The organism is Cupriavidus sp. UGS-1, from assembly GCF_021213615.1.
In the GTDB taxonomy this organism is placed as follows: Bacteria; Pseudomonadota; Gammaproteobacteria; order Burkholderiales; family Burkholderiaceae; genus Cupriavidus.
Genome location: NZ_JAJQJF010000002.1, coordinates 112394 through 169561, shown reverse-complemented (window position 1 = coordinate 169561; position 57168 = coordinate 112394). Strand labels below are relative to the sequence as shown.

Genomic DNA, 57168 nt, shown 5'->3' with positions numbered 1-57168 from the left:
CCCAGTTGGCACGATCGCCGCCTTCGACCAGCCGGCGATCGAGGTAGAGGCCGTCGCTGCAGGCCAGCCCGGTATGGCGGCCGGACAGCTGCAGCAGACGCGCGACCAGCTTGGCCACCACGGTCTTGCCGTTGGTGCCGGTGATGCCGACCACCGGAATGCGGCCGTCGTCGGCCGGCGCGTCGCCGTCCGCGGCGGGCGGGAACAGGTGATCGACGATCGCGCGGCCGACCGGACGCGGCGTGCCGGCGGCGGGTTTGAGGTGCATCAGCAGGCCGGGGCCGGCATTGACCTCGACGATCGCGCCGCCTTGCTCGGCCAGCGGGCGCGAGATGTCCTCGGCGACCAGGTCGATGCCGGCGATATCGAGGCCCACCACGCGCGCAGCCAGCGCGGCATGCGCGGCGACGCTGGGGTGAACGCGATCGGTGACGTCGAACGCCACGTTGCCGTTGCGCTGGATCAGCACATGGCGGCCCTCGGGCGGCACCGACTCGCCGGTAAAGCCCTGGCGCTTCAGTTCGAGGCGGGCGGCCGAGTCCAGCCGCACGCGGTTCAACGGATGATCCTCGGTGTTGCCCCGGCGCGGGTCGCAGTTGATCTGCAGCTCGATCAGCTCGTCGATGGTCGACTTGCCGTCGCCGACCACGCTGGCCGATTCGCCCATCGCCGCCGCGACCAGCCGGCCGCCGACCACCAGCAGGCGGTGCTCGTTGCCGGGCACGAAGCGCTCGACGATCACGCCGCTGCCTTCCTCGATGGCGACCGCATAGGCGGTCTGCACTTCCTCGCGGCTGAACAGGTTGGTGAACACGCCGCGGCCGTGATTGCCGTCATAAGGCTTGACCACCACCGGCACGCCGATCTCCTCGGCGGCCTCCCAGGCATCCTCGGCGCTGTCCACCAGCCGGCCTTCGGGCACCGGCACGCCGCACGACTCGAGCAGGGACTTGGTCAGGTCCTTGTCCCGCGAAATGCTTTCGGCGATCGCGGAGGTGCGGTCGGTCTCGGCGGTCCAGATGCGGCGCTGGCGCGCGCCATGGCCCAGCTGGACCAGATTGCTGTCGGACAGGCGCAGCGCCGGGATACGGCGGTCGTCGGCCGCATAGACGATGCAGGCGGTGCTCGGGCCGAGCCAGTGGCGATCGATCAAACGGCGCAGTTCATCGACGGCGCCATCGACGTCGAAGGGACGATCCTCGATCGCGGCCATCACCAGATCGCGCGCCAGGAACAGCGCGGCGCGTGCCACGCGCTCGTCCCAGGCCGTGACGATGACCTTGTAGACGCCGACCAGCGGCGTCTCGCGCGCCTTGCCGAAGCCGCCGGGCAGGCCGGCCAGGCTCTGCAGTTCCAGCGTCACATGCTCCATGATGTGCGCCGGCCAGGTGCCTTCCTTCAGCCGCTGCAGGAAGCCGCCGCGCTCGCCGATGCTGCAGCGGTGCTCGATCAGCGAAGGCAGCCAGGCCGTGAGGCGTTCGTAGAAGCCGGGAATCTTGTTGGAGGGGTATTCCTCCAGTTCTCCGATATCGACCCACGCCTCCAGCACCGGCCCATATGTCCACATATTGGGGCCGCGCAGCGACATGACATCGAATATCTCAATGTCCTTTTTCTTCATTGAATTAGCTTGAGGCATGGGCGATGCGCCCGTGGGGCGGAAGTCTAACCTTTCAATAACGTTACAGCGTAGACCTGGTTGACTTCCCGACGAAAAAGCGTTTGTGCGCCGCGACAGACGCTGCCGCGCCGATGTGGCTTCGATGTGGCTTATGTATACTTGCGCCGCGCTTGCGCCGATCCATCCTGCGACATATCGGCATCCTGGCAGCGCCTGCCATTTTTATTTGTATCAAGACATGTCGTTTCGACCGTCGACCGACCGCTTGCGCCATGCTCGCGCAGCCCGACGAAACGACGCCCGCTGTGCCGACCATGACCCTAGCCGCTACCTCCGTATCCTCGACCCCCACGCTGCCTGACCCCTGGCGCGTCTCGCTGGAGGCCGAACTCGGCTCCCACCGGGACCTGCACGGCGAAACGGTGCTGGCCTGGCTGGAGGTCGATCTCGACCGGCGGCTGCATTTTACAGAAGGCGTGTTGGTTGTCACCGACCGCCGCGTGCTGGCCCGGGGCAATGGACAGGACGGGCATGGCGGGCAGGACGGCTGGCGGCAATGGCCGATTGGCGCCGAACTGACGATGCACCATGGCGACCATGCGGGCGTCGGCACGCTGGAGCTGCAGGACCGCAACGGCCGGCTGGCGGCCTGGCACTACACGCTGGGCAACAATCCCGCGGCGCTGCGCCTGCTCGATACGTTCAACGCGCAGCGCGATCGTCTCGCCGCCGGCGCGGCCGCGCGCGAGCCGATCGAGGCCGAGGGCGTCTGCCCGACCTGCCGCGCGCCGCTGCCGCCGGGCGAGGACGAATGCCCGCAATGCAGCCGCGAACTGGAGACGCCTCCGTCGACCTGGGCGCTGCTGCGGCTGTGGCGCTTCGCCCGGCCCTACCGGATGCAGCTGCTGGCGGGCTTCGTGCTGACGCTGCTGTCGACCGGCGCCACGCTGGTGCCGCCGTACCTGACCATGCCGCTGATGGACAAGGTGCTGATCCCCTACCAGAACGGCGTGCCGATCGACTACGACCTGGTGCGGCTCTATCTGGGCGGCCTGCTCGGGGCGGCGCTGATCGCGTGGAGCCTGGGGTGGGCGCGCACCTATCTGCTGGCGCGGGTATCGGAGCGGATCGGCGCGGACCTGCGCACCACCACCTACGAGCACCTGCTGAAGCTGTCGCTCGAGTATTTCGGCGGCAAGCGCACCGGCGACCTGATGGCGCGCATCGGCAACGAGAGCGACCGCATCTGCGTCTTCCTGTCGCTGCATCTGCTCGACTTCTTCACCGACGTGCTGATGATCATGATGACGGCGGTCATCCTGATCTCGATCAACCCCTGGCTCGCGCTGGTCACGCTGGTGCCGCTGCCGTTCATCGCGTGGATGATCCACCAGGTCCGCGACCGGCTGCGCCATGGCTTCGAGAAGATCGACCGCAACTGGTCCGAGATCACCAACGTGCTGGCCGACACCATTCCGGGCATCCGCGTGGTCAAGGCCTTTGCGCAGGAACGCCGCGAGGTCGAGCGCTTTCGCGAGGCGAACCGGCACAACCTGGCGATCAACGATCGCGTCAATGCGGTGTGGTCGCTGTTCACGCCGACCGTGACGCTGCTGACCGAAGTCGGCCTGCTGGTGGTCTGGATCTTCGGCATCTGGCAGGTCTCTCGCGATGCGATCACGGTGGGCGTGCTGGTCGCCTTCCTGACCTATATCAGCCGCTTCTACACGCGGCTCGATTCGATGAGCCGCATCGTCTCGGTCACGCAGAAGGCCGCGGCCGGCGCCAAGCGGATCTTCGACATCCTCGACCACGTGTCGAGCGTGCCGGAGCCGGCGCGGCCCACGCAGCTGCCCCAGGTCAGCGGCGCGATCGAGCTGCGCGATATCGGTTTCCGATACGGCAGCCGCGCGGTGATCCGCGGGCTCGATCTGCAGATCCGTCCGGGCGAGATGATCGGCCTCGTTGGCCACAGCGGCTCGGGCAAGAGTACGCTGGTCAATCTGATCTGCCGCTTCTACGACGTGTCGGAAGGCGCGATCCGCGTCGACGGCGTCGATATCCGTTCGCTGGCGGTGGCCGACTACCGCCGCCATATCGGCCTCGTGCTGCAGGAGCCGTTCCTGTTCTTCGGCACCATCGCCGACAACATCGCCTATGGGCGGCCCGATGCAACGCGCGCCGAGATCATCGCCGCCGCGCGCGCGGCCCATGCGCACGAGTTCATCCTGCGGCTGCCGCACGGCTACGACTCGCTGGTCGGCGAACGCGGCCAGGCGCTGTCCGGCGGCGAGCGCCAGCGCATCTCGATCGCGCGTGCGCTGCTGATCGATCCGCGCATCCTGATCCTCGACGAGGCGACCTCGTCGGTCGACACGGCAACCGAGAAGGAAATCCAGAAGGCCCTCGACAATCTGGTGCAGGGCCGCACCACGATCGCGATCGCACACCGGCTGTCGACGCTGCGCAAGGCGGACCGGCTGGTGGTGATGGATCGCGGGCGCATCGTCGAGGTCGGCCCGCATGACGAGCTGATGGCGCGCGAGGGCGCCTACTATCGGCTGTACCAGGCGCAGGCCCGCAACGTCGATACCGATCCGGACGATCCGGTCGAGGTCAATACCGTCGCGCCCCATGTCACGGCCAGCGCCGCCGTCGTGCAATAAGGAAGTCCGATCATGCAAGCAAGCGAATCGACGACTGCGGTCGCATTCCCGTTCCAGCTGTCGCGCAATCCCTTCGGCCGTCTGGTATTGACGACCGCCGAGGGCGTGGTGCATGAGGGCGTGGTAGCCGTGCGCGCGTTCCCCATCACGGCGCCGGACGATGGCATCGCGCTCGTCAGCGCCGAGGGCCACGAGCTGGCGTGGATCGAGCGCCTGGAGCACCTGCCGGCAACCGCGCGCGCGATCGTCGAGGAAGAGCTGGGCGGGCGCGAATTCATGCCCGAGATCCGCCGCATCGTCAGCGTGTCGACCTTCGCCACGCCGAGCACCTGGCAGGTCGAGACCGATCGCGGCCCGACCCGGCTGGTGCTGCGGGGCGAGGAGGACATCCGCCGGCTGGCGGGCACCACGCTGCTGATCTCGGACAGCCACGGCATCCACTATCTGATCCGCAGCCTGCAATCGCTCGACAAGGCCAGCCGCAAGCTGCTCGACCGCTTCCTGTAGCGGCCGGCGCGCGGCCGGCGCTGCGTCTCCAGTGGCGAGTCTCTTGCGCCGCACCACCGAAATATCCAGATACAAAGCTGCGTTGCCGCCTCGCGCCCCCGGGTGTAACTTGCCATCGCTGTCCCAACCAACAAGGAGATCTCGATGAAGAGGAACCACATGTTGATGGGTTTGCTGGTGGCCGCGGGCGTGCTCGGTTCATCGGTCGGCCTGGCGCAATCCAGCTCCGGTGGCGGCTCGGCCGGCACCGGCGGATACGGCGCAGGAGCGGGGGCCCCACCCGAGTCGCAGCGGGGCGGCTCGCAGATGGGTGGGCCGCAGACGGGTGGCTCGGATACGCGCGGCTCGCAGATGGGTGGGCCGCAGACGGGCGGCTCGGATACGCGCGGCTCGCAGATGGGTGGCTCGCAGAGGGGTGGTGCGCAGATGGGCGGTCCATCGGGACGGGTCGCTCAACCCGGCGAGCGCGCCACGCCGTCGGCTACGCCCGGCGGCCCGGGCGCATCGGCCTCGCCGTATGCTTATGCGCCGGGCCAATGGAAGAAGGGCGATCGTTTGCCGGCCGCCTATCGCGATCGTCAGTACGTGATCGACGACTGGCGCTCGTTCCAGCTGGAACGCCCGCCGAAGGGGCACCAATGGGTCGGCGTCGGCAATGAGTTCCTGCTGGTCTCGACCCGCAACGGCACCATCGCCCGCGTCGTTACGGGGCAATAGCCCGGCAATCGTCGCCCCGGCAATCGTCGCTCCGGCAATCGTCTTGTCTCGGGCAACACGGCCCGCGCAGCGTGAGGACGCTGGCGCGGGTTCTTGTTTCAAGGCATCGCCAAAGAAAAAAGGACGTCAGAAGACGTCCTTTCTTTTTGGTGCGGGGCTGGGCCCCGCACGGTCTTAACGCGAGAAGCGCGAGCGGGCGGGGCGCTGGCCGCCGAAGCCGCCGCCGTTGGCGCCATGGCGATTGCCGTAGCCGCCGCGATTGCCGTCGCCGAAGCTGCGGGCACCATCGCGGCTGTCGCCACGATTTTCGCCACGATAGCCGCCACGGTTGCCGTCGCGGTCGCCGAAGCTGCGCTCGCCAGGCTTGCGGTCGCCGAACGGGCGGTCGCCATATTGACGATCGCCGAAGCTGCGCTCGCCGAACGGGCGATTGCCGTTGCCGCCACTGCCATAGCCACGCGATTCGCCGCCGAAGCTGCGCGGTGCCTGCTCGCGGTCGCCGCGATAGCCGCCACCGTTGCCGCCGCCGTTGCCGTAACCGCGCGACTCGCCGCCGCCGAACTTGCGCTCGCCGCCGCGATAGCCGCCACCATTGCCCGGACGGCCGCCGCCCGGCTTGCCGCCGAAGCCGGTGCGCGGCTTGGGCGTACGGCGCGGTTCCAGGCCTTCGATCACCGACGCCGTGACGCGGTTGTTGGTGAAGCGCTCGATCCGCTTCCACTGGAAGGCATCGTTGTGGTTGACCAGGTTGATCGCCACGCCCGAGCGGCCCGCGCGGCCGGTACGGCCGATACGGTGCACATAGTCCTCGGCCTGCTTGGGCAGGTCGAAGTTCACCACGTGGGTGATATCGGGCACGTCGATGCCGCGCGCCGCCACGTCGGTGGCGACCAGCACGCGCAGGTTGCCGCGGCGCAGTGCCGTCAGCGTGCGATTGCGCGCGCCCTGCGTCATGTCGCCGTGCAATGCGCCGGCGGCAAAACCGGTGTCGGACAGGCGCTCGGCCAGCGAATCGGCATCGCGCTTGGTCGCGGTGAACACGATCGCCTGCTTCAGCGACGCGTCGCGCAGCAGATGGTCGAGCAGGCGCTCCTTGTGCGACATGTCGTCGGTGAAGTGCAGGCGCTGCTCGATGTTGCTCTGATCGGCACGCGCCGCCGCGATTTCGATGCGCTGCGGGTCACGCAGCTGGCGCGCGGCCAGTTGCGCGATGCGGCCATCGACCGTCGCCGAGAACATCAGCGTCTGGCGGGTGGCCGGCGTCGCCGCGACGATCGCGTCGATGTCGTCGGAGAAGCCCATGTCCAGCATGCGGTCGGCCTCGTCGAACACCAGCATGTCGAGCTGCGACAGGTCGATGCGGCCGGCGTCGATATGGTCGAGCAGACGGCCCGGCGTTGCCACCAGGATGTCCGGCATCTTCGACAGCATCGCCAGCTGCTTCGGATAGGGCATGCCGCCCAGGATGCTCGCGCAGATGATGCGGCGCAGATGGCGGCCGTACTTGGCGGCCGCGTCGGTCACCTGCAGCGCCAGTTCGCGGGTCGGCGTCAGCACCAGCAGCGACGGCTGGGCCGGGGCCGGGCGAGGACGCTTGCCCTTCATCCGCTTGACCGGCTCGTCGGCGCGCGGGCGGTTCGGCGCGGGACGCTCCGAAATGCGCTGGATCGCCGGCAGCATGAACGCGGCGGTCTTGCCCGAGCCGGTCTGGCTCGACACCAGCAGGTCGCGGCCGGCCAGGAAGGCCGGGATCGCTTGTGCCTGTACCGGCGTCGGCGTGGTGTAGTTGGCCTCTGCCAGGGCGCGCAGGATCGCGGCGTCCAGGCCGAGCGCGGCGAAGCCGTCGGCGCCTACCGGTGCCGCAGGCGCTTCCTGCGGGTCGAGGATCGCCTGCAGGCGGTCCAGCGGGCTCGCTGCATTGGTGTTGGAAATATCGTTGGCGGAGGCAATAGGCTGCTCCGCACGGAAATCGTGCTGGGTCATGTCGTAAGGGTCTTGATGCATGGCACCCCTGCCATCGGGCAAGAGGTGGGCGCAGTGCAAAGTCTTAAAAAGGCTTCGGCGCCAATCGGAAGGCCGTGACGACAGACTCAGCTGGCAGTACGGCGGCAGGCAGGGGGCGACCGGTGCAAGACCGGAAGCCGGGTCCCTGGCAGGCAAACAGCGACGAGGCTGTTCAACAGGATCGGAGACGAGGCGGCGTCAAGTGAGATGGCGGCCTGGCAAGCGGCGGGTGGTCGAACACTACTGGAAAACGACCGGAGAACCGAGCGACAGAACTTGAGAGCGGAAGCGGCATCGCCTCTGGCCCGTGGGGCTGGTCGGCGTGTGCACGGCTCGCATTGCGAACTCACGGGGCGCATTCTAGCAGAATCCGCAAATTCTTGCTGCACTGCGAAAACATGGTCCGCAAGCGCCTTTGGGCGGACATTCGCGAGGCCGCCGCTGGCGGGCGAGTCCACGTCTCTTGAATCCCCGAACCCCCGCCCTATACTCGCAGTGTCGACACGAAGTGCCGGCACGGATGCGGACAACCTCCCACCCGATGGCCGTCTCCAGCGAGTGCCTCGCTGTTCGCCATCGGTATCTCCGCAATGCACGCCAGCGCCTTCTTTCTCCGACTGTCCGGGTGGTCCGGATGGGCGGCCGCGACATCGGCGGAACCATGAGGAAGAGGACCTGTACCGTGGCTTGTGGCGATGCCGCCAGCGTCGACCCAGACTGCCCGGCCCGTCCGCAGCCAGCCCGCCAGGACATTGGCGGGCTTTTCATTTGCGCGGGAGTTGGCGCCACGATGCGGGCTCGACGCCAGATCGCACCCGCGACGCAGCTCCGCGCGCGAAATCGCACATTTCCTGGTGCCGGCGAGACGCTCCCCGCCAAGTGACTTTGCTATACTCCGCCCCTGCCTCGGCCGATCGCCGAGCGCGCGGTTTCACCGGTTCGACGGTGGCCGCATCCCAGGGCGTCGCAGCGATGCCCGTCTATCCGCTCGCCGTAGTTCAATGGATAGAACGAGCGCCTCCTAAGCGCTAGATACAGGTTCGATTCCTGTCGGCGGGACCAATCCCCATATCCGTATTCGCATCGCCCCGTTTCCACGCGGTTGCCGCTCGCAATCCGCGACGCCGGACGCCGCGCGTGCTGGCATGGCCGAGCGTCGGCATCCGGCAGGACCGAAACGACTATCGAGGATCAGGCGCCGTCGAGGAACGGGCTGCGCTGGCCGAGGCGCGTGCCCAGCGCATCCGGCGGCAGGCTCATGCTGGCCGGATCGAGGGCAGGGTCGGTGCTCGCCATGCCCGCTTGCGCGGCAGGCGCGGTGGCTTGCGCGTACGGATCGCCGGAGACCGGCGCGGCGGCTGGAGCTTGCGCCGTTGCCGCCGGCATGCCCTGCATCGGCTGGGCCGAAGGCATCGACTGCGTGGCAGGCGCGGACTGGATCGACTGCGTGGGTTGCGCGGATTGCGCGGATTGCGCGTATGGCGAGGATTGGGTGGACTGCATCGGCTGCATCGTCTGCGCGGCCGGCATCGGCTGAGTCGGCTGCATCGGCTGGGACTGCTGCGCGAGCAGCGGGTACGACGCGATCATCGCGCCAGCCATCAACAGGGATTTCGCCAGATGTTGCTTCATTCGTGTACCTCCATCAAAACGCCTACAGGCAAGGGAGGAATCACTGTAGCGGCGAGGCGTCTGACATTCTGTTCGATTTTGCAACGGTGATTTACGAGCCTTGTCATCGGCGCCAATGCGGCTTACAACCACGCGCGCAACACTGCGTGCCGCGCTGGCATGCATGTCAAACCAGCGCGAACGCAAGGGCTCGACGTAAATGGGCCAGTGTAGAATCGGCGGCCTGTTGCGGTAGCGCGTGAACCAGCTCTGACGCCGCGGTCGAGCGCCTTCTCGGAGTCGGCAACATGGACGGACAACAAGAAGCGATCCCCTGCGTGCCTCGGACCGGCACCGTCGATGCGCGGATGGCCCATCGATGAAAGCCATCGCGCATCCCCCACGCATCGTCGCGATGGTCTTCCTGCTGGCGATCGCGGCCGGCACGCTGCTGCTGCGCTTGCCGATATCCCAGGCCGACGGGCAGCCCGTGCCGTGGCTGACGGCGCTGTTCACCGCGGTATCCGCGATCTGCGTGACGGGCCTGCTGGTCGTCGACACCGGCAGCTACTGGTCCGGCTTCGGCCAGGCCGTGATTCTCGTGCTGTTCCAGATCGGCGGCTTCGGCATGATGACGGCAGCGACGCTGCTGGGCCTGATGGTCAACCGCTCGCTGCGGCTGCGCACCAAGCTGATCACGCAGGTCGAAACGCGCTCGCTCGGCGTTGGCGACGTGACCAGCGTGGCGCGGCTGGTGCTGGTGGTGACGCTGGCATCCGAGGCCGTGGTCACGGCGCTGCTTGCCTTGCGGCTTCGCTACGGCCATGACCTGCCATGGGGCGATGCCATCTGGAGCGGACTGTTCCATGCGGTGTCCGCCTTCAACAACGCCGGCTTTTCGATCCATGCGGACAGCCTGACGCGCTATGCCGCCGATGCGCTGATCCTGATTCCGGTGATGGTCGCCGTCGTGGTCGGCGGTATCGGTTTCCCGGTGCTGCACGATGTCCGGCGCAAGGCGCGCAGTCCCCATCATTGGTCCCTGCATACCAAGCTGACCCTGGCCGGCACCGCGGTGCTGCTGGCGATGGGCTTTGTCGGGGTCCTGCTGTTCGAATGGACCAATCCGAATACGCTGGGGCCGATGTCGGCCGGCGACAAGCTGCTGACCGCGGCGTTCGCCTCGGTATCCGCGCGGACGGCCGGCTTCAATACCGTGGACATCGGCGTGCTGACGCCGGAAACATGGGCGCTCCACTACTTCCTGATGTTCGTCGGCGGCGGCAGCGCCAGTACTGCCGGGGGCGTCAAGGTGGGCACAATCGCGATCCTGGCGCTGCTGGTGTTCGCCGAAATCCGCGGCCAAAGCGATTGCGAGGCATACGGCCGCCGGCTGGGCGCATCGGCCCAGCGCCAGGCCATCACGGTGCTGGTGCTCGGCAGCGCGCTGGTCACCCTCGGTACACTGGTGTTGCTGCGCACGACCGATATTCCGACCGATCAGGTGATCTTCGAGGTCATCGCCGCCTTCGGCACGACGGGCCTGTCGACGGGCATCACCGGGGATCTGCCGGCGCCGGCCCAGTTCACGCTGGTGCTGCTGATGTACGCCGGGCGCGTGGGCACCATCACGCTGGCGGCGTCGCTGGTATTGGGCGAGCGCCGCATGCCGTTCCGCTATCCCGAGGAGCATCCAATTGTTGGCTAGATTATTTACCGAGCAGTTCTCGTTCTCGAAGGGCGACAGCGTGGTCGTGATCGGGCTCGGCCGCTTCGGCAGCTCGGTCGCGCAATCGCTGATGCGCCTGGGCCACGACGTGATGGGCCTGGACAAGGAAGCGGAGCCGGTGCAGGTCTGGGGCAACTACCTGACGCATGCGGTGCAGGCCGATTCCACCAACGTCAACGTGATGCGCCAGCTCGGCGTAGCCGACTTCGCTCATGCCATCGTCGGCATCGGCTCGGACCTCGCCGCCAGCCTGATGACGATCATGACGCTGACCGAACTCGACATCAAGGACATCTGGGTCAAGGCGATGTCGGCCGAACACGGGCAGATCGCGCAGCGCATCGGCGCGCATCACGTGGTCTATCCGGAAGCCGACATGGGCGAGCGCGTCGCGCACCTGATCACCGGCCGCATGATGGATTTCATCGAGTTCGACGACGGTTTCGCGATCGCCAAGGTCCATGCGCCGGCGTCGACCCACAACCAGACGCTGGCGCAATCCGGCGTGCGCGAGAAGTCCGGCGTCACGGTGGTCGGCGTCAAGCGCGCCAACGAGGATTTCCAGCACGCCACGCCAAGCACGCGCGTATTGCCGGGCGATCTGCTGATCGTGTCGGGCCCGACGCGCAAGATCCAGTCGTTCGCGGGCGACGTCACCAAGCGCTAGTGGACGGTCCCGGGGCAGCATGACGAGCTGACTCGATCAAGCGCGCCGCCTGCTGGCACTGGCGCAGACGGGCCTGCACGACGGCCGCGATTCCCTCGATGCCGAGGGTGGCGGCGCGTTCCCCGGTCAGCCGCGCAGGCGCGCCAGCACGGCCCGATTCCATTCCTGGATCTGATCCTCGCAGGCCTGCGGATATGCCAGTCCGGTACGCTCGGCCACCTCTCGCCCGAGGCGCCCATAGAGTTCGACCGTGGCGTCGAAAGCGCGCCGGGCATCCGCGGTGTCGAAGCGTCCGAAAACCTGCTGCATCGCATGCCATGTATCGCGATCGGTCCACTGGTCCATGCGCAGGCCGTTGTGCCAGACGTCGACCTTGCCGCCGTGCAGCGCCAGCGCATGCCATTGCGCCATGCACAGCAGCAACGTCTTCATCGTCCAGTCGCGCTGCTTGACCAGCCACAGTTCGCCGCGCACCAGATAGCGCGGGACATGAAAGGCCTCGAACCAGAACTCTTCGACACTGTCCTGGAATTCCTTCTGTGACGGCAGGCGTTGCGGCGGGAACCGATACGGCGCAGGCGGCAGCAATGCGCAAACGCCAGCCTTGTCGAGCAGGACGCGATAGCCGCGGGCATACAGGTCGTCCAGTCCCCCTGCACCGGCGGCGGTCAGCCGTTGCAGCCGTTCGACACCGGCCACGGTGAAGTCGATCTTGACGCCGCCCCGGTATATCGCCAGCCGCGTCGGCCAAGGCTGTTCGTCGCCGGCCTCGAGGCGCAACACCGTGATCGGCGCGCCAATCTGGTGGAGCCACTCGTCGTCGCGCGCCAGCGTATCGGGATCGGACGAGATGAGCTCGATATCGAGGTCCGAATACTGGTCCGCGGAACCATCCTGTCGTGCCAGCGAACCCGTCTGGATCACCGCCAGGACCGCGTCCGTGGCGCTCGCCCAGTCCAGTACCGACTGCAGATAGCCGTCTCGTGATGTCATGCGACGCTCAGCAGCCGCGCGCCAGCATCCGATGAGCCTTGGCATAGGCGCGCAGCGCATCATTGATGCGCGTTTGCCACCCGTCGCCGGTTGCCTTGAATGCCTGCAGCACGTCAGGATCGAGTCGCAGGGTTTGACTGACTTTGCGTTCGGCCGCCGGAAGGGCAGGGCGACCCCGTCGCTTGATCAGCGCCTCAACGTTTTTCTCGCCAAGCACTTCGGCCAATGCTTCACGTGCCGGACGCATACGCTTGATCTGCTCGGTCGTCAGTTCGACCGCATCCGGATCGCCCGCAATGCCGCGCGCGATGGCGGCGTTCTCGTGGGCGGCCGGCATGGTCAGCTTAGATTTCCTGTTCATAGTCTCGCACCTCTCGGAAATTGGCTTTGCGTAGACTGATGGCCCGCAGCGTGTCGCCTCGTATGGTGAAGACCAGACAGTGCAGGCGGGTACCGATCGGGCCGTAGGCGATGTAGCGTGTTTCGCCGTATTGCCTGCGTTCATCTATTGCAATCAATGCCTTGTCGAAATCCATCAGGCCTGCGTCGGCCAAGGACATGCCGTGCTGGCGCACGTTGCGGCTGTCTTTCACGCAGTCGAACTCGATTTCCATGGATTATTGTAGTAGCAAAAAATATGTTGAACAAGATTTTTGCTACTACGCTAAATCGCCGAAATCGGCTGCGCTTGTGCCGAGTTGACGAAAGCTGTCGGGAACAGGCCGTAGTTGGAGCGGATGCGCCGTTGTCTCAATGCTCCGGCGCGCCGCGAAGCCCCAAGTCTGCGTTGACCTTCAACGGCCTTCCCGCGGCCGCAGCACCCACAGCGCGACGATCCCGCCCACCACGCCCCAGAACGCCGAGCCGATGCCGACCAGCGTCATGCCGGAGGCCGTGATCATGAAGGTCAGCAGCGCGGCCTCGCGCTCGCCAGCGTTTTGCATCGCCGTGGTCAGGCCGCTGGCGATCGAGCCGAGCAGCGCGAACGCCGCCACGGCGATCACCAGCGCCTGCGGGAAGGCAGCGAACAGCGCCGCGATGCTGGCGGCCAGCGTGCCCGCGACCAGGTAGCCGATGCCGCAGACCACCGCGGCGGTGTAGCGCCGCGCCGGGTCCGGGTGCGCCTCGCTGCCGGTGCAGATCGCCGCCGTGATCGCGGCGAGGTTGATGCCGTGCGAACCGAACGGGGCCAGTACCGCCGAGGCCAGGCCCGTCACGGTGATCAGCGGCGACGCCTTGACGTGATAGCCGTCGGCCCGCAGCACGGCCAGGCCCGGAATGTTCTGCGATGCCAGCGCGACAATGAACAGCGGGATCGCGATGCTGACGAAGGCCTGCAGCGAGAACGCCGGCGTGGTCCACACCGGCGCCGCCACCGCGAAATGGAACTGCTCGAAATGCAGTTGTCCGAGCATGCCCGCCAGCGCGACGCCGATCACCAGCACACCGGGTACCGCATAGCGCGGCCACCAGCGCTTGCCCAGCAGATAGACCGCGAACATCGGCAACAGCAGCAGCGTCTGGTGCTGCGCCTGCACGAACACGTCGATGCTGATGCGAAACAGGATGCCGGCCAGCAGCGCCGCCGCGATGCTGGCCGGCAGCGCGCGCATCAGCCGGTCGAACCAGCCGGTCAGGCCGGCAGCCGTCATCAGCAGCGCCGCCAGCAGGAAGGCGCCGATCGCTTCGGCGTAGGGCACGCCGGGCAGGCTGGCGATCAGCAGCGCCGCGCCGGGCGTGGACCAGGCGATCACGATCGGCACGCGCGTGACCAGCGACAGTCCGATCGTGGTCACGCCCATGCCGATCGACAGCGCCCAGATCCACGACGCGATCTGCGCGTCGCTGAGGTGTGCGGCCTGTCCGGCCTGGATCATCAGCACCAGCGAACTGGTGTAGCCGGTCAGCATGGCGACCAGTCCGGCGACGAAGGCCGAAATGGAGAGATCGGTGACTTTGAGCGTGGCGGAAGGCATGGCGATTTGTTTCAGTCGGTGCGGCCGATCGCATATTGCGGCAACAACCGCCGCTGCGGCGATCGGCAACGGCAGACGCAATGCGAAAGAGCGTGGCGATCGGGCCAGCAGTGCGTTGAAGGCGACATCTTCGCACGAGCGCGCGATGCCGTCGCCGCGGCGGGCGGACCGCCGCCGGACTACAGGCGTTTTCCCTTACGGATTTGTCCGACTGGAGCACCCATCGCGGTCCCGATACAGTGAGGCCGTGCCTTGGGAGCAGGGCACCGAGGAGAGACTCTTCAGCCCGCCTATGTCGCGGGCTGTTCTTTTTTTGGGCCGCCGCTCGGCCCACCGAGGCGCCTCCCGCGACCCGCCGCTACACATCGACCCCACGCCGCCTTCACATTCGCCCGCGACACTGCGCTGCCTGTCACCGACGCAACAGGAGCCCGGCATGATGCCAACCCGTCCCGCAGTGTCCGTTCCGAAGTCCGCTTCCGCCAGCCCTCTGGATAGCGCCTCCACCGTCTCGCGGTTTCCCGCCAGCACTGCCGACTACGACGTGATCGTCGTCGGCGCCAGCTTCGCCGGCGCGGCATGCGCGCTGGCGGCTGCCCGTGCCGGGCTGCGCGTGGCGGTGCTCGAGCGCAAGAGTGATCCCGGCGCGAAGCTCCATACCACCGGCATCGTCGTCAAGGAAGCGGCCGAGCGCACCTGGCTGGGCCGCGCGCCGGCGCACTGTTTCCGCCGCGTCGAGCACGTGCGGCTCTATTCGCCGGCGCTGCGCAGCCTGCGGCTGGACGCGCCCGGCTACTACTTCCTGACCACCGATACGCCGGCGCTGATGCGCTGGCTGGTCGACGAGCTGGCGCGGCATGGCGTGGCGGTGCACCTGGGCACGCCGTTCGTGCAGGCGATGCGCGACGGCGACCGCTGGCGCATTCCGGGCATCGGCCGCACGCGCTACCTGATCGGCGCGGACGGTGCGAAATCTCGCGTGGCGGCCTGGCTGGGCCTGCCCGGCCCGCGTGACTTCCTCTATGGCATCGAGTACGAATTCGACGGCCTGACGCTGCCCGAGCCCGGGGCCCTGCATTGCTTCGTCGGCAAGCGCTTTGCACCCGGTTATCTCGGCTGGGCCGCGCAGACACCCACCGGCGTGCAGATGGGCGTGGCGCTGCGGCGGCGCCGGCGCGGCCCGCGCACGCCGGATATCGACGGATTCCTGGCCCGCGTGCGTCATCTGCTCGGCGTGCCCGACGACGCGGTGCCGGCGTCGACGCGCGCCGGCCTGATTCCCTGCGGCGGCCCGGTGCTGCCGCTGGGCCGCGATGGCGTGCTTTTGGCGGGCGATGCCGCCGGCGTGGTGTCGCCGGTCACCGCCGGCGGCATCCATTCTGCGTGGGAACACGGCGAGACGATCGCCGCCGCGATCGCCGCGCATCTGCGCGATGGACGGCCGGCGCCGGAGCGGACCGTCCCGCGCGCCACGCCGCGCTTTCGCGCAAAGCGCGCGCTGCGCTGGCTGTTCGACCGCTGCCAGTCCGACCGCCTGTTCGAGTGGATGCTGTATTCGCCGCCGCTGCGCTGGGCCGCGCAGCGGCTCTATTTTCACCGCCGGCGCCAGCGGCAGGGCGGGGCGGCCGTCGGCGCGCTCGACTAGAATGACGGACCCGTTTCCCCCTCTCATTTCCTGCCGCAGCCGCCCGCAAGTCCTCGATGCAAGCCAACGCCACGCATGCCCCGTCGATCCTCGTGGTCGACGACGAGTCCGCCATTGCCGATACGATTCTCTATGCGCTGCGCACCGAGGGCATGCAGGTCGAGCATTGCGCGCTGGGCGGCGAGGCGATCGCGCGGCTGCGCGCGCAAGCGGTCGATCTGGTGATCCTCGATGTGGGCCTGCCGGACCTGAACGGCTTCGAGGTCTGCCGCACGCTGCGCACCTTTTCCGATGTGCCGGTGATTTTCCTGACCGCGCGCCACGAGGAGATCGACCGTGTCGTCGGGCTGGAGATCGGCGCGGACGACTATGTGGTCAAGCCGTTCTCGCCGCGCGAACTGGCGGCGCGCGTGCGCGTGATCCTGCGCCGCATGCGCGGCCGGGGCGAGGGCGCCGCGCCGGCGGGCGGACAGGATGCGGTGCCGCCGTTGCTGCACGATCGCGACGGCGCGCGGCTCGCCTACCGCGGCCAGTGGCTCGACCTGACCCGCTACGAATACCGGCTGCTCGCGCTGCTGGCCGACCATCCGGGCCGCATCTACTCGCGCGCGCAGCTGATGGACCTGGTCTGGGACGACGCGCTCGATACCAGCGACCGCACGGTGGACACCCATATCAAGACGCTGCGCGCCAAGCTGCGCGCCGCCGGCGACGAGGACCCGATCCGCACCCATCGCGGCATGGGTTACTCGCTGGCCATCTGAGCGGGACCGGCGACGGATGCAATCGGCCTGCGCATCTTCCTGGGTTTCTTCCTGATCGTCGGGCTGGCGGCCTGGCTGACGCTTCGCGTGTTCGTGCAGGAGGTCAAGCCGGGCGTGCGCCAGGCGATGGAAGACACGCTGATCGATACCGCGCACGCGCTCGCGGCGCTGGCGGCCGACGACATGCGCGACGGCCGCATCGCCGACGGTGCCTTCGCGCGCCAGCTGAACGCGCTGCGCGACGCGCCGCTGGACGCGGAGCTGTGGGGGCTGCGCAAGCGCGAGATCGGCTACCGCGTCTATGTCACCGACACGGCCGGCATCGTGCGTTTCGATTCGGCCGGCACCGCGGTGGGCCAGGACTATTCGCGGTGGAACGACGTCTACCTGACGCTGCGCGGCAAGTACGGTGCGCGCAGCACGCGCAGCGACCCGAACGACGAGGGCAGCACCGTGATGTACGTCGCGGCGCCGATCCGCGATGGCGAGCGCCTGCTGGGCGTGCTGACGGTGGCCAAGCCCAATGCGGTGATGGCGCCGGTGATCGCGCGCAGCCAGCACCGCATCCTGCTGCACGGGCTGCTGCTGATGGGCGTGGCCGCGGCGATCGGCCTGGCCTGCACGTTGTGGCTGGCGAACGGATTGCGCCGGCTGCGGCGCTATGCGCGCGCGGTGGCGGCGGGCGAGCGCGCCGCGATGCCGCTGTCGGGCGCCGGCGAGCTGGCCGAGCTGGGCAGGGCGATGGAGACGATGCGCCTGCGCCTGGAGGACAAGCAGTACGTCGAGCACTACATCCATACGCTGACGCACGAGATGAAGAGCCCGTTGGCGGCGATCCGTGGCGCGGCGGAATTGCTGCGCGAGGACATGCCCGCGCCCGATCGCGCCCGCTTCGTCGGCAATATCGACAGCCAGGCGCGGCGCCTGGCCGAGATGGTCGCCAAGCTGCTGGCGCTGGCCGAGGTCGAGCAGCGCCAGCGGCTGGAGGCGCCGCGTCCGGTCGCGCTGGCGCCGCTGCTGACGGAAGTGGCGGCCGAACTGGAACCGCGCGCGCGGCAGCGCGGCGTGGTGCTGTCGCCGCGCGTCGAGACCGATGCCGCGCCCGCCGAAGTGCTGGGCGATCCGTTCCTGCTGCGGCAGGCGCTGGTCAACCTGATCGACAACGCGGTCGACTTCGCGCCGGCCGGAAGCACGGTCGTGCTGGGGCTGCACCGCGAGCGCGGCGCGCACGGGGAGGCGCTTGCCGTGACGGTCGCCGACAGTGGCCCGGGCATCCCCGACTACGCGCTGCCGCGGGTGTTCGAGCGCTTCTATTCGCTCCCCCGGCCGGGCGGCCGCGACAAGGGCACCGGGCTCGGCCTGTGCTTCGCGCGCGAGGTGGCGCTGCTGCACCGGGGCGAGCTGACACTCGGCAACCGGCCGCAAGGCGGGGCCCAGGCGATGCTGCGCCTGCCGGCGGTGCCGCGCTAGCCCTCCGTCCGCGGCGGGCGCGCCGCTCCCGCGCATGCTCTACAATGCCGGCTCGCCGCCGATCCGGCATGACGCGCGCCGTGCCAGGCTCGCGCCGCGTCCTCCGCGCCGGCCTCGGCGCTCGCGACCCTTCATTTCGCGCCCTTATTTCGCGCCTCCTTCCTTCGCTGTCATGGCCCTGTTCTCCATTTCCGACGCCCAGCTGGCCTTTGGCCATGTGGCGCTGCTCGACCACGCCGACTTTTCGCTGGAGGCCGGCGAACGGGTCGGCCTGATCGGCCGCAACGGCTCGGGCAAGTCCTCGCTGCTGAAGATCGTGGCCGGACAGGCCGCGCCAGATGACGGTCTGATCGCGCGCCAGCAGGGCATCACCACCGCCTATGTGCCGCAGGAACCCGAGTTCGCGGCGCAGCTGACGGTGTTCGATGCGGTCGCCCAGGGCATGGGCGCCGCCCACGACCTGCTGGTCGCCTACGAACATGCCGCCAACCGGCTGGCCGAGCATCACGACGAGGCCACGTTGGCCGAACTGCATCGGCTGCAGTCGGAGCTCGACGCGGCCGATGCCTGGCAGCTGCGCACGCGCGTCGAGACGACGCTGGCGCGGCTGGGCCTCGATCCGGTTGCGCGCGTCGACGCGCTGTCGGGCGGCACGCGCAAGCGCGTGGCGCTCGCGCAGGCGCTGGTGGCGGAGCCCGATATCCTGCTGCTCGACGAGCCGACCAACCATCTCGACGTCGAGGCGATCCGCTGGCTCGAGGATCTGCTGCTGGGCTTTCGCGGCAGCGTGCTGCTGATTACCCACGATCGTGCGTTCCTCGATCGCGTCGCCACGCGCATCGTCGAGCTCGATCGCGGCAAGCTGGTGTCCTTCCCCGGCAACTTCGCCGCTTACCAGACGCGCAAGGCCGAGATGCTGGCGGCCGAGCAGGTCGAGCAGGCCAAGTTCGACAAGCTGCTCGCGCAGGAGGAGGTGTGGATCCGCAAGGGCGTGGAGGCCCGCCGCACGCGCAGCGTCGCGCGCATCCAGCGGCTGGTGACGATGCGTGCCGAACGGGCGGCGCGGCGCGAGGTGCAGGGCAATGTGAAGCTCGAGGTCTCGCAGGCCGAGCGCTCGGGCAAGATCGTCGCCGAACTGACCGGCGTGACCAAGTCCTTTGGCGAGCGCACCGTGGTGCGCGACTTCACCGGCACCATCATGCGCGGCGACAAGGTCGGCCTGATCGGGCCGAACGGCGCGGGCAAGACCACGCTGCTGCGGCTGATCCTCGGCGAACTGGCGCCGGACGCGGGCGTGGTCAAGAACGGCAGCAATCTGCGGGTTGCGTACTTCGACCAGATGCGTACGCAGCTGGATCTGGAGACGTCGCTGGCCGACACCATCAGCCCCGGCAGCGACTGGGTCGAGGTCAACGGCCAGCGCAAGCACGTGATGAGCTATCTGGGCGATTTCCTGTTCGCGCCCGAGCGGGCGCGTTCGCCGGTCAAGTCGCTGTCGGGCGGCGAGCGCAACCGGCTGCTGCTGGCGCGGCTGTTTGCAAGGCCGGCCAATGTGCTGGTGCTCGACGAGCCGACCAACGACCTCGATATCGAGACGCTGGAACTGCTGGAGGAACTGCTGCAGGACTACGGCGGCACCGTGTTCCTGGTGTCGCACGACCGCGCCTTCCTCGACAACGTGGTGACCTCGACGATCGCGTGGGAAGGCGAGGGGCGCTGGCGCGAGTATGTCGGGGGCTATTCGGACTGGGTCCAGCAGTCGGAGCGCAGCGCGGCCGCGCAGGGCCAGAAGGGAGCGGAGCGGGGCGCGGAACGCAAGGCCACCGAGACCGGCAAGCCCGCCGGCGGGGACGAAGCGGCCAAGGCGGCGGGGCGCGATGCGCGCGGCGCCAACCGGACCGTCAAGCTGTCGTACAAGGAGCAGCGCGAACTCGACGCGCTGCCCGAGCGCATCGCCGCGCTGGAGGCCGAGCAGAAGACCATCGGCGGGCAGCTCGAGGACGGCTCGCTGTATGCCAGCGACCCGCCGCGCGCCGCGCAGCTGGCGGCGCGCTTCGACGAGATCGAGATGGAACTGCTGGAAGCGCTGGAGCGCTGGGAGTTGCTGGAGGCCAAGCGCCGCGGCGAAGGCTAGGGCGCGGGCGCTTTCGGCAGGCTGCCCTCTCCCCCGGGCCCTGTCCCGCAAGCGGGAGAGGGGAGTGTCGATTCATCGGGGGGGGGGGCTGGTTCATCGAATGCCGCCGGTTTCTCCCTCTCCGAAGGCGGGAGAGGCCGCGTCGGCTCATCAGTCCCGCCGGTTTTTTCCCCTCTCCTCAAGCGGGAGAGGCCGCGTCGGCTCATCGAGTCCCCCGGTTTTCTCCCTCTCCCGCGCGCGGGAGAGGGGCGGGGGAGAAGGCATTGGGCGCCCAAATCCCTCACCCGCACCAGGCCAGCACCATATTGGTCACATCCACCATGAACCCGGGCTGCAGATAACCGATAAAGCCGAGCACCAGCGCCGCCGCCAGCGTGGCGGCGCCCATGATCCGCAGCACGCGCGTCGTCATGGTCACGCGGCCGCCGCCTGCGGGCGCACCAGCGCCTGCTCGCGGATCGGCAGATTGACCAGCGCCGCGACCACGCCGAGCGCGATCGCGATGCCCCAGACGATGTCGTAGGCGCCGGTGCGGTCGTACAGATAGCCGCCCAGCCACGCGCCGAGGAAGCTGCCGATCTGGTGCGAGAAGAACACCACGCCCGACAGCATCGACAGGTACTGCACGCCGAACACCTGCGCGATGATGCCGTTGGTCAGCGGCACCGTGGACAGCCACAGCGCGCCCATCAGCGCGGCGAATACCCAGGTGCTGAACGCCGACAGCGGCAGCAGCAGATAGGCCGCGATCACGATGGAGCGGCTCAGGTAGATGAACGACAGCAGGTAGCGCTTGGGCATGCGCTGGCCCAGCGCGCCGGCGGTATAGGTGCCGAACACGTTGAACAGCCCGATCAGTGCCAGTGCCACGGTGGCGACCTTGGGATCGGTGAAGCCGCGGTCCTTCAGGTACGGCGCCAGGTGCACGCCGATGAAGACCACCTGGAAGCCGCAGACGAAATAGCCGAGCGTCAGCAGCTGGAAGTTGCGGTTGCCGAACGCTTCCTTGACCGCCTGGCCGATGGTCTGGCGATGGCCGTGCGCCGCGCCGCCCTGGTCCGGCTCGCGCAGTGCGATCGCCAGCGGCAGCATCATGCAGGCCATCACCGCCAGCACGAACAGCGCGTTCTGCCAGCCCACGCCCGAAATCAGGCTCTGCTCGACCGGAATCATCAGGAACTGGCCGAACGAGCCGGCCGCCGCGGCGATGCCCATCGCCCAGACCCGCTTCTCGGGGCTGGCGACGCGCCCGATCACGCCGTAGACCACGCTGTAGGTGGTGCCTGCCTGCGCGATGCCGATCATGATGCCGGCGCCCGAGGCGAACGCGGTGCCGCTGCTGGCCATCGCCATCACGACCAGACCCGCCACGTACAGCGCCACGCCGACCAGCATCACCTTGAGCGCGCCGAACTTGTCGGCCAGCGCGCCGGCAAAGGGCTGCGCCGCGCCCCACATCAGGTTCTGCAGCGCCAGCGCGAAGGCGAAGGTTTCACGGCTCCAGCCGTGCGCCTGCGTGATCGGCAGGTTGAACAGGCCGAAGCCGTGGCGGATGCCCATCGACAGCGTGACGAGCAGGCCCCCGCAGATCAGCACGGTGGTCAGGGAGAGTGGTTTTCTTGGCATGTCTGGCTCGGTCCGGAGGGTGTTGCTGTTGTCGTTGTTGTGTTGTTCGTTGCCGTCGTCTTGCCCTGCCGGGCAATCGTGCTGGCGAGTGTACTCCGCATCGAAAAGGCGCGTCGGCCGCCGCCGAATTCACCCGGCCGGCCAGGGTTTTATGCGGAGGGAGTGGCCAGCGAGCCGCGCCGGCGAGCCTTCGGCTCGGCCGCGGCCTGGGACGCCGTCCCTGCTGGAACGGGCAGAATTCCCCGCTTGATACGGGATTGGCGCCTGCAGCGTTCCATTACAATGCAGGCTGCCCGGCCTGGCCGGCCCTCCCGATGCGGATGTCCGGCGGCCGCGATTCCCACTTTCGTAACGACTCCATGGCGAGCAAACCCAGTCAGTACAGCGAATCTTCCATCCGCGTCCTGAAAGGACTGGAGCCGGTCAAGCAACGACCCGGCATGTACACCCGTACCGACAACCCGCTGCATATCGTGCAGGAGGTCATCGACAACGCCTCCGACGAGGCGCTGGGCGGCTTCGGCAGCGAGATCGTCGTCACGCTGCATCGCGACGGCAGCGTCAGCGTCGACGACGACGGCCGCGGTATTCCGGTCGGCATCCATCCCGAGGAAAAGGTGCCGGTCGTCGAGATCGTCTTCACGCGGCTGCACGCGGGCGGCAAGTTCGACAAGGGCAAGGGTGGCGCCTACGCGTTCTCGGGCGGCCTGCACGGCGTCGGCGTGTCGGTGACCAATGCGCTGTCGACCCGGCTGGACGTCTCGGTCTGGCGCGACGGCAATTTCTCCACGCTGACCTTCTCCGGCGGCGACGTGACCACGCCGCTGACCACGCGCAAGATCGAGCGCGGCGAGAAGAAGAACGGCACGCGGGTGCAGGTCTGGCCCGATCCGAAGTACTTCGATTCGGCCACGATTCCGCTGGCCGAACTGCAGCGGCTGCTGCGCAGCAAGGCGGTGCTGCTGCCCGGGGTCAAGGTCACGCTGGTCATCGAGAAGAGCGGCGGCCAGGAGCCGACCGTGCAGACCTGGCAGTACGACCAGGGCCTGAAGGGCTATCTGATCGAGGCGCTGGCGCAAGGCAGCGGCGCCGAGCTGGTGATTCCGATGTTCGAGGGCGAGCATTTCGCCGATCCCGATGCCAATGCCGGCGAGGAAGGCTTCGCCGAGGGCGAGGGCGCGTCGTGGGTGGTGGCCTGGACCGAGGAAGGCGCGCCGGTGCGCGAGTCCTACGTGAACCTGATCCCGACGCCGGCCGGCGGCACGCACGAATCCGGCCTGCGCGAGGGCCTGTTCCAGGCGGTCAAGAGCTTCATCGAGATGCACGCGCTGCTGCCCAAGGGCGTCAAGCTGATGTCCGAGGACGTGTTCGCGCGCGCCTCATTTGTGCTGTCGGCCAAGGTGCTGGACCCGCAGTTCCAGGGCCAGATCAAGGAACGGCTGAACAGCCGCGACGCGGTGCGGCTGGTCTCGACCTTCAGCAGGCCGGCGCTGGAGCTGTGGCTGAACCACCATGTCGACTATGGCAAGAAGCTGGCCGAGCTGGTGATCCGCCAGGCCCAGGCGCGCACGCGCGCCGCGCAGAAGGTCGAGAAGAAGAAGGGCTCCGGCGTGGCCGTGCTGCCCGGCAAGCTGACCGACTGCGAATCGACCGACGTGTCGCGCAATGAGCTGTTCCTGGTCGAGGGCGATTCGGCCGGCGGCTCGGCCAAGATGGGCCGCGACAAGGAGTTCCAGGCGATCCTGCCGCTGCGCGGCAAGGTGCTGAACACCTGGGAGACGGAACGCGACCGCCTGTTCGCCAACAACGAGGTGCACGACATCGCGGTGGCGATCGGCGTGGACCCGCACGGCCCGGACGACGAGCCGGACCTGTCGAACCTGCGCTACGGCAAGATCTGCATCCTGTCGGATGCCGACGTCGACGGCGCGCACATCCAGGTGCTGCTGCTGACGCTGTTCTTCCGCCATTTCCCCAAGCTGATCGAGCAGGGGAACGTCTATGTCGCGCGTCCGCCGCTGTATCGCGTCGACGCGCCGGCGCGCGGCAAGAAGCCTGCGCAGAAGCTGTACGCGCTCGACGACGGCGAGCTCGAGGCGATCCAGGACAAGCTGATCAAGGACGGCGTCAAGGAAGGCGCGTGGCAGATCTCGCGCTTCAAGGGCCTGGGCGAGATGAGCGCCGAGCAGCTGTGGGAGACCACGATGAACCCCGACACGCGCCGGCTGCTGCCGGTGGCGCTCGGCGAGTACGACCTGCCGAAGACGGTCGGCGTGATGAACATGCTGATGGGCAAGGGCGAGGCCGCGCAGCGGCGCAACTGGCTCGAGGAACGCGGCAACGAAGTCGTGGCCGACATCTGATCGCCGCTGACGGCAGGTATTGAGCATCCATGGAACAACAAGACATTACGTTTCAACCCGACGAGCCGGCTGATTCGCTGACGCTCGCCCACTACGCCGAACGCGCCTATCTGGACTATGCGATCAGCGTGGTCAAGGGCCGCGCGCTGCCAGAGGTGGCCGACGGCCAGAAGCCGGTGCAGCGCCGCATCCTGTTCGCGATGCACGAGATGGGCCTGCGCGCCGACGCCAAGCCGGTCAAGTCGGCACGCGTGGTCGGCGACGTGCTGGGCAAATTCCACCCGCACGGCGACCAGTCGGCCTACGACGCGCTGGTGCGGCTGGCGCAGGACTTCTCGCTGCGCTATCCGCTGATCGACGGCCAGGGCAACTTCGGCTCGCGCGACGGCGACGGCGCCGCGGCGATGCGCTACACCGAGGCACGGCTGACGCCGATCGCGCGGCTGCTGCTCGACGAGATCGACCAGGGCACGGTCGACTTCGCGCCGAACTACGACGGCTCGATGGAAGAGCCCAAGCTGCTGCCGGCGCGGCTGCCGTTCGTGCTGCTCAACGGCGCGTCCGGCATCGCGGTCGGCATGGCCACCGAAATCCCGCCACACAACCTGCGCGAGGTCGCCGCGGCCACGGTCGCGATGATCCGCAATCCGAACATCACGCTGGCCGAGCTGCTGGCGCTGATGCCGGGCCCGGACTATCCGGGCGGCGGCCAGATCATCTCGTCGCCGGCCGACATCGCGCAGATCTACGAGAGCGGCCGCGGCAGCCTGAAGGTGCGTGCGCGCTGGGTCATCGAGGACATGGCGCGCGGCCAGTGGCAGCTGGTGGTCAACGAGCTGCCGCCCGGCACCTCGGCGCAGAAGGTGCTCGAGGAAATCGAGGAACTGACCAATCCGAAGGTCCGCGCCGGCAAGAAGTCGCTGACCCCCGAGCAGCTGCAGCTGAAGCAGACCATGCTCGGCGTGCTCGACGCGGTGCGCGACGAGTCCGGCAAGGACGCGCCGGTGCGGCTGGTGTTCGAGCCCAAGAGCAAGAACATCGACCAGCAGGAATTCGCGCAGACGCTGCTCGCGCATACCAGCCTCGAGACCGGCGCGCCGATCAACCTGGTGATGATCGGCACCGACGGCCGTCCGCGGCAGAAGGGCCTCGCCGAGATCCTGCGCGAATGGATCGCCTTCCGCTTCGAGACGGTGACCCGCCGCAGCCGGCACCGGCTGGGCAAGGTCGAGGACCGCATCCATATCCTCGAAGGCCGGATGCTGGTGCTGCTCAATATCGACGAGGTGATCCGCATCATCCGCGAGGGCGACGAGCCCAAGCCCGCGCTGATGCAGGCCTTCGGCCTGTCCGAGCGCCAGGCCGAGGACATCCTCGAAATCCGGCTGCGCCAACTGGCGCGGCTCGAATCGATCCGCATCGAGCAGGAGCTGAAGGACCTGCGCGAAGAACAGGCCGACCTCGACGTGCTGCTCAAGTCCGAGACCATGATGCGTCGTCGCATCGTCAAGGAGATCGAGGCCGACGCCAGGCAGTACAGCCCGGCCGACAAGGACCCGCGCCGCACGCTGATCCAGGAAGAGCGCCGCGCCGCCGCGGAAGTGCGCGTGATCGACGAACCGGTGACCGTGGTGGTGTCGCAGAAGGGCTGGGTGCGCACGCGCCAGGGCCATGGGCACGATCCGCAGCAGTTCACCTTCAAGGCGGGCGACGCGCTGTACCGCACCTTCGAATGCCGCACGATCGACGTGCTGCTCGCCTTCGGTACCAATGGCCGCGTCTATTCGGTGCCGGTCGCGGGCCTGCCCGGGGGCCGCGGCGACGGCGTGCCGCTGACCACGCTGGTCGAGCTGCAGGCGGGCACGCAGATCGCGCATACGTTCGCCGGCACGGCCGATCAGCGCATGCTGATCGCGACGCGCGGCGGCAACGGCTTCCAGAGCAAGGTCGGTGACATGATCAGCCGGCAGAAGGGCGGCAAGTCGTTCCTGACGCTCGACGATGGCGACGCGCCGCTCTCGCCCGCGCCGATCGGCGACGAGGCGACGCACGTGGCCTGCCTGTCGGGCAATGGCCGCCTGCTGCTGATCGCGCTCGACGAGATCAAGGTGCTGTCCGGCGGCGGACGCGGCGTGATCCTGATGGAGCTGGAACCGAAGGAAACGCTGCAGCAGGTCGCCGCGGTGGGCGCGCCCGGACTGATGGTGTCCGGGCTCGGCCGAGGCGGCAAGGCGACGTCGCAGAAGCTGGCCGGCGCGAACCTGCTTCCCTATGTCGGCAAGCGCGCGCGCAAGGGCAAGGCGGTCGAGCTCAGGCTCAAGGAGATGGCGATCGAGCCGGTGAAGGCCGATTGATGCCCGCTGGATCGGCGGGTTGATCGCCGGTTGATTGCCGGTTGATTGCCGGTTGATTTGCCGGTGGTTGACTGACCGGCCGCCCGCCCGCTCGCCGCCCGCGTCGCAACGCGGGCGGCCGCTACGACCCGGCGGCGGCCAATGCCCCCGGCAGGCGCGACGCCGGCCCCGGCGTGCGCAGCGTGACATCGATGCCCGCCACCCGCGCGGCGCGCTGGAAGTCGGTCAGCGTTTCCTCGATATCGTGGTCGATGCGCTCGCAACGGGTCGCATCGATGATCAGTTTCCCGCCCGCTTCCACCTTCGCCAGATGGCGCCGCAGCTGCGCCTTGTGGAAGAACGACACGTCCTTGTGCAGCCGTAGCAGATAGCAGTCCTCGTAGCGTGTCAGCGAGATCGCGCTCTGCGCATGATGGCGCAGCGTGAAGGCGATTCCCACCGCCATGCCGATGGCGATGCCGAACAGCAGGTCGGTGGCCAGGATCGCCGCGATCGTCACGACGAACGGCAGCGCCTGCGCCGGCCCCTTGCGCCAGGCCTCGACGAACAGCGCCGGCTTGGCCAGCTTGTAGCCCACATGCAGCAGGATGGCCGACAGCGCCGCCAGCGGAATCCAGCGCAGCAGATCCGACAGGAACAGCACGCTGGCCAGCAGCAGCACGCCGTGCACGACCGCCGACACCTTGGTGCGGCCGCCCGCGCTGATATTGGCCGAGCTGCGCACGATCACCGCGGTCAGCGGCAGCGCGCCCAGCAGGCCGGCCACGATATTGCCGACGCCCTGCGCGTAGAGCTCGCGATTGGGCGGCGCCACGCGGCGCATCGGGTCGAGCTTGTCGACCGCCTCCAGGCTCAATAGCGTCTCCAGGCTGGCGACGATCGCCAGCGTCAGCGCGACCACATAGAGATCGGGATTGGCCAGCGCCGAGAAGTCCGGGCGCGCCAGTTCGGCCAGCAGCGAAGCCGGGCCGTCGATGGCCGGCAGCTGCACCAGATGATCGGGCGCCAGCGCGGCATCGGGGCTCGCATGCACGGCGAAGCGCTGGTACAGCACGCCCCACAGCACCGCCAGCAGCGGCGCGGGCAGGGCCCGCAGCGCGCGCCGTTGACGGATGAAGTCGGTATCCCACAGCACCAGGATCGCCAGCGCGACCGCGGCCACCGTCAGGTTGCTGCCCGACACCATGCCGAGCGCCTGTTGCGCGGCGTCGGCCAGGCCGGCCTCGTCGACCATCCGGCTATCCAGCGGCGCGGACGAAGGCAGGCCGAGCGCGACCGGCAGCTGCTTGATGATCAGCAGCAGGCCGATCGCCGCGAGCATGCCCTTGATCACCGCCGACGGCACCAGCGCCGCGATATCGCCGGCGCGCAGCCACGCGAAGACGATCTGCAGCATGCCGGCCAGCATCACCGCGACCAGGAACGCGGAAAAGCTGCCGAGCGTCGCGATCGCGCCGACGACGATGACGACCAGGCCGGCCGCGGGACCGCTGACGCTCAGCTGCGAGCCGCTCAGCATGGCGACCACCACGCCGCCGATCACGCCGGCCAGCAGGCCGGACAACAACGGTGCGCCGGAGGCCAGCGCGATGCCGAGGCAAAGCGGCAGCGCAACGAGAAACACCACCACGCCGGCCGGGATATCGCGGCCGAGATGGCGCAGATAGGCATCGCGCGAGGACGGGATGGAGACAGTCGAGGTAGGGGGCGCCGAGTTCATAGGGTCGATGCGGTCCAGTGGTCAGGTCGATGGGGTCAGGCGGCCAGCGGTTCCAGGCCCGTTGCCGCTTCCGTGCCGTCCAGGCACAGCCGCTCCTCGAGCAGACCCGTTTCCAGCGAGTAGATCCATGCATGCAGGCGCAGCACGCGGCCGCTGTCCCACACCTTGCGGACCAGCGGCATCCCGGCCAGCTTGCGCACCTGCGCAATCGCATTGAGTTCGACCAGGCGCGCGGTGCGGGCGTCGTCGCCATCGAGACGATCGAGCTCGGCGCAGTGCGCGCGATAGACCTGCCGGATCTCGTCCAGCCGCGCATCGACATGCGGCAGCTCCGGAACGCGCGCCAGCGACGCGCGTACGCCGCCGCAGCCCTGATGCCCGCAGACGATGACGTTGCCGACGCGCAGCACCTCCAGCGCGTACTGCAGCACGCTCATCAGGTTGGGGTCCTCCTCGCACACCAGGTTGGCGATGTTCCGGTGCACGAACAGATCGCCCGGCTCGGCATTGGTGATCAGTTCCGCCGGCACGCGGCTGTCCGAACAGCCGATCCACAGCACATCCGGCGCCTGGCGCACGGCCAGGCGCTTGAAGCGTTCGGGATCGCGTGACAACACTTCGGTGGCCCAGGCGCGGTTCTCGAGCATCAGGCGTTTGGCGACTTCCATGGTGGCTCCTTGCTGGCGGACGGTTGGAACGGGACGGCCGCCGCGGCCACGTGCACTGCGCCAGCGTTTGCAACGAGGCGCAGCGTCAGTGCGGAAACACGCTGGTGCACTGCATCAGTGCATCGGCATCGCGGTGCCGTACGGCGGAACAACTCTTCGTCCGGCCGCGGCAAAAGTCAGTTCCGTGTTACATCGCACAAATTTGTGCAATGCAGAATTCGGCCGCATTGAAAGCCGCGCGGGCGCGCTCGCTAGCCCAGTAACAACGTCAAGGCCAGACCGATCATTACCGCCGCGATCGCGCCGTCGAGACAGCGCCACGCCACCGGGCGGCGGAACAGCGGCGCCAGCAGTCCGGCGCCATAGGCGAGCGCGAGAAACCACGACAGGCTGGCCAGCGCCGCGCCGATGCCGAAGATCCAGCGGCCATCGCGGCCATGCTGGCTCGCCAGCGCGCCAAGCAGCACCACGGTATCGAGATAGACGTGCGGGTTCAGGAAGGTGAAGGCGAGGCAGGTGGCCAGCGCGGTCGCCAGCGGCAGCGGCGCCGCGGCCTGCAGTTCGACCTTGCCGGCATCGAAGGCACGGCGCGCCGCCAGCAGGCCATAGGCCGCGAGGAAGGCCGCGCCGCCATAGCGCGTCAGCGTCAGCCAGCCGGGATGGGCGTGCAGCAGCGCGCCGAGGCCGGCGATGCCGACACCGATCAGCAGCGCATCGGACATCGCGCACAGCAGGGCCACCGGCAGACGGTGCTGGCGCCGGATGCCGAGCCGCAGCACGAAGGCGTTCTGCGCGCCGATCGGAATGATCAGCGCCAGGCTGGACAGAAAGCCGGCCATCAGGGGCATGTCGATCTTCATCGGGGGAGCGCGCGGCAGTGGAAAGGTCGTCAGCCTAGCTTGGCCCCAGTCAAAAGAAAAACTAAACTTCCTTGCCCTGGATTAGAAACGCTAACGATGAAGATCGACAACGGCCAACTGGCCGCCTTTGCCGCGGTGCTGCAGGAGGGAAGCTTCGAGGCCGCCGCGCGGCGCCTGCATGTCACGCCGTCGGCAATCAGCCAACGGATGCGCCAGCTCGAGGAGCGGCTCGGCCAGGTGCTGCTGCAACGCGGCAGCCCGTGCCAGCCCACCGCGGCGGGCCGCACGCTGGCGCGCTACACCGAGCAGCTGGCGCTGCTCGAAGCGGAGACCCTGGCCGAACTGGGCGATGCCGACGGCAATGGCTTGCGGGGCACGGGCGGGATGCCGCTGCGCGTGCCGCTGGCCGTCAACGCCGATTCGCTCGACAGCTGGTTTCCCGCCAGCTTCGACGCATTGTCGGCCGAGCCCGCGATGGTCTTCGATCTTCGCGTCGAGGACCAGGACCATTCGGCGACGCTGTTGCGCGAGGGCGTGGTGATGGCGGCGGTCAGCGCCAGCGCCGAGCCGGTGCAGGGCTGCACGGTCGAACCGCTGGGCATCATGCGGTATCTGGGCGTCGCTTCGCCGCAGTTGATCGCGCGGGCGTTTGCGAAGGGAGCGAACGCAGGCAGCCTGTCGCGTACGCCGATGCTGGCCTTCAATCGCAAGGATGCGCTGCAGGCCCGCTTTATCGCGCTGCTGATCGGGCCCGATGCCGAGCAGCCGATGCCGCCGATTCACTACGTGCCCTCGACCGCCGGCTTCGTCGCGTTTGCCCAGCGCGGGCTCGGCTGGGGCATGATGCCCGAGCCCTTCGTGCGCGAGCCGCTGGCGCAGGGCTCGCTCGCCGAATTCGCGCCCGGCCGGCACCTGGACGTGCCCTTGTACTGGCACCGGTGGCGGCTGCGCTCGCCGGCGCTCGACGCGGTCACGCACGCGGTGCGGCAGGCGGCGGCAGTGTCGTTGCGGCCGTTGCAGCCGTTGCGGGCGGGTAGAAAGCGCTGAACGATCGAAGTCGCGTTCGGCTCAGGCCAGGGGCTGATCTTTGGATCAGCAGATCGGCTTCGCGGCGATGACCATCGAGCTTGGGTTGGGCGCAGGGTTTGGGTCAGCCGATCGGCTTGGCGACGATCGTCGAGGACGAACGCACGAAATTGCCGCCGCCCAGATGATGGATCGTATGCAGCGCCTCGTTGCCGGCATCGAACTTCCACCGGCCATTGGCGAACACGCGCGGATCCGCGGCGGCCGCGACGACCTCGCCGAAGCAGGTGTCGTAGGCATCCTCGGTATGCGCTTCCGGAATCAGCCGGCACTCCATCCACGCGCTGCAGCCGGCTTCGATCAGCGGCAGTCCCAGCTCGGGGCCGGTGATGGTGGCGATGCCGAATTGGGCGTACTTGTCGACATCGCGGCCGGTGGCGCTGCCGACCGCATAGGTCATGTCGATCGCGGCCGCGCCGGGAATGCAGATGCCAAAGCTGCCGCTCGCCGCGACCAGCTCGCGCGTGAAGGTGCGCTTGTCGATCACGATCGCAATGCGCGGCGGCGTGAATTCGACCGGCATCGACCACGCGGCGGCCATCACGTTGCGGCGGGCGCCGTCGCTGCTGGTGATCAGCACCGTCGGGCCATGGTTGATCAGGCGGCTGGCGTATTGCAGGGGAACGGGCTGGAAGGCGGTCATCGGCGGGCTCGGCAATGAAAGAAGGAGGACTCGGTTGCGCGATGATGCCATCAGTGCGGCGTGAAAGCCGGCTGGCGCCGCGGCGCGGCCGCAATGAAAACGCCGCAAGGCCTCTGCAATTGAGGGCTTGCGGCGCAGGGGCCGGGGAATGGGGAAGTCGATGGATTCGCCAGCCGGTTCCAATCAGCCGCGCCGAGGGCGGCGGGGCCTGTTACCTGCCCTGGCGCAGCGCATAGGACGCCATCAGGTTGCGATAGTCGGGAATGTGTTCGGAGAACATCTGGCCCAGCCCTTCGATGTCATTGCGCCAATCGCGATGCAGCTCGCAGGCAACGCCGAACCAGTTCATCAGTTGCGCGCCCGCGGCGGACATGCGGTCCCAGGCGGCATAGCGAGTCACTTCGTTGAAGGTGCCCGAGGCGTCGGTCACCACGAAGACATCGAATCCTTCTTCGATCGCCGACAGCACGGGAAACGCGACGCAGACTTCGGTCACGACGCCGGCGACGATCAGCTGTTTCCTGCCGGTCGCCTTCACCGCCTTGACGAAGTCCTCGTTGTCCCAGGCATTGATGTTGCCGGGTCGGGCGATATAGGGCGCGTCGGGGAATTTGTCCTTCAGCTCCTGCACCAGGGGTCCGTTCGGCCCGTCTTCGAAGCTGGTGGTCAGGATCGTCGGAAGTTTGAAATACGCCGCGAGATCGGCGAGGGCAAGCACGTTGTTCTTGAACTGATCGGGCTGGAAATCCCGTACCAGCGACAGCAGACCCGTTTGATGGTCGACCAGCAGCACGGCGGCCTGGCTCTTGTCGAGTCTCGTATAGGGTTTTGTCATGACAGTCTCCACAGGTTGATCGCGTCGTGCCGTTCGCGTGGTTGCGATGGCTTGGACGATCCGGAGCGCGTCCGCGGCACCGTTGGCATCGCCCCCGGATGAAGACAGAATATGGCGAAATCGAGGGCGATGTAGCGGCCAATCGGTTGGGCGGCAGCGAACATCACGTTCGGCGCGAACGAACATGCCGAGGCGCGATGCACCAGTGCGGTGCTGATGGGGGTGGGGACCGATGCAGTGGCGATACGATGATATGGAAACGTTCGTGCGCGTCGTGCAGGCCGGTGGCATCACCGGGGCGGCACGGCGGCTCAACGTGACGAAATCCGTCGTCAGCAAGCGCATTCGCGACCTCGAGCTCGCGCTGTCGGTACAACTGTTCCATCGTGCGCCGGGACAGCTTCAACCGACCGAAGCGGGCGAGGCGTTCTATGAACGGATCGCGCCGCTGCTCAGCGAGATTCATGAGACGGCGGAGGGCATGGCCGCGCACCGGGACGTCGTGACCCTGCGCGGCAGGCTGCGTGTCGCCACGCCGATGTCGTTCGGCATTCTCTATCTGGGGCCGGTCATTGCCGCGTTTGCGCGCCAGCATCCGGACCTGGAAATCGCCGTGGATTACGATGACCGGCCGATGGCCTTGTCCCATGGCGGCTACGACGTCGCGATCCGGATCGGCTACCTGCAGGACTCGAGCCTCAGAATGCGGATGCTCGGCGAATGTCCGCGCGTGCTGTGCTGCAGCCCCGGCTATGCGGAGCGCCGGGGCGTGCCGCGCCACGCCGCCGAACTGGCGGAGCACGACGCGATCGACTATGCGCTGGTCCATGCGAGGCGCTTCTGGCAGTTCGAGGACGAGCGGGGAACGCCGGTCTCCGTCGCCATGCGTTCGCGCATCGTCGCCAACAATGGCGAAGCGATCCGCGACATGGCGATCGCCGGGCTGGGCATTGCGTCGCTGCCGATCTTCCTGGCCGCTGAGGCGCTCAAGCGCGGCCAGTTGATGGCGATTCCGCTGGAGCTGACGCAGCGGCCCTATGTCATATCTGCGCTGTATCCGAACACCAGCCATGTGCCGGCGAAGGTGCGGACCTTTATCGATCATCTGGTCGAGATGTTCTCGCCGTCGATGCCGTGGGAACGGGCCGAGGGCAACGCCGTCTCCGAAGCGGCTTGAGTCCGGATGCACGCGTCGAATCGGCCGCGGCCGGGCAAACAAAAACCCGCGCAGCTGACGCTGTCGCGGGTTTGAGGACATCTGCCGGATGTCGTCGGGTGGAATACTGGTGGAGCCGGCGGGAATCGAACCCGCGTCCGCAGATCCTCCACAGAGAGTTCTACATACTTAGTTCTGTCATTTGATTTAACCGCCGCATCGCGGACGAACACGCTCTACGACGGCGAGTCACTTGGTTTTCGTCCCTGAGGTCGTGACACCCGCAGGGCTTATCTGACGTCAATGACCTCGCGTGGTCTTGCGACCCTAGCCCGTCAGCGAGCCAGTGCGAGGACGGCGGCCCTTAGGCTGCCAGTGCGTAACGTTCGTCGTTAGCAGTTATTGCGTTCCCATTGATTTACGAGGTGACGGGTCCTCGGTATGCCCTCTACTGCTTTGCAACCCACGTCGAAACCAGGTCGGCCCCAGTAAGGAAAACGGATTGTACTCGCTTTCGACGCCGGGCGTGCGTGTCGGTTCCCTAGAGAGCGGCAGCGCCCGTCGTGAGCAGCGGAATCAACTCGCTGGGATGGCGAACCAGATAGTCGCCGCCCCAGCGCTCCGGTGGCTCGCCTTCGCCGCAGTAGCCGTAGGCCGCCGTGATGGTGGCCATGCCGGCCGCCTTGCCGGCCTGGATATCGCGCAGGTCGTCGCCCACATAGGCGCAGCGCAGCGGGTCGACGCCGCTGACCTGCGCGGCGTGCAGCAGCGGGGCCGGGTGGGGCTTCGGGTATGGCGTGGTGTCGCCGCTGACCACCGCGGCGGCGCGCGGCGCCAGGCCGATCGCATTGACCAGCGGGGTGGTGAAGCGGGTAATCTTGTTGGTGACGATGCCCCAGCGGATGCCGGCGGATTCGAGCGCGGCCAGCACCTCGTCCATGCCGTCGAACAGGCGCGTCTGCACCGCGATATCGGCTTCGTAGTAGTTCAGGAAGGCATCGCGCAGCGCCGGGAAATCGGGGTCGTCCGGCGTCTTGCCGAAGGCGGCGCCGATCAGCCCGCGTGCGCCGTGCGAGGCGACCGGGCGCAGCAGCGCGTAATCGACCGGCTCGCGGCCATGCTCGACCACGAGGCGGTTGGCCGCGGCGGCGAGGTCCGGCGCGGTATCGGCGAGAGTGCCGTCCAGATCGAAGAAAACAGCGTCGAAGGTCGGCATGCTCAGGCGGTCCGGCGCAGGGCCATCATGTAGTTGACGTCGGTATCGCGGCTCAGCTCGTAGACCTGGGACAGCGGACGGTAGACCATGCCGCGCAGCTCGATCAGGTCCAGACCCGCTTGCCGGGCGAAGCGGGCCAGTTCGGCGGGTTTGATGAACTTGTCGTAGTCGTGCGTGCCGCGCGGCAGCATGTTGAGCACGTATTCGGCGCCGAGCACGGCCAGCAGATACGCCTTCAGATTGCGGTTGATCGTCGAGAAGAACACGTGGCCGCCGGGCCGGACCAGCGTGGCGCAGGCGCGCACGATCGAGGCCGGGTCCGGCACGTGCTCCAGCATCTCCATGCAGGTGACCACGTCGAAGCTGGCCGGCATGCGCGCGGCCAAGGCCTCGGCCGCGATCTCCTCGTAGGTTACGGCGACGCCCGATTCCAGGCTGTGCAGGTCGGCGACCTTCAGTGCCTTGGTCGACAGGTCGATGCCGCGCACGGTGGCGCCGGCGCGGGCCATGCTCTCGGACAGGATGCCGCCGCCGCAGCCGATGTCCACCACGTTCTTGCCGCGCAGGTCGGCGATGCTGTCGATCCAGCTCAGCCGCAGCGGATTGATTTCGTGCAGCGGCTTGAATTCGCTGTTCGGGTCCCACCAGCGGTGGGCCATTTCGCTGAACTTGTCGATTTCCTTCAGATCGGCGTTGCGCGCAATCTGGCGGGTGTCGACGGTCGGGTGAATCACGGGGGAAGTCGGCGTCATGAATCTGGCGCGCGCCTGGCGGCGCGGGACATTGAGAATTGGGGCAACTCTAACAAAATGCGTCCCCCGAAGCGAGCCGGGCGGCGCGTTGTCCGATGGCAAAAGGGCGGCGCAGGAAGGCGGTACAAGGACGCCGAACGAAAACGCAGGGCGAAAAAAAGCCCAGCTTGCGCTGGGCTTTTTCGCCGTGGAGCGGGACCGATCAGCGAGCGCTGCGGGTACCGACCACTTCGACTTCCACGCGGCGGTTCGGCTGCTGGCAGGCGATCTGAGCGGTGCGGTTGCCCTTGCACGACTTCGGATCGACCTTCAGCTGACGCTCGCCCTTGCCTTCGGTGTAGACGCGGTTGGCTTCCACGCCCTTGCTCACCAGATAGGCCTTGACGGCTTCGGCGCGGCGGATCGACAGGCGATCGTTGTAGCGATCGGTACCGAACGAGTCGGTGTGGCCGACGGCGATGATCACTTCCAGAGTGATGCCCGACAGCTTCGACACCAGGTCGTCCAGTTTGGCGCGGCCTTCCGGCTTCAGCACAGCCTTGTCGAAGTCGAACAGCGTGTCAGCGGCGAAGGTGACCTTCTCGCTCGAGACCACCGGGGGAGCGACCGGAGCCGGAGCCGGAGCCGGGGCAGCAGCCGGAGCCAGCGCGCCGTCGCACTGAGCATTGGCCGTGGCCGGGGTCCAGGAGCTATCGCGCCAGCAGAGCTCGTTCGTGCCATTCTTCCACACGTACTCGCTCGTACCGTTACCCCAGTTGTCGTTGACCGCCTTCTTTTCGTAGGGGACCGACGCGGTCTGGGCTTGAGCGGATGCGGCCATTACTGCGGTAGCTGCAACGAGCGCGAGCTTGGCAAATTTTTTCATATTTCTCCTCTCAGGATGAGATCACCGCAGGGTTACTGCGAGCAAATGGACGAAAACAAGTCATACATTCTTCGGAGTATAACCTTCTCGCTCGAGGTGACGAATGCTCCACTTCGAACAATGTCTGGCTCTTCGCTGGGGAATTGTGCCACAAGGCTCGTTTCCTAAGAAGTAAATATATGCGATTCAATCCATGGCTTCGGGGCCTGTGGTGTTTGTGCAACATGGTCCTTGCGATGCCCGCAAACCCTTGTCCCGCTTGGGTTCCGAGACATCGCCCCCGCGCGGGGCGGGCCGCGTGAAGGGTGGTGGGAGGGGCGCCGGCCCCCGGTGCGCCGCATGTTAGAATGCCATGTTACCCGCCGCGCCGGCAGCACCGATTCACCCCGTGCCGACCGCCGCTTGCGGGCGTTTCAACCGCATAAGCCACGCCGCAATGGATCAATTCGCCAAAGAAACCCTTCCGGTCTCCCTCGAAGAGGAAATGCGTCGCTCGTACCTGGATTACGCGATGAGCGTGATCGTCGGGCGCGCGCTTCCCGATGTACGGGACGGCCTGAAGCCCGTCCACCGGCGAGTGCTGTATGCGATGCACGAGCTGAACAACGACTGGAACCGCCCTTATAAGAAGTCGGCGCGTATTGTTGGCGATGTGATTGGTAAATATCACCCGCACGGCGACACCGCGGTCTACGACACCATCGTCCGCATGGCGCAGGATTTTTCGCTGCGTTATATGCTGGTCGACGGCCAGGGCAATTTCGGTTCGGTCGACGGCGACAATGCCGCAGCCATGCGTTATACGGAAATCCGGTTGTCCAAGATAGCGCATGAAATGCTGCTGGACATCGATAAGGAAACCGTCGATTTCGTTCCGAACTACGACGGTTCCGAAAACGAGCCGCAAATCCTGCCGGCGCGTATTCCGAATCTGCTGATCAACGGTTCGTCGGGTATTGCGGTCGGCATGGCCACCAATATCCCGCCGCACAATCTGAATGAAGTGGTCGACGGCTGCCTGCACCTGCTGCGCAACCCGCAGGCGACGGTCGACGAACTGATCGAGCTGATTCCGGCGCCCGATTTCCCGACCGCCGGCATCATCTACGGCATCCAGGGTGTCCGCGAAGGCTACCGCACCGGCCGTGGCCGTGTGGTGATGCGAGCACGTACTCACTTCGAGGACATCGACCGGGGCCAGCGGCAGGCGATCATCATCGACGAGCTGCCGTACCAGGTGAACAAGCGCACGCTTCTGGAGCGCATCGCCGAGCTGGTCACCGAGAAGAAGATCGAAGGCATCTCCGACATCCGCGACGAGTCCGACAAGTCCGGCATGCGCGTGGTCATCGAACTGAAGCGCAACGAGGTGCCCGAGGTTGTCCTGAACAACCTATATAAGAACACCCAGCTGCAGGACACCTTCGGCATGAACATGGTGGCGCTGGTCGACGGCCAGCCGCGCCTGCTGAACCTGCGCCAGATGCTGGAGTGCTTCCTGTCGCACCGGCGCGAGGTGGTGACCCGCCGCACCGTGTTCGAGCTGCGCAAGGCCCGTGAGCGCGGCCACGTGCTGGAAGGCCTGGCGGTAGCGCTGGCCAACATCGACGAGTTCATCGCGATCATCAAGGCCGCGCCGACCCCGCCGATCGCCAAGCAGGAACTGATGGCCAAGTCCTGGGATTCGCAGCTGGTGCGCGAGATGCTGGCGCGCGCCGAGACCGATACCCCCGGCGGGCGCGCGGCCTACCGCCCGGACGGCCTGCCGCCGGTGTTCGGCATGCAGGACGACGGCCTGTACCGCCTGTCCGATTCGCAGGCCCAGGAAATCCTGCAGATGCGCCTGCAGCGCCTGACCGGCCTGGAGCAGGACAAGATCGTGCAGGAATACCGCGACGTGATGGCCGCGATTACCGACCTGCTCGACATCCTGGCACGGCCGGAGCGCATTACCACGATCATCACCGACGAACTGACCGCGATCCGCGCCGAATTCGGCGACGACCGCCGTTCGCAGATCGAGCTGAACGCGACCGAGCTCGATACCGAGGACCTGATCACGCCGCAGGACATGGTGGTCACGCTGTCGCACAGCGGCTATATGAAGAGCCAGCCGATCTCGGAGTACCGCGCGCAGAAGCGCGGCGGCCGCGGCAAGCAGGCGATGGCGACCAAGGAAGACGACTGGATCGATACGCTGTTCGTCGCCAACACGCACGACTACATCCTGTGCTTCTCGAACCGCGGCCGGCTGTACTGGCTGAAGGTCTATGAAGTGCCGCAGGGCTCGCGGACCTCGCGCGGCCGGCCGATCGTCAATATGTTCCCGCTGCAGGAAGGCGAGAAGATCACGGTGATCCTGCCGGTGCGCCAGTTCGACGCCGAGCACTTCATCTTCATGGCGACCGCCCGCGGCACCGTCAAGAAGACCGCGCTGACCGAGTTCTCGAATCCGCGCAAGGCCGGCATCATCGCGGTCGACCTCGATGAGGGCGACTACCTGATCGGCGCGGCGATTACCGATGGCCAGCACGACGTAATGCTGTTCTCGGACGCCGGCAAGGCGGTGCGCTTCGACGAGAACGACGTGCGTCCGATGGGCCGGCAGGCCCGCGGCGTGCGCGGCATGAACCTCGACGACGGCCAGACCGTGATCGCGATGCTGGTTGCGCCGGCCGAGAACGCGGAAAACGCCGAGGATGCCGGTTCGGTTGGCAGCGTGCTGACCGCGACGGAGAACGGCTATGGCAAGCGCACGCCGATCACCGAATACACTCGACACGGCCGCGGCACCAAGGGCATGATCGCGATCCAGACCAGCGAGCGTAACGGCCGCGTGGTCGCCGCCGCGCTGGTCGCGCCGGAGCACGAGATCATGCTGATCACCACCGGCGGCGTGCTGATCCGCACCCGCGTGGCCGAAATCCGCGAGATGGGCCGCGCGACGCAGGGCGTCACGCTGATCAACGTCGACGAGGGCACCAAGCTCTCGGGCCTGCAGCGCATCGTCGAAAGCGATGCGGATAATGGCGAGAACGGCGAGGCCGGCGAGAACGGCGATCACGACGCTGCCACCAACGGCGACGACAATGGTGCCGGCAATGGTGCCGATGATGTCGCAAATGGTGACAATGGCGCTCAATCGTAATCAGATGCAACAATGGCGCGGCCGCTGGAACTAGGCCAGTCGCTACCGGACTAAACCGGACGAATTCATCAGGGAGTCATAATGCTCAACACCACTCGACGTATTGCTGTGCTGGCTGCTTTTGTTCCGGCCTTGATGGTCGCGCAGCATGCGCGCGCGCAGGACGCGGACAAGACCGCGGCGATCAAGGAACTGCTGTCCGTGATGCAGGCCGACCAGGCCGTCAAGGGCCAGGCCGAGAACTGGCAGGCCGGCGCCAAGCAGGAAGCGCCGCTGGTGCTCGAACAGGTGCTGGTCGAGAACAAGACGCTGAGCGACACGCAGAAGCAGGCCGCGGTCGAGAAGCTGAAGAAGAACGGCGCGGTGCAGCGCATGGTCGATGGCGCCGGCAAGCAGTTCGGCACCGATGCGTTCAAGAACGACGCGATCAAGGCCCACTACGACGCCTTCGGCAAGTACTACACCGCGCAGGAAATCCGCGACCTGACGACGTTCCTGAAGTCGCCGACCGGCCAGAAGTTCATGGCCAACCAGGGCAAGGCGACCCAGGAAATCTGGGGCTCGATGATGCAGAAGTACGGCCCGCAGGTGGGCAAGTCGATGCGCGACGCCGCCGAGAAGGAAGTCACCGCGGCATCGAAGTAAGCCGGGCGCGGCGTCCGGTGCGCCACCTCGGCGACGCCGGGACGCCAACGAAATGCGTCTTTAGGTAATAATGGCTGCTTGGGCTATCCCAGGCAGCCATTTTTCTTTCCGTTCATGAACGATCCCCAGAATCCTTCCCTTGCCGCCATGATGCAGCGCGCCATGGCCGAACGTGTCTACAACTTCTCCCCGGGGCCCGCGACCCTGCCGGCCGAGGTGCTCCAGCAGGCAGCCGAGGAAATGCTCTCCTGGCACGGCACCGGTATCTCGGTGATGGAGATGAGCCACCGCAGCAAGGAGTTCGAGGGGATCCACAACGAGGCGCTGGCGGATCTGCGCGAACTGCTGAAGGTGCCGAAGGAATTCCGCATCCTGTTCCTGCAGGGCGGGGCGATCGGCGAAAACGCCATCGTCCCGCTGAACCTGATCGGCCGGTTGAATCCCGAACGGCCCAAGGCGGACTTCGTCGTGACGGGCACCTGGTCGGTCAAGACCGAACAGGAAACGCGCCGCTACGGCGCCAGCCATATCGCCGCCAGCAGCGTCGAACAGCGCTTCGCGCGCATCCCCGATCCGGCGACCTGGCAGCTGTCCGACGATGCCGCCTATGTGCATCTATGCACCAACGAAACCGTCGTCGGCGTCGAATTCCAGCAGGTGCCCGATATCGGCCAGAACCGCGGCCGCGTGGTAGTCGCCGACGCATCGAGCCATATCCTGTCGCGGCCGATCGACTGGTCGCGCGTGCAGGTGGTCTATGGCGGCGCGCAGAAGAACATCGGCCCGGCCGGCGTCACCATCGTGATCGTGCGTGAAGACCTGCTTGGCCACGCGCATCCGCTGTGCCCGTCGGCGTTCAACTGGCGCATCGTCAACGACAACAATTCGATGTACAACACGCCGCCGACCTATGCGATCTATATCGCCGGGCTGGTGTTCAAATGGCTGAAGCGGCAGGGCGGCGTGGACGGCATCGAGCAGCGCAATATCGCCAAGGCGCGCGCGCTCTACGACTTCCTCGACCAGAGCGCGTTCTATCGCAACGAGATCGATCCGAGCTGCCGCTCGCGCATGAACGTGCCGTTCTTCCTGGCCGACGAGTCGCGCAACGAGGCCTTCCTGGCCGGCGCGCGCGCCAATGGGCTGGTCCAGCTCAAGGGCCACAAGTCGGTGGGCGGCATGCGCGCCAGCCTGTATAACGCGATGCCGCTGGAGGGCGTCACCGCGCTGATCGACTACATGCGCGAGTTCGAGCGCAGCGCCGCCTGAGCGGCGGCCATTGCGCCAGCGGCGGCGCGACCGGCCTGCGTGGACGCGGTCTGCCGTTCGATGGCGAATCGGGATTTTCATCATGACGACACAAGATAAAAACGCTGCGGCCCCAGCCCAGGGCCAGCAGCCGGCCATGCCGACCGAGGAGCAGGAGCGCGCGCTGTCCGTGGAGCTGGCGCCGCTGCGCGAGCAGATCGACGCCGTCGACCGCGAGCTGCTGGCGATGCTGAACCGCCGCGCGCAGCTGGCGCTGGACGTCGGCGAGGTCAAGAAGAAATTTGGCGCGCCGGTATTCCGGCCGGAGCGCGAGCTGCAGGTCATTCGCAAGGTCCAGGGCAACAATCCGGGCCCGCTGCGCGGCGACAGCGTCGCGGCGATCTGGCGCGAGGTGATGTCGGCCTGCCGTGGCCTGGAGAAGCCGCTGGAAGTCGCCTTCCTCGGTCCGGCCGGTACCTTCTCCGAACAGGCGCTGTACGCCCACTTCGGCCACGAGGTCGCCGGCGTGCCGTGCCCGAGCATCGACGAGGTGTTTCGCGCGGTCGAGGCCGGCACGGTCGAGTACGGCGTGGTGCCGGTCGAGAATTCAACCGAGGGCGCGGTGTCGCGCACGCTCGACCTGTTCCTGCAGACCTCGCTGAAGATCAGCGGCGAGATCGCGCTGAAGGTCCATCACAACCTGATGGCGTCGTCGCCCGACATGAAGGGCGTGACCGTGGTGCGCGCCCATCCGCAGGCGCTGGCGCAGTGCCAGCACTGGCTGACGGCCAATTATCCGCATCTGGAGCGGCAGGCGGTATCGAGCAACGGCGAGGCGGCGCGCATGGCCAGCGAAGACCCGACCGTGGCGGCGATCGCCGCCGAGACGGCCGCCAATCGCTATCACCTGCATATCATCCGCTCGCATATCCAGGACGATCCGCACAATCGCACGCGCTTCGCCGTGATCGGCCGTTACGAGACCGAGCCGTCGGGCAGTGACCAGACCTCGCTGATCCTGTCGGTGCCGAACAAGGCCGGCGCGGTGTACCAGCTTCTGGCACCGCTGGCCGACAACGGCGTGTCGATGTGCCGCTTCGAATCGCGTCCGGCGCGCAGCGGGGCCTGGGAGTACTACTTCTACGTCGATATCGAGGGCCACCAGCGCGATGCCGCCGTCGAGCGGGCATTGCAGCAGTTGCGCGCCAACGCGGCGTACTTCAAGGTGCTGGGCTCGTATCCGTCGAGCAAGTAGCAAGCTGGCGGGCAGCGGCGACACGAACATCGGGCCCGCAGCGGGCCGAGGCAAAGCAATCAGGAGTCGATATGGCAGAGCAGGGCAGGCAGTTCGGTCCGGAATATGTGCGGGCGATTTCCCCTTACGTGGCGGGCAAGCCGATCTCCGAGGTCGCGCGCGAGTTCGGCCTCGACGAGGCCGGCATCGTCAAGCTGGCCTCCAACGAGAATCCGCTCGGCATGCCCGAGTCCGCCAGGACGGCAATGGCGGCCGCGGTGGCAGAGCTGGGCCGCTATCCCGACTCCAACGGCTTCGAACTGAAGGCCGCGCTGTCGGCCCGCTACGACGTGCCGGCCGACTGGCTGACGCTGGGCAATGGCAGCAACGACATCCTCGAGCTGGCGGCTCACGCGCTGGTCAAGCCGGGCGAGTCGATCGTCTATGCGCAGTACTCGTTCGCGGTCTACGCGCTGGCGACGCAGGAAATCGGCGCGCGCGCGATCGAGGTGCCGGCGCGCGACTACGGCCACGATCTCGAGGCGATGGCCGCGGCGATCGCGCCCGATACCCGGCTGGTCTTCATCGCCAACCCGAACAATCCGACCGGGACCTTCCTGCCCGCCGCGCAGATCGAGGCCTTCCTCGCCAGGGTGCCGGCCGACGTGGTGGTGGTGCTCGACGAGGCCTACAACGAATATCTGGACCCCGAGGACCAGTACGAGTCGGTGCAGTGGGTGCGCAAGTATCCGAACCTGATGGTCTCGCGCACGTTCTCGAAGGCCTATGGGCTGGCCGGGCTGCGGGTCGGCTATGCGGTCGCGCAGCCGGCGCTGACCGATCTGCTGAACCGAATCCGCCAGCCGTTCAACGTCAACAGCCTGGCGCAGGCGGCCGCGGTGGCCGCGCTCGGCGACGACGCCTTCCTCCGCAAGAGCGCGACGCTCAATCGCGAGGGCAAGGCGCAGCTGGTGGCGGCCTTCGAGCGGCTCGGGCTGCAGTATGTGCCTTCGTACGGCAACTTCGTGCTGGTCCGCGTCGGCGACGACAACGAGGCCGGCGCGCGCGTCAATCTCGCGCTGCTCAAGCAGGGCGTGATCGTGCGGCCGGTCGGCAGCTACGGGCTGCCGCAGTGGCTGCGCGTGACGATCGGGTTGCCGGATGAAAATGCCGCGTTTATCGCGGCGCTCGAGCGCGCGCTGCAATAGGGTTGCCGCCGTGCGGCGGCGGCGCCGTGGCTGAACATTCGACAGGGCGCCGCTGGCGCCCTGTTTGCCATATCCGGTCCGCGTGTACCGATCGCGCCCGCCGCCGTGCAGCGAGCGGCTACAATGCCGGTTTTCCTCCTTTCCGCCGCCGGTCTCGGCGTACTGTCGTGAGTGCCCTGCATTTTTCCCGTGTCGTGATCGTCGGCGTCGGCCTGATCGGCGGTTCCCTGGCCCGAGCCCTGAAGCGCGCCGGTGTCGTCGGCGAAGTGGTCGGCGTCGGCCGTTCGCCCGCCTCGCTGGAACGCGCGCTTGCCCTTGGCGTGATCGACCGGGCCGCCTCGCTGGAAGATGCCGCGCAGGGCGCCAGCATCATCGTGCTGTGCGCACCGGTCGCGCAGACCTTCGCGCTGCTGCACGCGCTGGAGCCGCACCTGCAGCCCGGCACCATCGTCACCGACGCGGGCAGCACCAAGTCCGACGTGATCATGGCGGCCAAGACCGCGCTGGGCGACAAGGTCGCGCAGTTCGTGCCGGCCCATCCGATCGCGGGACGCGAACTGAACGGCGTCGAAGCGGCGCTCGACGATCTCTACGACGGCAAGAAGGTGGTGCTGTGCCCGTTGCAGGAGAACAGCCGGGCGGATGTCGCCGCGGTGCGCGCGATGTGGGAAACGGCCGGCGGCGTCTGCGAGATCATGTCCGCGGTGCAGCACGACGCGGTGTTCGCCGCGGTCAGCCACCTGCCGCATCTGCTGTCGTACGCGCTGGTCGCGCAGGTTGCGAATGCCGAGGACGCGGCGCTCAAGCTCGCCTGCGCGGGCGGCGGCTTTCGCGACTTCACGCGGATTGCCGCGTCGTCGCCCGAGATGTGGCGCGACATCTGCCTGGCCAACCGCGACGCGCTGCTGCGCGAACTCAATACCTACCAATCGGTGCTGGCGCACCTGAAGGCGCAGATCGAGGCCGGCAATGGCGAGGCGCTCGAGCGCGTGTTCGCGCGTGCCAGCCAGGCGCGGCTGCAGTGGGGCGCCGAGCGTGCCGCCGCGGCCGACGTCGAGTCGTGATCCCCGCCGAGCCGGCGATCACTTGCCGCCCCTTGCAAGCCCTACCGACCGCAGCCCGACCATGGAACATCTGACGCTTGGCCCTTTCACCCGTGCCGCTGGCACGGTCCGTCTTCCCGGCTCGAAGAGTATCTCCAACCGCGTGCTGCTGCTGGCAGCGCTCAGCGAGGGCGAGACCCGGGTGCGCGACCTGCTCGATTCCGACGACACGCGCGTGATGCTCGGCGCGCTCAAGACGCTGGGCGTGGACTGGCGCAAGGATGGCGATGATCATCTTGTCACCGGTGTCGGGGGCAAGTTTCCGGTCAAGGCGGCCGAGCTGTTCATGGGCAATGCCGGTACCGCGATCCGTCCGCTGACGGCGGCGCTGGCGCTGCAGGGCGGCGACTATCGGCTCTCGGGCGTGCCGCGCATGCACGAGCGGCCGATCGGCGATCTGGTCGACGGCCTGCGCCAGGTCGGCGCACGTATCGACTACCTCGGCAACGAGGGCTATCCGCCGTTGCACCTGCAGCCGTCGGCGATCCGCATCGATGGCCCGATCCGCGTGCGCGGCGATGTGTCGAGCCAGTTCCTGACCGCGCTGCTGATGGCGCTGCCGCTGGCCGACTCGCCGGGCGGCCGCATCGAGATCGAGGTGGTGGGCGAGCTGATTTCGAAGCCCTATATCGAGATCACGCTGAATCTGCTGGCGCGCTTCGGCATCGAGGTGCAGCGCGACGGCTGGTCGCGCTTCGTGCTGCCGGCGCGGGCGCGCTACCGCTCGCCGGGCGAGATCTTCGTCGAGGGCGATGCCTCGTCGGCATCGTATTTCCTGGCCGCCGGCGCGATCGGCGGCGGCCCGGTCCGGGTCGAAGGCGTGGGGCTGGCCAGCATCCAGGGCGACGTGCAGTTCGCCGATGCGCTGAACCGGATGGGCGCCAACGTGATGGCCGGCGCCAACTGGATCGAGGTGCGCGGCGTGGACCGCGACGACGGCCGGCTGCAGGGCATCACGCTGGACTGCAACCATATCCCCGATGCCGCGATGACGCTGGCGGTGGCCGCGCTGTTCGCCGACGGTCCGACCACGCTGACCAATATCGGCAGCTGGCGCGTCAAGGAGACCGACCGCATCGACGCGATGGCGGCCGAGCTGCGCAAGCTCGGCGCCGACATCGAGGCGGGCCAGGACTATCTGCGTATCGCCCCGCCGACGCAGTGGCAGACGCCCGCCGACGGCATCGATACCTATGACGACCATCGGATGGCGATGTGCTTCTCGCTGGCCACGTTCGGCCCCTTGCCGATCCGCATCAACGATCCGCGCTGCGTGGCCAAGACGTTTCCTGACTATTTCGACGTGTTCGGTCAGGTGGTTCGCTGAGCCTTGGCCGAGAGCGCGACCGGCTCATTGTGCCGGCGCCATCGCCATGCCGGCGTCGTGCCGTTCGGACGAATGCGCGGAATCCGGCGCGGCGGCCTGCGCGACCTTGCGCCGTTCGCGCTGCTCCCAGTAGCGGTCGAAGAAGTAATGGGCCACCGTGTTGACGGCTGGTTCGATGAAGGTGACGGCACCGCTGATGGCAATGCTGCCCGTCAGCGCATAGGTCACGCTGAACGCGATGCCAAGGTGCATGATGCCGAACGACAGGGTTTTTGCCATGGTAGATTGCCTCGTTGGTCTGCGGGAGCCGCGGATCGACGCTCCCTACCGATGGAAGAATGATAATGGTTCTCAATTAGATCGAGAAATTGATCGTTGCTTTTGTCTTGATAAGAAATGACTATCGCTGAAGTCGTCACCATCGACGGGCCAACGGCCTCCGGCAAGGGAACCGTGGCGCACAAGGTCGCCGACGCGCTGGGCTTCCATCTGCTCGACAGCGGGGCGTTGTACCGTCTGGTGGCGCTGGCCAGCGAACGGGCCGGCGTCGACGAAGGCGACGTGCCGGCCCTTGCAAACCTGGCGAGCCGCCTCGATGTCAAGTTCGGCCCGGACCGGGTCTGGCTATCCGGCGAGGAGGTCAGCCTGGCCATCCGCGCCGAGGCGATCGGCAACCGGGCCTCGGCGCTGGCGGTCCATCAGCCGGTTCGCGATGCGTTGACGGCACTGCAGCGGGGCTTTCGCAAGCTGCCCGGCCTGGTGGCCGACGGCCGCGACATGGGCACGGTGATCTTCCCGGACGCGCGGCTGAAGGTGTTCCTGACCGCAAGCGTCGAGGCGCGCGCTCGCAGGCGCTATAAACAATTGATTGATAAGGGAATTTCTGCTAGTATCGAAAACCTTTTGCGTGATCTGGAAGCACGCGACGCGCGGGACCGTTCCCGTGCCGCCGCACCGCTTCGTCCCGCGGAAGATGCGCGGCTGCTCGATACCTCCGACATGACGGTGGATCAGGCGGTGGCGCAGGTGCTGGCGTGGCACGCCGAGCTGGGTCCGCTGACCCAGGGGTGACAGCGCCGCGCCACGAGGCGCCGGCAGCCGCCCGCCGCGGACGCGACAACGGTCGCGCCGCACGCGGGAACACGCCGCCGGCATGGTTCAACCTGACCCCGCTGCCCTGGCAGACTGAGCGCGATCGTCGCGCCGGCCACGGTATTGCGGATTGCTAACTTACGTTTATGTCCGACCTGCAAAACAACGAATCCTTTGCCGCACTGTTCGAGGAATCGATCGCCCGCTCCAATATGAAGGCCGGCGAAGTGATTTCCGCCGAAGTGGTGCGGATCGACCACAACTTCGTGGTCGTCAACGCCGGCCTGAAGTCTGAAGCCTTCGTGCCGGTGGAGGAGTTCCTGAACGACCAGGGCGAACTCGAAGTGCAGGCCGGCGACTACGTTTCCGTGGCCATCGACGCGCTCGAGAACGGCTATGGCGACACCATCCTGTCCCGCGACAAGGCCAAGCGCCTGGCATCGTGGCTGAACCTCGAGAAGGCGCTGGAAGACGGCGAAATCATCTCGGGTACCGTGACCGGCAAGGTCAAGGGCGGCCTGACCGTGATGGTCAACGGCATCCGCGCGTTCCTGCCGGGTTCGCTGGTCGATGTGCGTCCGATCAAGGACACCACGCCGTACGAAGGCAAGACCCTGGAATTCAAGGTCATCAAGCTGGATCGCAAGCGCAACAACGTGGTGCTGTCGCGCCGCGCCGTGGTCGAAGCGACCCTGGGCGAAGAGCGCCAGAAGCTGATGGAAACCCTGAAGGAAGGCGCCATCGTCAACGGCATCGTCAAGAACATCACCGACTACGGTGCGTTCGTCGACCTGGGCGGCATCGATGGTCTGCTGCACATCACCGACCTGGCATGGCGCCGTGTTCGCCATCCGAGCGAAGTGCTGTCGGTTGGCCAGGAAATCACCGCCAAGATCCTCAAGTTCGACCAGGAAAAGAACCGCGTCTCGCTGGGCGTCAAGCAGCTGGGCGAAGATCCGTGGGTCGGCATCTCGCGCCGCTACCCGCAAGGCACCCGCCTGTTCGGCAAGGTCACCAACCTGACCGACTACGGCGCGTTCGTCGAGATCGAAGCCGGCATCGAAGGCCTGGTGCACGTGTCGGAAATGGACTGGACCAACAAGAACGTGGCCCCGTCCAAGGTTGTCCAGCTGGGCGACGAAGTCGAAGTCATGGTACTGGATATCGACGAAGACAAGCGCCGTATCAGCCTGGGCATGAAGCAGTGCAAGGCCAATCCGTGGGACGACTTCAGCCGCAACCACAAGAAGGGCGACAAGCTGACCGGCCAGATCAAGTCGATCACCGACTTCGGCGTGTTCATCGGTCTGCCGGGCGGCATCGACGGCCTGGTGCACCTGTCGGACCTGTCCTGGCAAGAGTCGGGCGAAGAGGCCGTGCGCAAGTACAAGAAGGGCGACGAAGTCGAGGCCGTGGTGCTGGGCATCGATGTGGACAAGGAACGCATCTCGCTGGGCATCAAGCAGCTGTCGGGCGATCCGTTCAACAACTTCATCTCGGCCAATGACAAGGGCTCGATCGTCACCGCGACGATCAAGACCGTCGATCCGAAGGGTGCCGTGGTCCAGCTGGCCGACGACGTCGAAGGCTATCTGCGCGCCTCGGAAATTTCGGCCGACCGTGTCGAGGACGCCCGCAACGTGCTGAAGGAAGGCGAGCAGGTGACCGCGGTGATCGTCAACATCGATCGCAAGTCGCGCAACATCAACGTGTCGATCAAGGCCAAGGACTCGGCGGAGCAGCAAGAAGCCCTGCAGAAGTTCCAGGCCGACACCGGCACGGCTGGCACGACCAACCTGGGCGCGCTGCTGAAGGCCAAGCTGGGCCAGGACAACCAGTAATCGCGTCCATCGCGACCGTCCAACTCACGCGCGGATGCCATGACCAAGTCCGAGCTCGTCGAAAAGCTGGCTGCCCGCTTTCCGCAGTTGCTGCTGCGGGACGCGGACATCTCGGTCAAAACGATTCTCGACGCGATGTCCGATGCGCTGGCCGATGGCCATCGCATCGAGATCCGCGGGTTCGGCAGCTTCGGCCTGAATCGCAGGCCGCCGCGCGTGGGGCGCAATCCCAAGTCCGGTGAGCGAGTGCTGGTGCCCGAAAAACGGGTGCCGCACTTCAAGGCGGGCAAGGAGCTGCGCGAGCGGGTCGACCGCAATCCGGCGGCCGGCAACGGTAGCGGTAACGGCGATCACGGTGTCGAGGGCAACGGCGGCAACGGTGTCGATGGCACCGCGCTGGGCCTGAACGGCAACAGCAACGGCAACGACAACGCCGCCGCCAACGGGCATGTCCCCGGGCATGCCCCGCTCGGCGGCGAACGCGGTCCGCTGACCCATGGCGCCGCGATGCCTGGCGTCCAGCAGGAAGGCTCCGGCCTGAACCTGGCACAGTCCTGACTCCCGGCCGCTTCGGTGACGAAGGCGGCTACGGAATCGAAAAAGCGCTCCGCAAGGAGCGCTTTTTTTATGCCTGTCGGATGCGCAGACGCGGAACCGCCGGGTCGGGGCGCGTGTCTGAGTGACCTCTCCGCATCCTCGTGGGGTCGACGAATCGCCCGCCGCGCCGGCCCCGATCGCGCCGTGTGCGCCAATTGATTCCGCTACAATGCCGGGGAGCCGCCGCCCGCGGCCGGCTTGCCGTTCGGGATGCGCCGACAGCCGGTGCCCGGGGGGACGCTTCTTCGCCATTTCGCCGCTTTTTGCCGCCACGCCGCCGCAGACACCTCGTCAATCGCATGAAACTTGTCGCCTGGATTATCCGTATCGTCCTGTTCGCGCTGCTGTTCGTGCTCGCCTTGCGCAATACCGCCGATGTGTCGCTGCAGCTGTTCTTCGACGCGGTCTGGCGCGCGCCGCTGATCCTGATCCTGCTGGCCGCGTTCGTGCTGGGCGCGCTGGCCGCGCTGATCTCGGTGGCGCCGGGCCTGATGCGGCAGCGGCTCGAGATCGCCCGGCTGCGCCGCGCGGTCGGCAATGCGCGCACGCCGGCCGAGGACGGCGCCGGCGCGTCTTCTTCCAAGGCCGTGGCGCCCTACAACGTAATCGGCCCGAAAGTCTAAGCAATGAATTTTGAAACCTGGTGGCTGCTCGCCCTTCCGCTCGTATTCGGGCTCGGCTGGATGGCGGCCCGCCTCGACCTGCGGCAGGCGATCAGCGAGCAGGGCGCCTTGCCGCGCTCGTATTTCAAGGGCCTGAACTTCCTGCTCAACGAGCAGCCGGACAAGGCCATCGACGCCTTCATCGAGGTCGCGCGGCTCGATCCGGAAACCACCGAGCTGCACTTCGCGCTGGGCGCGCTGTTCCGGCGCCGCGGCGAGACCGAACGCGCGATCCGCGTGCACCAGAACCTGGCCACGCGTCCCGATCTGCCCGACACCGAGCGCGAGCATGCGCTGTACGAACTGGGACAGGACTATCTGCGCGCGGGCCTGCTCGATCGCGCCGAGGACGCGCTGCGTGCGCTGATGTCCGGCCCGTATGCGGCCTCGGCCAAGCGCGTGCTGCTGGAGCTGTACGAGGTCGAGAAGGAATGGCGCAAGGCAATCGACGCCGCGCGCGAGCTGCAGAGCGCGACGCAGCAGGATTACAGCGTGCAGATTGCGCAGTTCTGCTGCGAGCTGGCGCAGGACGCGCTGCAGCGCAAGCAGCCCGACGAGGCGATCGGCTGGCTCGAGCAGGCATTGCGCGAAAATCCGAAGAACGTGCGCGCGCCGATCCTGCTTGGCGATGTCGCGATGGCGTCCGGCGATCTTGGCGCGGCGCTGGGTCACTGGCTCGGCATCGAACGCCAGGACGCCAGCTATCTGCCGCTGGTCGCCGATCGCGTGGTCAAGGCGTATCGCGAGCTGGGCGAACAGGGCAAGGCGCTCGAATGGCTGCGCGGCCTGCTGAAGACGGGTCTTGCGGCCGAGCTGCTCGACACTGCCTATCGCACCGAACTCGAACTCGAGGGTCCGGCCGCCGCGGCCGCGCTGATGCGCGAGCAGCTGCGCCGCCAGCCGTCGCTGCAGGCGCTGACGCGCTACTTCGATGCGCGCGCCGCGCTGGCCGCGCCGGCGCCGGCGACCGCCGACGTCGCCGAAGGCAATGGCGCGCCCGCCGCGAATGGGGCTGCCGCCGACGTGACGCCCGCCGACGCGGCCGCGCAGGAAGACGCCGCGATCCGCGACCTGCTGCAACTGCGCACCCGCAATCTGGCGCGCTACACCTGCCGCGAGTGCGGCTTCCGCGCGCGCCTGTTCTACTGGCAGTGCCCCGGCTGCAACCGCTGGGAATCCTACGCGCCGCGGCGCACCGAAGCGCTCGGCTGAGTCCGCGTCCAGCCTGATCCGCCCCGTCTCACGGAGTCGTCCTCATGAAAGTCACCATCATCGGCAGCGGTTATGTCGGCCTGGTCACCGGCGCCTGCCTGGCCGAGCTCGGCAACGATGTGTTCTGCCTCGACGTCGATGAAGAAAAGATCGCGCTGCTCAACGATGGCGGCGTGCCGATCTACGAGCCCGGCCTGAAGGACCTGATCCAGCGCAACCGCGAGGCCGGGCGGCTGGTGTTCTCCACCGACGTCGCGGCCGCGGTCGACCATGCCGACGTGCAGTTCATCGCCGTTGGCACGCCGCCGGACGAGGACGGTTCGGCCGACCTGCAGTATGTGCTGGCGGCCGCCCGCAATATCGGCCGGCATATGACCGGCTTCAAGATCGTGGTCGACAAGTCGACCGTGCCGGTCGGTACCGGCGACCGCGTCGCGGCGGTGATCCGCGAGGAGCTCGCAGCGCGCGGGCTCGAGGACCTGCAGTTCTCGGTGGTCTCCAATCCCGAATTCCTGAAGGAAGGCGCCGCGGTCGAGGACTTCATGCGGCCCGACCGCATCGTGCTCGGCTGCAACAACGACGCCGCCGGCCGCCATGCCAAGGCCATCATGCGGGCGCTGTACGCGCCGTTCAACCGCAACCACGAGCGCACCTTCTACATGGACGTGCGCTCGGCCGAGTTCACCAAGTACGCGGCCAACTCGATGCTGGCGACGCGCATCTCGTTCATGAACGAGCTGGCCAACCTGGCCGACGAGGTCGGCGCCGATATCGAGCTGGTGCGCCTGGGAATCGGCTCCGATCCGCGGATAGGCTACAGTTTCCTCTATGCCGGCGCGGGCTACGGCGGCTCGTGCTTTCCGAAGGACGTGCAGGCGCTGATGCGCACCGCCGCCGCGAGCGGCAAGGCGATGCGGGTGCTGGAGGCCGTCGAGGCGGTCAACGAGGCGCAGAAGCGCGTGCTCGGCGACAAGGTCGTGCGGCGCTTCGGCGAGGACCTGAGCGGGCGCACCTTCGCGATCTGGGGCCTGGCGTTCAAGCCCAATACCGACGACATGCGCGAGGCGCCGTCGCGCGTGCTGGCGCGCGAGCTGGTCTCGCGCGGCGCGTCGCTGCGGGTGCACGACCCGGTCGCGATGCAGGAAGCGCGGCGCGCGCTGGCGCAGGACCTGGCCGGCATCGAAGGCGGCTTCGCGCGCGTGACGTTCTGCGACGCGCAGATGGAGACGCTGGACGGCGCCGACGCGCTGGCCATCGTCACCGAATGGAAGGTGTTCCGCAGCCCGGACTTCGCGCAGATCCGGCGCCGCCTGAAGACGCCGGTCGTGTTCGACGGGCGCAATCTGTATGAGCCGGCCGCGATGCAGGAGGCCGGTATCGAATATCACGCGATCGGCCGGCCCGCGGCGGCGGCCTGACGCAACATGCCGGTGCGGCCGCCGGGCGGCGCGCCGGCCAAAAGGAAGCTCATGAACAGGAACCCGATCTCTCGCGAACAGATCCAGCAATCGCGCATCCTGGTGGTGGGCGACATGATGCTGGACCGCTACTGGTTCGGCGATGTCGAACGGATCTCGCCGGAGGCCCCGGTCCCGGTGGTCCAGGTCAAGCGCAGCGAGGAGCGCCTGGGCGGCGCCGCCAATGTGGCGCGCAACGCCGCCGCGCTGGGCGCGTCGGTCGGCATGCTGGGAGTGGTCGGCGACGACGAACCCGGCAGCATGCTGGAGAACCTGCTGACTGCCGAACACGTGCAGCCGTTTCTCCACCGCGACCGCAGCGTCAACACGACGATCAAGCTGCGCGTGGTCGCGCACCAGCAGCAGCTGCTGCGCGTCGACTTCGAGAACCCGCCGGCGCACGAGGTGCTGCTGTCGGTGCAGGACCGTTTCCAGGCGCTGATCGGCGACTACCAGGTGCTGGTGCTGTCCGACTACGGCAAGGGCGGGCTGACCCATGTCGCGCGCATGGTCGAAGGCGGACGCGCCGCCGGGAAGATGGTGCTGGTCGACCCGAAGGGCGACGACTATTCGCGCTATCGCGGCGCCACGCTGATCACGCCGAACCGCGCGGAGATGCGCCACGTGGTGGGTGCCTGGAAGACCGAGGCCGACCTGACCATCCGCGCGCAGAACCTGCGCCGCGCGCTGCAGCTCGAAGCGCTGCTGCTGACGCGCTCCGAGGAAGGCATGACGCTGTACACGGAGGCCGAAGTGCTGCACGTCTCCGCGCAGGCGCGCGAGGTCTACGACGTGTCGGGCGCCGGCGATACCGTGATCGCGACGCTGGCCACGATGCTCGGCGCCGGCATTCCGCTGAAGGAAGCGGTGCAGCATGCCAACCGCGCCGGCGGCATCGTCGTCGGCAAGCTGGGCACGGCCGTGGTCAGCTACCCCGAACTGTTCGGCGCGGCGCAAGGCTGACGCCCCTTATCACTGCTGGATTCACCATGACCATCATCGTCACCGGCGCCGCCGGTTTCGTCGGCAGCAACCTCGTCAAGGGGCTGAACGAGCGCGGCGAGAACAACGTCATCGCGGTCGACAACCTGACCCGCGCCGACAAGTTCCACAACCTGGTCGATTGCGAGATCGCCGACTACCTGGACAAGACCGACTTCCTGGACCGCTTCGCGCGCGGCGAATTCGGCAAGGTCCGCGCGATCTTTCATGAAGGCGCCTGTTCGGACACGATGGAGACCGACGGCCGCTACATGATGGAGAACAACTACCGCTACACCAAGGCGCTGATGGAAGCGTGCCTGGAGCAGGGCGTGCAGTTTCTCTATGCGTCGTCGGCCGCCACCTACGGCGCCTCGCAGACGTTCAAGGAAGACCGCGAATACGAGAAGCCGCTGAACGTCTACGGCTACTCGAAGTTCCTGTTCGACCAGCTTGTGCGGCGCACGCTGCCGAACGCCCATTCGCAGATCGTCGGCTTTCGCTACTTCAACGTCTACGGCCCGCGCGAGGCGCACAAGGGCCGCATGGCATCGGTGGCCTTCCACAACTTCAACCAGTTCCGCGCGGACGGCACCGTCAAGCTGTTCGGCGAATACGGAGGCTATGGCCCGGGCGGCCACAGCCGCGACTTCGTCTCGGTCGAGGACGTGGTCAAGGTCAACCTGTTCTTCCTGGACCATCCCGAGAAGTCTGGCATCTTCAATCTCGGCACCGGGCGCGCGCAGCCGTTCAACGACATCGCCACCACCGTGGTCAACACGCTGCGCGGCGCGGAAGGCAAGCCGCCGCTGACGCTGGAGGAGATGGAGCAGGAAGGGCTGATCGAATACATCAAGTTCCCCGATGCGCTGCGCGGCAAGTACCAGTGCTTCACGCAGTCCGATGTCTCGCGCCTGCGCGGCGCCGGCTATACCGCGCCGTTCTATACGGTCGAGGAAGGCGTGGCGCGTTATTGCCGCTGGCTGCTCGAGAGCGGCGGCTGAAGACTCAGCCGCCGCTCTCCGACTGTCGTTTCGCCGCAAACCGGCGCCGGGCTTTCCGCGCAAACCGCGTCAACATTTGTTGCGCGGCGCGCCGCCCCCCTTCCTGGCTCTTATGCTCGGCCTACCCCGTCGCGACGACGGGGCGGCATGCCCGCCCGGGCATCGCCAACGAAGCCGAACTCCGGTCACCGGAGAAGGAGCCTGTTCATGATCAAGCAAACCTTGCTGGCGCTGGCGTGCTGCCTGGGCATGTCGATGGCGCTGGCCGGCAGCGCACTGGCCGCTGTCGACGTCAACAGTGCCGACGAGGCGGCGCTGACCACGGTCAAGGGAATCGGACCCGCGATGGCGCGCCGGATCGTCGAGGAACGCGGCAAGCAGGGCGCGTTCAAGGACGCCACCGACCTGGCCGATCGGGTCAAGGGTCTGGGGCCAAAGTCGGTCGTGCGTCTGCAGGGCGAGGGGCTGAACATCGGCAAGGGCGGGGCGCCGGCCGCAGCCAGGAGCGGCAAGCCGGGCGCCGCCACGCCAACGGCGGCGGTCGCGCCGGCCGGCAAGGGTTCGGGCAAGACCGCCAGGACCGCACACTGAGCGGCACGGCGCCTGCCGCCCGTCCTTGCTCCCGTTCTTTGCTGCCGTTCTTGCTGCCGTTCTTGCTGCCGACCTGTGCTGGTACGGCTCGTGCTAACGCCTGAGCGGCACCGCGATGTCGCAGCGCCGCCAATCGGATGCCGTGGCGCTTCGCAGGCCCAAGGCCACAGAGTATGATGCGGGCGCTGCGGCAGGGCGCCTCCTTCGTCTCTCCAGCCGGATCTCTCCAACGGGGAGCGAAGCGGGCCGGCGGCGCCCCCGCGGACCACGACACACCACAACACATCCAACACATCACCGGGAACGGCCGGGCGCGGCGCGCCGGCGGCCACCTCGGAACGGGAGCTCAACGATGGCGAATGGCGACGAGGCGGGATTCCTGCCGCGCTGGACACTGAAGACCGAGGGCGTGATCGCGCCCGATGAACGGCTGCCCGCGGGGCAGACCGTGCTGGCCGGCATCCAGCACGTGGTGGCGATGTTCGGCTCGACCGCGATCGCGCCGATCCTGATGGGCTTCAATCCCAATATCGCGATCCTGTTCTCGGGCATCGGCACGCTGATCTTCTTCCTGTGCGTACGCGGCCGCGTGCCGAGCTACCTCGGTTCGAGCTTCGCCTTCATCGCGGTCGTGATCGCCGCCACCGGCTATGCCGGCAGCGGCCCCAATCCGAACATTCCGCTGGCGCTGGGCGGCATCATCGCCGCCGGCCTGCTTTATACCGTGATCGGCCTGGTGGTGCAGGCCGCCGGCTATGGCTGGGTCGAGCGGCTGATGCCGCCGGTGGTGACCGGCGCCATCGTCGCCGCGATCGGGCTGAATCTGGCGCCGGTCGCGGTCAAGGCGGTCAGCGCCGCCGCGCTCGATACCTGGATCGGCCTGCTGACCGTGGTCGCGGTCGGGTTAGTCGCGGTGCGCGCGCCGGGCATGATCGGCCGGCTGCCGGTGCTGATCGGCGGGCTGATCGGCTATCTGGCCTACTGGGTCTGCGCCAATGCGTTCGGCCTGGGCAAGCCGATCGACTTCTCGGGCGTCGCCAGCGCCAGCTGGTTCGGCCTGCCGGCCTTTACCACGCCGGTGTTCGAACTGAACGCGATGCTGCTGATCGCGCCGGTGGCGATCGTGCTGGTCGCGGAGAACCTGGGCCATATCAAGGCGATCGGCGTGAT

48 protein-coding genes, 1 tRNA gene and 1 other RNA gene (2 of these 50 only partly in view) are annotated in these 57168 nt (G+C 67.4%); 31 read left to right on the top strand and 19 right to left on the bottom strand.

Going from position 1 to position 57168, the window contains the following annotated elements:
* Positions 1–1621, bottom strand: the 5' portion of a protein-coding gene (gene cphA / locus LRR16_RS03370; RefSeq protein WP_232204796.1) for a cyanophycin synthetase. 1028 nt of this gene lie to the left of the window's left edge; 1621 of the gene's 2649 nt are visible here — the first part of the coding sequence; its start codon is at positions 1619–1621; the stop codon falls past the left edge of the window.
* 314 nt (positions 1622–1935) lie between these two features.
* On the opposite strand from cphA, the gene LRR16_RS03365 reads away from it, so the two are divergent.
* The 3 genes from LRR16_RS03365 (at position 1936) to LRR16_RS24485 (ending at position 5511) form a co-directional block, all read left to right on the top strand.
* A complete protein-coding gene (locus LRR16_RS03365; protein ID WP_232204795.1) occupies positions 1936–4287 on the top strand; it encodes an ABC transporter ATP-binding protein in 2352 nt (783 codons plus the stop codon).
* Between the two features lie 12 nt (positions 4288–4299).
* Complete coding sequence (locus LRR16_RS03360; RefSeq protein ID WP_232204794.1) at positions 4300–4794, top strand: DUF1854 domain-containing protein; 495 nt, start codon at positions 4300–4302, stop codon at positions 4792–4794.
* A gap of 144 nt (positions 4795–4938) precedes the next feature.
* Positions 4939–5511 (top strand): RcnB family protein, encoded by a 573-nt coding sequence (locus tag LRR16_RS24485; protein WP_370646747.1) that lies wholly within the window; start codon positions 4939–4941, stop codon positions 5509–5511.
* Between the two features lie 174 nt (positions 5512–5685).
* Here the strand turns inward: LRR16_RS24485 and LRR16_RS03350 are convergent, their stop codons facing one another.
* Positions 5686–7494 carry a DEAD/DEAH box helicase gene (locus tag LRR16_RS03350; RefSeq protein WP_232204948.1) on the bottom strand — a complete coding sequence of 603 codons (1809 nt, stop codon included), beginning with the start codon at positions 7492–7494 and terminating at the stop codon, positions 5686–5688.
* Positions 7495–8502: 1008 nt separating this feature from the next.
* On the opposite strand from LRR16_RS03350, the gene LRR16_RS03345 reads away from it, so the two are divergent.
* A tRNA-Arg gene (locus LRR16_RS03345) sits at positions 8503–8577 on the top strand.
* Between the two features lie 129 nt (positions 8578–8706).
* On the opposite strand, the gene LRR16_RS03340 is transcribed toward LRR16_RS03345, so the two are convergent.
* Positions 8707–9147: a hypothetical protein gene (locus tag LRR16_RS03340; protein WP_006576840.1), complete on the bottom strand. Its 441-nt coding sequence runs from the start codon at positions 9145–9147 to the stop codon at positions 8707–8709.
* A 358-nt stretch (positions 9148–9505) separates the two neighbouring features.
* Here LRR16_RS03340 and LRR16_RS03335 point away from each other — a divergent pair, with 358 nt between their 5' ends.
* Both LRR16_RS03335 and LRR16_RS03330 read left to right on the top strand, forming a co-directional pair.
* Positions 9506–10834: a TrkH family potassium uptake protein gene (locus LRR16_RS03335; RefSeq protein ID WP_232204793.1), complete on the top strand. Its 1329-nt coding sequence runs from the start codon at positions 9506–9508 to the stop codon at positions 10832–10834.
* Positions 10827–11522, top strand: coding sequence for a TrkA family potassium uptake protein (locus LRR16_RS03330; RefSeq protein WP_006576838.1), 696 nt, complete (start codon positions 10827–10829; stop codon positions 11520–11522). The genes LRR16_RS03335 and LRR16_RS03330 overlap by 8 nt, the downstream gene beginning before the upstream one ends.
* Before the next feature lie 126 nt (positions 11523–11648).
* Here the strand turns inward: LRR16_RS03330 and LRR16_RS03325 are convergent, their stop codons facing one another.
* The 4 genes from LRR16_RS03325 to LRR16_RS03310 all read right to left on the bottom strand — a co-directional run bounded on the left by LRR16_RS03325 (position 11649) and on the right by LRR16_RS03310 (position 14491).
* Positions 11649–12515 (bottom strand): aminoglycoside 6-adenylyltransferase, encoded by an 867-nt coding sequence (locus LRR16_RS03325; protein WP_232204792.1) that lies wholly within the window; start codon positions 12513–12515, stop codon positions 11649–11651.
* Positions 12516–12522: 7 nt separating this feature from the next.
* Complete coding sequence (locus LRR16_RS03320; protein ID WP_232204791.1) at positions 12523–12876, bottom strand: BrnA antitoxin family protein; 354 nt, start codon at positions 12874–12876, stop codon at positions 12523–12525.
* Positions 12860–13129, bottom strand: a complete 270-nt coding sequence (locus tag LRR16_RS03315) for a BrnT family toxin (protein ID WP_043440957.1) — start codon at positions 13127–13129, stop codon at positions 12860–12862. Before LRR16_RS03315 ends, LRR16_RS03320 begins: the two co-directional genes overlap by 17 nt.
* Positions 13130–13309: 180 nt before the next feature.
* On the bottom strand, positions 13310–14491 hold the full coding sequence (locus tag LRR16_RS03310) for a benzoate/H(+) symporter BenE family transporter (protein WP_232204790.1): 1182 nt from the start codon (positions 14489–14491) through the stop codon (positions 13310–13312).
* A 436-nt stretch (positions 14492–14927) separates the two neighbouring features.
* On the opposite strand from LRR16_RS03310, the gene LRR16_RS03305 reads away from it, so the two are divergent.
* From LRR16_RS03305 to LRR16_RS03290, 4 genes are all read left to right on the top strand, one after another.
* A complete protein-coding gene (locus LRR16_RS03305; protein ID WP_232204789.1) occupies positions 14928–16136 on the top strand; it encodes an NAD(P)/FAD-dependent oxidoreductase in 1209 nt (402 codons plus the stop codon).
* 56 nt (positions 16137–16192) lie between these two features.
* Complete coding sequence (gene creB / locus LRR16_RS03300) at positions 16193–16900, top strand: two-component system response regulator CreB (RefSeq protein ID WP_064572915.1); 708 nt, start codon at positions 16193–16195, stop codon at positions 16898–16900.
* 21 nt (positions 16901–16921) lie between these two features.
* The gene (creC, locus tag LRR16_RS03295; protein ID WP_232204947.1) at positions 16922–18370 is read left to right on the top strand and encodes a two-component system sensor histidine kinase CreC; all 1449 of its coding nucleotides are present in this window, start codon (positions 16922–16924) and stop codon (positions 18368–18370) included.
* A 172-nt stretch (positions 18371–18542) separates the two neighbouring features.
* The gene (locus tag LRR16_RS03290; protein WP_232204788.1) at positions 18543–20504 is read left to right on the top strand and encodes an ATP-binding cassette domain-containing protein; all 1962 of its coding nucleotides are present in this window, start codon (positions 18543–18545) and stop codon (positions 20502–20504) included.
* Positions 20505–20784: 280 nt separating this feature from the next.
* Here LRR16_RS03290 and LRR16_RS03285 read toward each other — a convergent pair whose 3' ends face one another.
* Both LRR16_RS03285 and LRR16_RS03280 read right to left on the bottom strand, forming a co-directional pair.
* Entirely contained in the window at positions 20785–20922 is a 138-nt protein-coding gene (locus LRR16_RS03285; protein WP_232204961.1) for a hypothetical protein, read from the bottom strand.
* The gene (locus tag LRR16_RS03280; RefSeq protein WP_023263934.1) at positions 20919–22130 is read right to left on the bottom strand and encodes an MFS transporter; all 1212 of its coding nucleotides are present in this window, start codon (positions 22128–22130) and stop codon (positions 20919–20921) included. The genes LRR16_RS03285 and LRR16_RS03280 overlap by 4 nt, the downstream gene beginning before the upstream one ends.
* 359 nt (positions 22131–22489) lie before the next feature.
* Between LRR16_RS03280 and LRR16_RS03275 the strand changes: the two genes are divergently transcribed.
* Positions 22490–24493: a DNA topoisomerase IV subunit B gene (locus LRR16_RS03275; protein ID WP_064572921.1), complete on the top strand. Its 2004-nt coding sequence runs from the start codon at positions 22490–22492 to the stop codon at positions 24491–24493.
* A gap of 29 nt (positions 24494–24522) precedes the next feature.
* On the top strand, positions 24523–26847 hold the full coding sequence (gene parC, locus LRR16_RS03270) for a DNA topoisomerase IV subunit A (RefSeq protein ID WP_006578371.1): 2325 nt from the start codon (positions 24523–24525) through the stop codon (positions 26845–26847).
* A 121-nt stretch (positions 26848–26968) separates the two neighbouring features.
* Here the strand turns inward: parC and LRR16_RS03265 are convergent, their stop codons facing one another.
* From LRR16_RS03265 to LRR16_RS03255, 3 genes are all read right to left on the bottom strand, one after another.
* Positions 26969–28567 carry a SulP family inorganic anion transporter gene (locus LRR16_RS03265; protein ID WP_232204787.1) on the bottom strand — a complete coding sequence of 533 codons (1599 nt, stop codon included), beginning with the start codon at positions 28565–28567 and terminating at the stop codon, positions 26969–26971.
* 35 nt (positions 28568–28602) lie between these two features.
* Positions 28603–29235, bottom strand: a complete 633-nt coding sequence (locus tag LRR16_RS03260; protein WP_232204786.1) for a carbonic anhydrase — start codon at positions 29233–29235, stop codon at positions 28603–28605.
* A 251-nt stretch (positions 29236–29486) separates the two neighbouring features.
* Positions 29487–30083: a LysE/ArgO family amino acid transporter gene (locus LRR16_RS03255; protein WP_156526357.1), complete on the bottom strand. Its 597-nt coding sequence runs from the start codon at positions 30081–30083 to the stop codon at positions 29487–29489.
* A gap of 108 nt (positions 30084–30191) precedes the next feature.
* Between LRR16_RS03255 and LRR16_RS03250 the strand changes: the two genes are divergently transcribed.
* Positions 30192–31142 carry a LysR family transcriptional regulator ArgP gene (locus LRR16_RS03250; protein WP_232204785.1) on the top strand — a complete coding sequence of 317 codons (951 nt, stop codon included), beginning with the start codon at positions 30192–30194 and terminating at the stop codon, positions 31140–31142.
* 103 nt (positions 31143–31245) lie between these two features.
* Here LRR16_RS03250 and LRR16_RS03245 read toward each other — a convergent pair whose 3' ends face one another.
* Both LRR16_RS03245 and ycaC read right to left on the bottom strand, forming a co-directional pair.
* Positions 31246–31824: a flavin reductase family protein gene (locus LRR16_RS03245; RefSeq protein WP_232204784.1), complete on the bottom strand. Its 579-nt coding sequence runs from the start codon at positions 31822–31824 to the stop codon at positions 31246–31248.
* A 211-nt stretch (positions 31825–32035) separates the two neighbouring features.
* The gene (gene ycaC, locus LRR16_RS03240; RefSeq protein WP_006576181.1) at positions 32036–32659 is read right to left on the bottom strand and encodes an isochorismate family cysteine hydrolase YcaC; all 624 of its coding nucleotides are present in this window, start codon (positions 32657–32659) and stop codon (positions 32036–32038) included.
* A gap of 253 nt (positions 32660–32912) precedes the next feature.
* On the opposite strand from ycaC, the gene LRR16_RS03235 reads away from it, so the two are divergent.
* Positions 32913–33836 (top strand): LysR family transcriptional regulator, encoded by a 924-nt coding sequence (locus tag LRR16_RS03235; protein WP_006576182.1) that lies wholly within the window; start codon positions 32913–32915, stop codon positions 33834–33836.
* Positions 33837–33943: 107 nt separating this feature from the next.
* Here LRR16_RS03235 and ssrA read toward each other — a convergent pair.
* The 4 genes from ssrA to ompA all read right to left on the bottom strand — a co-directional run bounded on the left by ssrA (position 33944) and on the right by ompA (position 36648).
* Positions 33944–34302, bottom strand: a transfer-messenger RNA (tmRNA) gene (ssrA, locus tag LRR16_RS03230).
* 54 nt (positions 34303–34356) lie between these two features.
* Complete coding sequence (gene gph / locus LRR16_RS03225; protein ID WP_232204783.1) at positions 34357–35031, bottom strand: phosphoglycolate phosphatase; 675 nt, start codon at positions 35029–35031, stop codon at positions 34357–34359.
* Between the two features lie 2 nt (positions 35032–35033).
* Positions 35034–35783, bottom strand: a complete 750-nt coding sequence (ubiG, locus tag LRR16_RS03220; protein ID WP_006576184.1) for a bifunctional 2-polyprenyl-6-hydroxyphenol methylase/3-demethylubiquinol 3-O-methyltransferase UbiG — start codon at positions 35781–35783, stop codon at positions 35034–35036.
* Between the two features lie 202 nt (positions 35784–35985).
* A complete protein-coding gene (ompA, locus tag LRR16_RS03215) occupies positions 35986–36648 on the bottom strand; it encodes an outer membrane protein OmpA (protein ID WP_023265125.1) in 663 nt (220 codons plus the stop codon).
* Between the two features lie 436 nt (positions 36649–37084).
* Here ompA and gyrA point away from each other — a divergent pair, with 436 nt between their 5' ends.
* From gyrA to aroA, 7 genes are all read left to right on the top strand, one after another.
* Positions 37085–39796 carry a DNA gyrase subunit A gene (gene gyrA / locus LRR16_RS03210; RefSeq protein WP_023265124.1) on the top strand — a complete coding sequence of 904 codons (2712 nt, stop codon included), beginning with the start codon at positions 37085–37087 and terminating at the stop codon, positions 39794–39796.
* Positions 39797–39877: 81 nt separating this feature from the next.
* Positions 39878–40441: a DUF2059 domain-containing protein gene (locus tag LRR16_RS03205; RefSeq protein ID WP_023265123.1), complete on the top strand. Its 564-nt coding sequence runs from the start codon at positions 39878–39880 to the stop codon at positions 40439–40441.
* Positions 40442–40555: 114 nt separating this feature from the next.
* Entirely contained in the window at positions 40556–41710 is a 1155-nt protein-coding gene (gene serC, locus LRR16_RS03200; protein ID WP_043442435.1) for a 3-phosphoserine/phosphohydroxythreonine transaminase, read from the top strand.
* An 82-nt stretch (positions 41711–41792) separates the two neighbouring features.
* Positions 41793–42944: a prephenate dehydratase gene (gene pheA, locus LRR16_RS03195; RefSeq protein ID WP_370646746.1), complete on the top strand. Its 1152-nt coding sequence runs from the start codon at positions 41793–41795 to the stop codon at positions 42942–42944.
* 71 nt (positions 42945–43015) lie between these two features.
* Entirely contained in the window at positions 43016–44131 is a 1116-nt protein-coding gene (gene hisC / locus LRR16_RS03190; protein WP_064572938.1) for a histidinol-phosphate transaminase, read from the top strand.
* Between the two features lie 167 nt (positions 44132–44298).
* Entirely contained in the window at positions 44299–45195 is an 897-nt protein-coding gene (locus LRR16_RS03185; protein WP_064572942.1) for a prephenate dehydrogenase/arogenate dehydrogenase family protein, read from the top strand.
* Between the two features lie 61 nt (positions 45196–45256).
* A complete protein-coding gene (aroA, locus tag LRR16_RS03180) occupies positions 45257–46561 on the top strand; it encodes a 3-phosphoshikimate 1-carboxyvinyltransferase (protein WP_232204782.1) in 1305 nt (434 codons plus the stop codon).
* 24 nt (positions 46562–46585) lie between these two features.
* On the opposite strand, the gene LRR16_RS03175 is transcribed toward aroA, so the two are convergent.
* Positions 46586–46840: a DUF2061 domain-containing protein gene (locus LRR16_RS03175; protein ID WP_232204781.1), complete on the bottom strand. Its 255-nt coding sequence runs from the start codon at positions 46838–46840 to the stop codon at positions 46586–46588.
* Positions 46841–46957: 117 nt separating this feature from the next.
* Here LRR16_RS03175 and cmk point away from each other — a divergent pair, with 117 nt between their 5' ends.
* The 10 genes from cmk to LRR16_RS03125 form a co-directional block, all read left to right on the top strand.
* A complete protein-coding gene (gene cmk / locus LRR16_RS03170; protein ID WP_006576193.1) occupies positions 46958–47632 on the top strand; it encodes a (d)CMP kinase in 675 nt (224 codons plus the stop codon).
* Between the two features lie 167 nt (positions 47633–47799).
* Positions 47800–49494, top strand: coding sequence for a 30S ribosomal protein S1 (rpsA, locus tag LRR16_RS03165; RefSeq protein ID WP_006576291.1), 1695 nt, complete (start codon positions 47800–47802; stop codon positions 49492–49494).
* 39 nt (positions 49495–49533) lie between these two features.
* Positions 49534–50052 (top strand): integration host factor subunit beta, encoded by a 519-nt coding sequence (locus LRR16_RS03160; protein ID WP_232204780.1) that lies wholly within the window; start codon positions 49534–49536, stop codon positions 50050–50052.
* Positions 50053–50390: 338 nt separating this feature from the next.
* A complete protein-coding gene (locus LRR16_RS03155; RefSeq protein ID WP_006576293.1) occupies positions 50391–50714 on the top strand; it encodes a lipopolysaccharide assembly LapA domain-containing protein in 324 nt (107 codons plus the stop codon).
* A 3-nt stretch (positions 50715–50717) separates the two neighbouring features.
* Positions 50718–51965, top strand: coding sequence for a lipopolysaccharide assembly protein LapB (gene lapB / locus LRR16_RS03150; RefSeq protein ID WP_064572949.1), 1248 nt, complete (start codon positions 50718–50720; stop codon positions 51963–51965).
* A gap of 44 nt (positions 51966–52009) precedes the next feature.
* The gene (locus LRR16_RS03145) at positions 52010–53383 is read left to right on the top strand and encodes a UDP-glucose/GDP-mannose dehydrogenase family protein (protein WP_006577906.1); all 1374 of its coding nucleotides are present in this window, start codon (positions 52010–52012) and stop codon (positions 53381–53383) included.
* Between the two features lie 51 nt (positions 53384–53434).
* A complete protein-coding gene (rfaE1, locus tag LRR16_RS03140) occupies positions 53435–54385 on the top strand; it encodes a D-glycero-beta-D-manno-heptose-7-phosphate kinase (protein ID WP_006577905.1) in 951 nt (316 codons plus the stop codon).
* Between the two features lie 26 nt (positions 54386–54411).
* Positions 54412–55407 (top strand): ADP-glyceromanno-heptose 6-epimerase, encoded by a 996-nt coding sequence (gene rfaD / locus LRR16_RS03135; protein ID WP_232204779.1) that lies wholly within the window; start codon positions 54412–54414, stop codon positions 55405–55407.
* Positions 55408–55614: 207 nt separating this feature from the next.
* Positions 55615–55998 (top strand): helix-hairpin-helix domain-containing protein, encoded by a 384-nt coding sequence (locus LRR16_RS03130; protein WP_232204778.1) that lies wholly within the window; start codon positions 55615–55617, stop codon positions 55996–55998.
* Between the two features lie 352 nt (positions 55999–56350).
* Positions 56351–57168 carry the 5' portion of a solute carrier family 23 protein gene (locus tag LRR16_RS03125; RefSeq protein WP_064572955.1) on the top strand. 481 nt of this gene lie beyond the right edge of the window, so 818 of the gene's 1299 nt are visible here — the first part of the coding sequence; its start codon is at positions 56351–56353; its stop codon lies beyond the right edge, outside the window.

Coding starts and splice junctions, on each gene's coding strand:
- lapB (WP_064572949.1), top strand. CDS start 50,718: ATGAATTTTGAAACCTGGTGGCTGCTCGCCCTTCCGCTCGTATTCGGG.
- LRR16_RS03160 (WP_232204780.1), top strand. CDS start 49,534: ATGACCAAGTCCGAGCTCGTCGAAAAGCTGGCTGCCCGCTTTCCGCAG.
- LRR16_RS24485 (WP_370646747.1), top strand. CDS start 4,939: ATGAAGAGGAACCACATGTTGATGGGTTTGCTGGTGGCCGCGGGCGTG.
- LRR16_RS03265 (WP_232204787.1), bottom strand. CDS start 28,567: ATGAACTCGGCGCCCCCTACCTCGACTGTCTCCATCCCGTCCTCGCGC.
- LRR16_RS03130 (WP_232204778.1), top strand. CDS start 55,615: ATGATCAAGCAAACCTTGCTGGCGCTGGCGTGCTGCCTGGGCATGTCG.
- rpsA (WP_006576291.1), top strand. CDS start 47,800: ATGTCCGACCTGCAAAACAACGAATCCTTTGCCGCACTGTTCGAGGAA.
- LRR16_RS03340 (WP_006576840.1), bottom strand. CDS start 9,147: ATGAAGCAACATCTGGCGAAATCCCTGTTGATGGCTGGCGCGATGATC.
- LRR16_RS03315 (WP_043440957.1), bottom strand. CDS start 13,129: ATGGAAATCGAGTTCGACTGCGTGAAAGACAGCCGCAACGTGCGCCAG.
- LRR16_RS03245 (WP_232204784.1), bottom strand. CDS start 31,824: ATGACCGCCTTCCAGCCCGTTCCCCTGCAATACGCCAGCCGCCTGATC.
- LRR16_RS03310 (WP_232204790.1), bottom strand. CDS start 14,491: ATGCCTTCCGCCACGCTCAAAGTCACCGATCTCTCCATTTCGGCCTTC.
- rfaD (WP_232204779.1), top strand. CDS start 54,412: ATGACCATCATCGTCACCGGCGCCGCCGGTTTCGTCGGCAGCAACCTC.
- LRR16_RS03365 (WP_232204795.1), top strand. CDS start 1,936: ATGACCCTAGCCGCTACCTCCGTATCCTCGACCCCCACGCTGCCTGAC.
- parC (WP_006578371.1), top strand. CDS start 24,523: ATGGAACAACAAGACATTACGTTTCAACCCGACGAGCCGGCTGATTCG.
- LRR16_RS03260 (WP_232204786.1), bottom strand. CDS start 29,235: ATGGAAGTCGCCAAACGCCTGATGCTCGAGAACCGCGCCTGGGCCACC.
- ubiG (WP_006576184.1), bottom strand. CDS start 35,783: ATGACGCCGACTTCCCCCGTGATTCACCCGACCGTCGACACCCGCCAG.
- hisC (WP_064572938.1), top strand. CDS start 43,016: ATGGCAGAGCAGGGCAGGCAGTTCGGTCCGGAATATGTGCGGGCGATT.
- LRR16_RS03305 (WP_232204789.1), top strand. CDS start 14,928: ATGATGCCAACCCGTCCCGCAGTGTCCGTTCCGAAGTCCGCTTCCGCC.
- pheA (WP_370646746.1), top strand. CDS start 41,793: ATGACGACACAAGATAAAAACGCTGCGGCCCCAGCCCAGGGCCAGCAG.
- serC (WP_043442435.1), top strand. CDS start 40,556: ATGAACGATCCCCAGAATCCTTCCCTTGCCGCCATGATGCAGCGCGCC.
- LRR16_RS03155 (WP_006576293.1), top strand. CDS start 50,391: ATGAAACTTGTCGCCTGGATTATCCGTATCGTCCTGTTCGCGCTGCTG.
- LRR16_RS03205 (WP_023265123.1), top strand. CDS start 39,878: ATGCTCAACACCACTCGACGTATTGCTGTGCTGGCTGCTTTTGTTCCG.
- gph (WP_232204783.1), bottom strand. CDS start 35,031: ATGCCGACCTTCGACGCTGTTTTCTTCGATCTGGACGGCACTCTCGCC.
- LRR16_RS03275 (WP_064572921.1), top strand. CDS start 22,490: ATGGCGAGCAAACCCAGTCAGTACAGCGAATCTTCCATCCGCGTCCTG.
- LRR16_RS03235 (WP_006576182.1), top strand. CDS start 32,913: ATGGAAACGTTCGTGCGCGTCGTGCAGGCCGGTGGCATCACCGGGGCG.
- aroA (WP_232204782.1), top strand. CDS start 45,257: ATGGAACATCTGACGCTTGGCCCTTTCACCCGTGCCGCTGGCACGGTC.
- rfaE1 (WP_006577905.1), top strand. CDS start 53,435: ATGAACAGGAACCCGATCTCTCGCGAACAGATCCAGCAATCGCGCATC.
- LRR16_RS03360 (WP_232204794.1), top strand. CDS start 4,300: ATGCAAGCAAGCGAATCGACGACTGCGGTCGCATTCCCGTTCCAGCTG.
- LRR16_RS03255 (WP_156526357.1), bottom strand. CDS start 30,083: ATGCCCCTGATGGCCGGCTTTCTGTCCAGCCTGGCGCTGATCATTCCG.
- LRR16_RS03350 (WP_232204948.1), bottom strand. CDS start 7,494: ATGACCCAGCACGATTTCCGTGCGGAGCAGCCTATTGCCTCCGCCAAC.
- ompA (WP_023265125.1), bottom strand. CDS start 36,648: ATGAAAAAATTTGCCAAGCTCGCGCTCGTTGCAGCTACCGCAGTAATG.
- LRR16_RS03325 (WP_232204792.1), bottom strand. CDS start 12,515: ATGACATCACGAGACGGCTATCTGCAGTCGGTACTGGACTGGGCGAGC.
- gyrA (WP_023265124.1), top strand. CDS start 37,085: ATGGATCAATTCGCCAAAGAAACCCTTCCGGTCTCCCTCGAAGAGGAA.
- LRR16_RS03175 (WP_232204781.1), bottom strand. CDS start 46,840: ATGGCAAAAACCCTGTCGTTCGGCATCATGCACCTTGGCATCGCGTTC.
- LRR16_RS03290 (WP_232204788.1), top strand. CDS start 18,543: ATGGCCCTGTTCTCCATTTCCGACGCCCAGCTGGCCTTTGGCCATGTG.
- LRR16_RS03250 (WP_232204785.1), top strand. CDS start 30,192: ATGAAGATCGACAACGGCCAACTGGCCGCCTTTGCCGCGGTGCTGCAG.
- ycaC (WP_006576181.1), bottom strand. CDS start 32,659: ATGACAAAACCCTATACGAGACTCGACAAGAGCCAGGCCGCCGTGCTG.
- LRR16_RS03320 (WP_232204791.1), bottom strand. CDS start 12,876: ATGAACAGGAAATCTAAGCTGACCATGCCGGCCGCCCACGAGAACGCC.
- cmk (WP_006576193.1), top strand. CDS start 46,958: ATGACTATCGCTGAAGTCGTCACCATCGACGGGCCAACGGCCTCCGGC.
- LRR16_RS03280 (WP_023263934.1), bottom strand. CDS start 22,130: ATGCCAAGAAAACCACTCTCCCTGACCACCGTGCTGATCTGCGGGGGC.
- LRR16_RS03335 (WP_232204793.1), top strand. CDS start 9,506: ATGAAAGCCATCGCGCATCCCCCACGCATCGTCGCGATGGTCTTCCTG.
- creB (WP_064572915.1), top strand. CDS start 16,193: ATGCAAGCCAACGCCACGCATGCCCCGTCGATCCTCGTGGTCGACGAC.
- LRR16_RS03145 (WP_006577906.1), top strand. CDS start 52,010: ATGAAAGTCACCATCATCGGCAGCGGTTATGTCGGCCTGGTCACCGGC.